44 protein-coding genes (1 of these 44 only partly in view) are annotated in these 46,957 nt (G+C 61.8%); 35 read left to right on the top strand and 9 right to left on the bottom strand.

Annotation, left to right across the window (positions count from 1 at the left end; genetic code table 11):
• The coding region (locus HV744_RS38240; RefSeq protein ID WP_425497698.1) for a hypothetical protein at window positions 1–184 on the bottom strand (184 nt) is incomplete at its 3' end.
• 504 nt (window positions 185–688) lie between these two features.
• On the opposite strand from HV744_RS38240, the gene HV744_RS12250 reads away from it, so the two are divergent.
• Complete coding sequence (locus HV744_RS12250) at window positions 689–1,135, top strand: lytic transglycosylase domain-containing protein (protein WP_175149753.1); 447 nt, start codon at window positions 689–691, stop codon at window positions 1,133–1,135.
• 167 nt (window positions 1,136–1,302) lie between these two features.
• Window positions 1,303–2,640 (top strand): GTP-binding protein, encoded by a 1,338-nt coding sequence (locus HV744_RS12245; RefSeq protein WP_175149752.1) that lies wholly within the window; start codon window positions 1,303–1,305, stop codon window positions 2,638–2,640.
• A gap of 131 nt (window positions 2,641–2,771) precedes the next feature.
• On the opposite strand, the gene HV744_RS12240 is transcribed toward HV744_RS12245, so the two are convergent.
• The gene (locus HV744_RS12240) at window positions 2,772–3,050 is read right to left on the bottom strand and encodes an HU family DNA-binding protein (RefSeq protein WP_175149751.1); all 279 of its coding nucleotides are present in this window, start codon (window positions 3,048–3,050) and stop codon (window positions 2,772–2,774) included.
• A gap of 415 nt (window positions 3,051–3,465) precedes the next feature.
• Between HV744_RS12240 and mnmC the strand changes: the two genes are divergently transcribed.
• The 7 genes from mnmC to HV744_RS12205 all read left to right on the top strand — a co-directional run bounded on the left by mnmC (window position 3,466) and on the right by HV744_RS12205 (window position 12,670).
• Window positions 3,466–5,433 (top strand): bifunctional tRNA (5-methylaminomethyl-2-thiouridine)(34)-methyltransferase MnmC2/FAD-dependent 5-carboxymethylaminomethyl-2-thiouridine(34) oxidoreductase MnmC1, encoded by a 1,968-nt coding sequence (gene mnmC, locus HV744_RS12235; RefSeq protein ID WP_175149750.1) that lies wholly within the window; start codon window positions 3,466–3,468, stop codon window positions 5,431–5,433.
• Between the two features lie 846 nt (window positions 5,434–6,279).
• Entirely contained in the window at window positions 6,280–7,485 is a 1,206-nt protein-coding gene (locus tag HV744_RS12230) for a cation:proton antiporter (RefSeq protein ID WP_175149749.1), read from the top strand.
• 105 nt (window positions 7,486–7,590) lie between these two features.
• The gene (locus tag HV744_RS12225; protein ID WP_175149748.1) at window positions 7,591–8,706 is read left to right on the top strand and encodes a YbdK family carboxylate-amine ligase; all 1,116 of its coding nucleotides are present in this window, start codon (window positions 7,591–7,593) and stop codon (window positions 8,704–8,706) included.
• A gap of 538 nt (window positions 8,707–9,244) precedes the next feature.
• Entirely contained in the window at window positions 9,245–9,883 is a 639-nt protein-coding gene (locus HV744_RS12220; protein WP_175149747.1) for a MarR family winged helix-turn-helix transcriptional regulator, read from the top strand.
• A gap of 127 nt (window positions 9,884–10,010) precedes the next feature.
• A complete protein-coding gene (locus tag HV744_RS12215; RefSeq protein WP_175149746.1) occupies window positions 10,011–10,724 on the top strand; it encodes a glutamine amidotransferase in 714 nt (237 codons plus the stop codon).
• 73 nt (window positions 10,725–10,797) lie between these two features.
• Complete coding sequence (locus HV744_RS12210; protein ID WP_175149745.1) at window positions 10,798–11,910, top strand: NADH:flavin oxidoreductase/NADH oxidase; 1,113 nt, start codon at window positions 10,798–10,800, stop codon at window positions 11,908–11,910.
• Between the two features lie 220 nt (window positions 11,911–12,130).
• Complete coding sequence (locus HV744_RS12205; RefSeq protein ID WP_175149744.1) at window positions 12,131–12,670, top strand: SET domain-containing protein; 540 nt, start codon at window positions 12,131–12,133, stop codon at window positions 12,668–12,670.
• Between the two features lie 64 nt (window positions 12,671–12,734).
• Here HV744_RS12205 and HV744_RS12200 read toward each other — a convergent pair whose 3' ends face one another.
• Window positions 12,735–14,240 (bottom strand): sensor histidine kinase, encoded by a 1,506-nt coding sequence (locus HV744_RS12200; RefSeq protein ID WP_175149743.1) that lies wholly within the window; start codon window positions 14,238–14,240, stop codon window positions 12,735–12,737.
• Window positions 14,241–14,374: 134 nt separating this feature from the next.
• On the bottom strand, window positions 14,375–15,061 hold the full coding sequence (locus HV744_RS12195) for a response regulator (protein WP_167049092.1): 687 nt from the start codon (window positions 15,059–15,061) through the stop codon (window positions 14,375–14,377).
• Window positions 15,062–15,223: 162 nt separating this feature from the next.
• On the opposite strand from HV744_RS12195, the gene HV744_RS12190 reads away from it, so the two are divergent.
• Window positions 15,224–15,448, top strand: coding sequence for a DUF3717 domain-containing protein (locus HV744_RS12190; RefSeq protein ID WP_175149742.1), 225 nt, complete (start codon window positions 15,224–15,226; stop codon window positions 15,446–15,448).
• Window positions 15,449–15,553: 105 nt separating this feature from the next.
• Here HV744_RS12190 and HV744_RS12185 read toward each other — a convergent pair whose 3' ends face one another.
• Entirely contained in the window at window positions 15,554–15,844 is a 291-nt protein-coding gene (locus tag HV744_RS12185) for a 4a-hydroxytetrahydrobiopterin dehydratase (RefSeq protein ID WP_175149741.1), read from the bottom strand.
• 104 nt (window positions 15,845–15,948) lie between these two features.
• A complete protein-coding gene (gene phhA / locus HV744_RS12180; protein ID WP_175149740.1) occupies window positions 15,949–16,848 on the bottom strand; it encodes a phenylalanine 4-monooxygenase in 900 nt (299 codons plus the stop codon).
• A 148-nt stretch (window positions 16,849–16,996) separates the two neighbouring features.
• Between phhA and HV744_RS12175 the strand changes: the two genes are divergently transcribed.
• The gene (locus HV744_RS12175; protein WP_149670028.1) at window positions 16,997–17,488 is read left to right on the top strand and encodes an Lrp/AsnC family transcriptional regulator; all 492 of its coding nucleotides are present in this window, start codon (window positions 16,997–16,999) and stop codon (window positions 17,486–17,488) included.
• A gap of 62 nt (window positions 17,489–17,550) precedes the next feature.
• Here the strand turns inward: HV744_RS12175 and HV744_RS12170 are convergent, their stop codons facing one another.
• From HV744_RS12170 to HV744_RS12160, 3 genes are all read right to left on the bottom strand, one after another.
• Complete coding sequence (locus HV744_RS12170) at window positions 17,551–18,087, bottom strand: class IV adenylate cyclase (protein ID WP_175149739.1); 537 nt, start codon at window positions 18,085–18,087, stop codon at window positions 17,551–17,553.
• A gap of 123 nt (window positions 18,088–18,210) precedes the next feature.
• Window positions 18,211–18,426: a hypothetical protein gene (locus tag HV744_RS12165; RefSeq protein ID WP_175149738.1), complete on the bottom strand. Its 216-nt coding sequence runs from the start codon at window positions 18,424–18,426 to the stop codon at window positions 18,211–18,213.
• 41 nt (window positions 18,427–18,467) lie between these two features.
• Window positions 18,468–19,367, bottom strand: coding sequence for a LysR family transcriptional regulator (locus tag HV744_RS12160; protein ID WP_175149737.1), 900 nt, complete (start codon window positions 19,365–19,367; stop codon window positions 18,468–18,470).
• A 142-nt stretch (window positions 19,368–19,509) separates the two neighbouring features.
• Here HV744_RS12160 and HV744_RS12155 point away from each other — a divergent pair, with 142 nt between their 5' ends.
• From HV744_RS12155 to atpD, 24 genes are all read left to right on the top strand, one after another.
• A complete protein-coding gene (locus tag HV744_RS12155) occupies window positions 19,510–21,048 on the top strand; it encodes a CoA-acylating methylmalonate-semialdehyde dehydrogenase (protein WP_175149736.1) in 1,539 nt (512 codons plus the stop codon).
• A gap of 153 nt (window positions 21,049–21,201) precedes the next feature.
• Window positions 21,202–22,917: a GMC family oxidoreductase gene (locus HV744_RS12150; protein WP_175149735.1), complete on the top strand. Its 1,716-nt coding sequence runs from the start codon at window positions 21,202–21,204 to the stop codon at window positions 22,915–22,917.
• A gap of 297 nt (window positions 22,918–23,214) precedes the next feature.
• Complete coding sequence (locus HV744_RS12145; protein WP_175149734.1) at window positions 23,215–23,994, top strand: ABC transporter ATP-binding protein; 780 nt, start codon at window positions 23,215–23,217, stop codon at window positions 23,992–23,994.
• Entirely contained in the window at window positions 23,991–24,749 is a 759-nt protein-coding gene (locus HV744_RS12140) for an ABC transporter ATP-binding protein (protein WP_175149733.1), read from the top strand. The genes HV744_RS12145 and HV744_RS12140 overlap by 4 nt, the downstream gene beginning before the upstream one ends.
• A gap of 53 nt (window positions 24,750–24,802) precedes the next feature.
• Window positions 24,803–26,017: an ABC transporter substrate-binding protein gene (locus tag HV744_RS12135; protein WP_175149732.1), complete on the top strand. Its 1,215-nt coding sequence runs from the start codon at window positions 24,803–24,805 to the stop codon at window positions 26,015–26,017.
• A gap of 202 nt (window positions 26,018–26,219) precedes the next feature.
• Window positions 26,220–27,104, top strand: coding sequence for a branched-chain amino acid ABC transporter permease (locus tag HV744_RS12130; RefSeq protein ID WP_175149731.1), 885 nt, complete (start codon window positions 26,220–26,222; stop codon window positions 27,102–27,104).
• Window positions 27,104–28,075: a branched-chain amino acid ABC transporter permease gene (locus HV744_RS12125; protein WP_175149765.1), complete on the top strand. Its 972-nt coding sequence runs from the start codon at window positions 27,104–27,106 to the stop codon at window positions 28,073–28,075. Before HV744_RS12130 ends, HV744_RS12125 begins: the two co-directional genes overlap by 1 nt.
• A gap of 520 nt (window positions 28,076–28,595) precedes the next feature.
• On the top strand, window positions 28,596–29,762 hold the full coding sequence (locus HV744_RS12120; RefSeq protein ID WP_175149730.1) for an ABC transporter substrate-binding protein: 1,167 nt from the start codon (window positions 28,596–28,598) through the stop codon (window positions 29,760–29,762).
• A gap of 403 nt (window positions 29,763–30,165) precedes the next feature.
• The gene (locus HV744_RS12115; RefSeq protein ID WP_175149729.1) at window positions 30,166–31,326 is read left to right on the top strand and encodes an ABC transporter substrate-binding protein; all 1,161 of its coding nucleotides are present in this window, start codon (window positions 30,166–30,168) and stop codon (window positions 31,324–31,326) included.
• Window positions 31,327–31,531: 205 nt separating this feature from the next.
• Entirely contained in the window at window positions 31,532–32,587 is a 1,056-nt protein-coding gene (locus HV744_RS12110; protein ID WP_175149728.1) for a branched-chain amino acid ABC transporter permease, read from the top strand.
• Between the two features lie 4 nt (window positions 32,588–32,591).
• On the top strand, window positions 32,592–34,376 hold the full coding sequence (locus tag HV744_RS12105) for a branched-chain amino acid ABC transporter ATP-binding protein/permease (RefSeq protein WP_175149727.1): 1,785 nt from the start codon (window positions 32,592–32,594) through the stop codon (window positions 34,374–34,376).
• A gap of 11 nt (window positions 34,377–34,387) precedes the next feature.
• A complete protein-coding gene (locus tag HV744_RS12100) occupies window positions 34,388–35,140 on the top strand; it encodes an ABC transporter ATP-binding protein (RefSeq protein WP_175149726.1) in 753 nt (250 codons plus the stop codon).
• 176 nt (window positions 35,141–35,316) lie between these two features.
• Window positions 35,317–37,275: a tRNA uridine-5-carboxymethylaminomethyl(34) synthesis enzyme MnmG gene (gene mnmG, locus HV744_RS12095; RefSeq protein ID WP_175149725.1), complete on the top strand. Its 1,959-nt coding sequence runs from the start codon at window positions 35,317–35,319 to the stop codon at window positions 37,273–37,275.
• Entirely contained in the window at window positions 37,272–37,955 is a 684-nt protein-coding gene (gene rsmG, locus HV744_RS12090) for a 16S rRNA (guanine(527)-N(7))-methyltransferase RsmG (RefSeq protein ID WP_175149724.1), read from the top strand. The genes mnmG and rsmG overlap by 4 nt, the downstream gene beginning before the upstream one ends.
• Window positions 37,956–38,036: 81 nt before the next feature.
• On the top strand, window positions 38,037–38,828 hold the full coding sequence (locus HV744_RS12085; protein WP_175149723.1) for a ParA family protein: 792 nt from the start codon (window positions 38,037–38,039) through the stop codon (window positions 38,826–38,828).
• Between the two features lie 18 nt (window positions 38,829–38,846).
• The gene (locus HV744_RS12080; protein ID WP_175149722.1) at window positions 38,847–39,734 is read left to right on the top strand and encodes a ParB/RepB/Spo0J family partition protein; all 888 of its coding nucleotides are present in this window, start codon (window positions 38,847–38,849) and stop codon (window positions 39,732–39,734) included.
• A gap of 884 nt (window positions 39,735–40,618) precedes the next feature.
• Window positions 40,619–41,164 carry an ATP synthase subunit I gene (locus HV744_RS12075; RefSeq protein WP_175149721.1) on the top strand — a complete coding sequence of 182 codons (546 nt, stop codon included), beginning with the start codon at window positions 40,619–40,621 and terminating at the stop codon, window positions 41,162–41,164.
• 162 nt (window positions 41,165–41,326) lie between these two features.
• Window positions 41,327–42,178: a F0F1 ATP synthase subunit A gene (gene atpB, locus HV744_RS12070; RefSeq protein WP_175149720.1), complete on the top strand. Its 852-nt coding sequence runs from the start codon at window positions 41,327–41,329 to the stop codon at window positions 42,176–42,178.
• Window positions 42,179–42,260: 82 nt separating this feature from the next.
• Entirely contained in the window at window positions 42,261–42,530 is a 270-nt protein-coding gene (atpE, locus tag HV744_RS12065) for a F0F1 ATP synthase subunit C (protein WP_007180033.1), read from the top strand.
• A gap of 138 nt (window positions 42,531–42,668) precedes the next feature.
• Window positions 42,669–43,139 carry a F0F1 ATP synthase subunit B gene (locus HV744_RS12060; protein WP_175149719.1) on the top strand — a complete coding sequence of 157 codons (471 nt, stop codon included), beginning with the start codon at window positions 42,669–42,671 and terminating at the stop codon, window positions 43,137–43,139.
• Window positions 43,140–43,141: 2 nt separating this feature from the next.
• A complete protein-coding gene (locus HV744_RS12055; RefSeq protein WP_120346434.1) occupies window positions 43,142–43,681 on the top strand; it encodes a F0F1 ATP synthase subunit delta in 540 nt (179 codons plus the stop codon).
• Window positions 43,682–43,739: 58 nt separating this feature from the next.
• Window positions 43,740–45,281, top strand: a complete 1,542-nt coding sequence (gene atpA / locus HV744_RS12050) for a F0F1 ATP synthase subunit alpha (RefSeq protein WP_175149718.1) — start codon at window positions 43,740–43,742, stop codon at window positions 45,279–45,281.
• Between the two features lie 139 nt (window positions 45,282–45,420).
• Complete coding sequence (atpG, locus tag HV744_RS12045) at window positions 45,421–46,305, top strand: F0F1 ATP synthase subunit gamma (RefSeq protein ID WP_175149717.1); 885 nt, start codon at window positions 45,421–45,423, stop codon at window positions 46,303–46,305.
• Window positions 46,306–46,420: 115 nt separating this feature from the next.
• Window positions 46,421–46,957 carry the 5' end (the start) of a F0F1 ATP synthase subunit beta gene (gene atpD, locus HV744_RS12040; RefSeq protein WP_175149716.1) on the top strand. The gene runs 858 nt beyond the window's last position, so 537 of the gene's 1,395 nt are visible here — the first part of the coding sequence; the start codon lies at window positions 46,421–46,423; its stop codon lies beyond the right edge, outside the window.

Raw genomic sequence — 46,957 nt, 5'->3', positions numbered from 1 at the left:
CCTTCACACGCGGGTCGACGATGATCGTTTTGCCGGTTGCCGCGCCGATCGCCCTGGCGACCTGGTCGATATCGGCGTTCACGAAGTTGAGGGTCACCTGGGCCTGTGCTGTCTGCGCGGTGATCAATCCAGCCACCAGCAGCGCCGTTGCTACGCGACGCAAAGCCATACAATTTCTTCTCATGGGTTGTGATATCGATGCCGGCAGCCATTGCTGCCTGCGGTCATGCAGTGCGGACACGGGCACAAGCCGCCGCCCTGTCGGTCTGCGGGCCAGCCTCGCGGACGAATGTCGCGCCGGGGGTCGACTGTCCGATGTCTGATGTCCGAAAAAAGCAACAGTAACAGTTTTTCATGTCGGTTTCTCACAAAACGGCCTACGACGTGCGATTCCTTTAAAAGACCGCTCCGTTGTCATTCAATTGAAAGCTATGCGGCGCCCGGGTGAGCCGGACGAACGCGTCGTTTTCTGCTTGCTTATGTCGGTTAGCCAACTTGACGCGGGTCGGACTGCCGGTATGATACGAGCCGTTCGTGTCACCAGTTGAGGGTTTGCTGACGCGGGTTTTCCCCGATTCTCGACAAACGCCCGACTGGCGTGCCGCTGGCGGCTGTCAGCGGCAGAAGTATGGCCGAAGAAACACCTTACCAACCCTTACCCTTGCGATTTATTTAGTCGTCTTGACCGATGAAACGTGTCTTCGTCACCGTCGCAGCAGGACTTGCCATGCTGGCAGCAGCAGGGTCCGCACGCGCCGATTGCTTTGACGAGGCCGCCAAGTATCAAAAGGTCAACCCGTTGATTCTGCGCGCAATTGCGTGGCAGGAGTCGCACAACCGGCCTGACGCGCAACACAAGAACGCCAACGGTTCGACCGACTACGGCGTGATGCAGATCAATTCGATCCATCTGCCGATACTCGCTCAGTACGGCATCTCGCAAGGCACGCTGATGGAGCCGTGCAAGAACGTCTACATCGCGGCATGGCATCTGCGCCGTCAGATGAACAAGTACGGCAATACATGGCAAGCGGTCGGAGCGTACCATTCCGAAACGCCGGCTCTGCGCGACAAGTATGCGCAGCAGATTGTCGCGATTCTGCGCAAGTGGAATCTGATGCCGGCCGCGCGCTGAGCGCACCCGCATCCACCTGCCGATCCCGCCGGTCACGCGAGCGCCATCCGTTTTGATGCACAATGCGGCTTCGTGCTGCCGTCGAGGCTCGAGCGTCATCACGGTCGCCCAGTCATGCGGCCTCAAGCCCGGCACGCCCTCCAATCCTCTTGCTTTTCCGTACTGCGATGAACCAGCCGCTATTGCCCGTCACCGTGCTCTCCGGTTTTCTGGGCGCCGGCAAGACCACGCTCCTGAACCACATCCTCGCGAATCGCGCCGGTTTGCGCGTGGCCGTGATCGTCAACGATCTGGCCGCCGTCAACATCGATGCGACCCTCGTGCGCGATGCCGCCACACTGTCGCAGCTCGAAGAGGAGCTTGTCGAAATGTCGAACGGCTGCATCTGCTGCACGCTGCGCGACGACTTGCTGATCGAAATCAGGCGTCTTGCCGGCGAAAAGCGTTTCGATGCGATTCTGATCGAATCGACCGGCGTCGCCGAGCCGATGCCGATCGCCGAAACCTTCAGCTTCGTCGACGATGAAGGCGCGTCGCTCGCCGACGTCGCGCGGCTCGATACGATGGTGACGGTGGTCGATGCGTTCAACTTTCTGCGTGACTACGGTTCGGCCGACGCGCTCGCCGAGCGGGGCGTTGCCGCGAGCGACGAAGACGATCGCACGATCGTCGAACTGCTGATCGAGCAGGTCGAATTCTGCGACGTGCTGGTGGTGAACAAGGCCGACCTCGTCAGCGAAGACGAGCTCACCCGTCTGCAACGCATCCTTGCGCAGATCAACCCGCGCGCGGTGCAGGTGGTCAGCCGTTTCGGCGCAGTGCCGCTCGCGCAAGTGCTGAACACCGGACGCTTCGATTTCGACGAGGCGGCGAGCGCGCCGGGCTGGCTCGCGTTGCTCAATCATGAGCATGATCACGAGCACGGCCATGCGCATCACGGTGAAGCGGACGAATTCGGCATCGGCAATTTCATTTACCGGGCGCGCCGGCCGTTTCATCCGGAACGGCTGTGGGCGCTACTGCATCAGGAATGGAAGGGCGTTTTGCGCAGCAAGGGCTTCTTCTGGCTCGCGACGCGTAACGATATCGCCGGTTCTTTGTCGCAGGCCGGCGGCGCTTGCCGGCATGGTCCGGCGGGGATGTGGTGGGCCGCTCAGGATCGCAGCCAATGGCCGGACGGCGACGACGAGCTGGCCGCCGAAATCGCCGCCGACTGGTACGGCGATCCGGACGATCCGAGCATCGGCGATCGGCGCCAGGAGCTGGTCATGATCGGCGTCGGTATCGACCCGGCGGTCTGGACAGCGAAGTTCGACGCGTGTCTGCTGAGCGACGACGAATACCCGTTGGGACCGCAGGCGTGGCAGCAGTTCGCCGATCCGTTCCCGGCATGGGACTTCGATGAAGGCGATCATGATCACCACGACCATGACCACCACGGTCATCATCATGACCACGATCACGACGGCCATGGTCATGGCGGAACCGCGCATCGTCACGACTGAACAGCGGCGCCGTACCGTCGGCATCGTGATGAAGCCGCGCTGCTCGTCGCGGCTCGAATCACCCCGCGCAAGATGCGCGGGCGAAAAAAAACCCGCCGTTGGCGGGTGTCAACTGCCAGGCAGTAATCTGCTTAGCGATTGTTGACGGCGTCCTTGAACGCCTTGCCTGCCGTGAACTTGACGGTCTTCGCAGCCGGGATCTTGATAGTCTCGCCGGTCTTGGGATTGCGACCCGTACGCGCTGCGCGCTTGCCCGAACCAAAACTACCGAAGCCGATCAACTGGACCGCGTCGCCCTTCGACACAGACTTCTTGATCACTTCAAGCAACGTGTCCAGCGTTTCACCGGTTTGAGCCTTGCTGGCGCCCGTCTGTCCTGCGACGGCGTCGATCAGTTCCTGTTTGTTCATTAAGGTTCCTTTCTGAGTTTAGGTTGACACGAACAGCGCGAACGCGCCGATTATACGTGCGCGGGCCGCGCGGTCGAGCAGCTAAGGCTCCGGATCCCCTCCGGACCTGTAGCACCGGACAAATGACTGTCCGTCGGCCTTGCTGACGCTCGGTTCGCGGCGCTTGCTATGATAGCGCAGCGCAAACCCAATCAGGACAAGGGTTTCGAAGAATTAAGCGGTTCCGGGGCCGATATCGCAACGAAACCGCGATTTTCCCGCTCAGCAACCTTCAATAGAGGTCTGAAACCCAGTATGGACGGGGCTTGGCGTTGGTTTTTGCCAACGTTCAGCGCGTCTTTTTCGCCGCCCGGCGAGCTGCGCGCGCTGGCGGTAACGTTAGACCCGCTCTTTCGAGCGTCATTTTCCGACGCGCATGACCGATCCGCTGATCCCCGCCGTCCTCGCGTTTCGCGACAACGGCACCCCGTTTTCGCCGCTCTACGACGACATTTATCACAGTGCAGTCGGCGGTCTCGAACAGGCTCACTACGTCTTTCTGCGCGGCAATGCGCTGCCCGAACGATGGCAGGGCCGCCGCACGTTCACCGTGCTGGAAACCGGCTTCGGCATGGGCATCAACTTTCTGGTGACGTGGGCCGCGTGGCGCGCCGACCCGTCGCGCTGCGAGCGGCTGCATTTCGTTTCGACAGAAAAGCATCCGTTTACCGTCGCCGATTTGCGCAGCGTCTATGCGGCCACGCTCTCTGATCCGGTGATGGCCGAGCTGGCTGACACGCTCGCGAATGCATGGCCGATGCTCGTTCCCGGCACGCACCGACTCGAATTCGAAGACGGGCGCGTCGTGCTCACGCTGGTGCTGGCCGACGCGGTGGACAGCTTGCCGGCCTTGCGACTGCGCGCCGACGCGTTCTACCTCGACGGCTTCGCGCCGGCCAGGAACCCCGAACTATGGAGCCCGGCGATTTTCAAGGCGCTCGCGCGGCTGGCGGGAGAGGGCGCCACGTTCGCCACCTACAGCAGCGCCGGCGACATCAAGCGCGCATTGACGCAATGCGGCTTCGAATACCGCAAGGTCGACGGATTCGGCTGGAAACGGGCGATGCTGGTCGGCCACTTCGCGCCGCGCTGGCGCGTGCGCCGCTATGAGCCGCCCGTGCCGCTCGCGCTCGACGAACGGCATGCGGTGGTGATCGGCGCCGGGCTCGCCGGCTGCGCGGTGATCGAACGGCTCGCGGCGCGCGGCTGGCGCGTCACGTCGCTGGAACGGCATGGGTCGGTCGCGCAGGACGCGTCTGGCAACCCGGCCGGCGTGTTCCATCCGATGATTTCACGCGACGACAGCGTCGCCTCGCGCGTCACGCGCGCCGGCTTTCTGTATGCGCTCAGGCGCTGGGCCGCGCTCGAACGGCTCGGTCACCGGCCGTCGCGCGGCGGGCAAGGCTTGCTGCAGATCGCCGCGGACGACGACGAAGCCCGCGCGATCAGCGACGCGATCGCCGCGTTCCGCTATCCGTCCGACTACGTGACGCCGGTCTCGGCAGCCGACGCTCAAAAGCTCGCCGGCATGCCGCTCGCTCGCGGCGGCTGGTTCTTTCCACAAGGTGGCTGGATCGATCCGGCGTCGCTGTGCGCCGCGCAGTTCGCCGCGGCGGGCAGTCTGCTCGAACGCCGCTTCGGCGTGGAGGTCGTCCGGCTCGAACGATCCGGCGCTCAGTGGACCGTCTTCGATACAGCGGGTCAAGCTGTGGCGCGCGCGCCGGTGGTGATCGTCGCGAGCGCTCACGATGCCGCGCGCATCGCCGGATTGCAGCACGCGCCGACTCGCAGCATTCGCGGCCAGTTGACTCTGCTGCCGTCGGGCACGGTGCCGGCGCTTCGGTTGCCGGTGATCGGCGAAGGCTACGCGGTGCCGCTCGCAAACGGCGTCACGTTGACGGGCGCCACCTATGAACTCGACGACCCCGACACGTCGCTGCGCGCGGACGGCCATCTGGAAAACATCGAGCGCGTCGCGCAAATGCTGCCGGCGTTCACAGGCGCCATCGATGCCACACAGTCGACGGCGCTCGCCGGACGTGTCGCGTTCCGCTGCGTCACGAGCGACCGCATGCCGATGATCGGCCAACTCGCCGACGAAACCCAGGCGGCCTACGACGCGCGGCGTCTGCGCGGCGCGTGGCCGCTCGATCTGCCGCGCACAGACGGCTTGTACGGCGCGTTCGCGTACGGTTCTCGCGGACTGGTGTGGGCGGCGCTCGGCGCCGAACTGATCGCGTCGCAGATTGAAGGCGAGCCTTGGCCGGTCGAACGCGATCTGGCTGAGGACATCGATCCCGCGCGTTTCCTGTTGCGCGCATTGCGTCAGGGGACGGTGAGTTAACCGCGCGCGTTAACCGGTATACCTGGCGAAAAAGTTATCCACTGAAACTTGTGGATAACCACGCCGTTAACCGGCGCAAGTCGTGTGGAACCGTTGTGGACGTAAACGGGGTAACTTTATCGCCGTCGAAAAACGCAAAAAGTTGCCCTCGTATACGCGCCGCTACCGCACATGCTGTGCATCCGGTTATGCCGTCGGCAAGCCGATGATTCGTTTCGGTAAACCGGAGTTATCCACAGAATCCGGGGCAGCTTGTTAACTGTTACTACGTATACATACGGTAAACCTGTAAACAGCAAGGCCCGCACTGAAGCCATGCTCATCGGCGCAGCCAACCCCTTTCAAACCGGCCAAAACTTCTGCGGCAATTGTCCCGCAAAGCACACACGCAACGTTCAATCTGCTCGTTCGTTTGACCGGATTCAGCGGTAAAAAGGTCGCTTTTTCCTCACGTCACGAAGATAACGTACGTTTTTACCGTTTTGCCTGCATGTTCGTGTGTTTTCGGGCAAGGCTGAAAATGCTATGGCACAATCGCCGTTCTTTTCCGCGTCGTGCCCTGCCACGAGCAGCGCACGCGGCAACGGAACGGTGCCGCTCAATCAGAATCTGATTCAAAGTCGACGGCGTTCTTTCACCGTGCCGGTTGCTACAGCCGGATCCTTGAATGTGCCGGGCTCCTCGCAGTTACGGCGCATTCAGCTTCAGATCATCCGATCATTGAAAACTCGCAACGCTGGCCACGCGAAGCGATTGCGACAGTGAGCGCCTGATGCGCTCACTCGCTCGCCGGTGTTTGCGCCGGCTCGTGTCGTCTGCCGTTGCTGCAAAGGAGAACCCATCACGATGAATTCGGCGTTTTCATTTTTTCCAGCCTGGCCGCTCGCACCCGACGCCATTTTTTGGGCTGGTCTCGCGTTGCTCGCCGCCGGCCTGTGCGGTGAGTTGTGCTATCGGGCGTGGCGTTTACCGCGCATTTCCGGGTATGCGGTCATTGGCCTGATTGCCGGCGCAGCCGGCTTCGGCGTGATCGATGCGGATTCCGCGAACGCCGCGCGGCCGTTGCTCGATGTCGCGCTCGGCTTGCTGTTGTTCGAACTCGGTAGCCGGCTCGATTTGCGCTGGATCCGCCGCAATCCGTGGCTGATCCTGTCGAGCGTGGCCGAAGCCACGCTGACTTTCGCGTTCGTGCTGCCCGTTTTGCTGTTCCTCAACGTGCCGCTGATGGTGGCGACGGTGCTCGCCGCGATTGCCATGGCGACTTCGCCCGCGATGGTGATCCAGCTCAAAACGGAATTGCGCGCGGAAGGCCAGGTGACCCAGCGTCTGCTAACCTTGACCGCGCTGAACAGCATGTATGCGGTGGTGATCGAAAAGCTCGTGTCGAGCTGGCTGCACCAGGAGGCCTACGGCAATGTTTTCGCGACCATTCTGCAGCCGCTTTATCTGCTGGTCGGCTCGCTCGTGCTCGCGTATCTGCTCGCGCGCACCTGCACGTTCTTTTATCGCCGTCTCAACATGCAGGACGAGCATTCGTTTGTCGCGCTGTTCGGCCTGGTGCTGCTGGCGATCGCGGTCGCGCATCTGTTCAAGCTGTCGACAATTCTTGCGCTGCTGGCCGCCGGCATCATCGTGAAAAATCATGAAGCGCGTCCGCAATTGTGGCCGCAGCATTTCGGCACGGCCGGCTGGCTGTTGACTGTAATTCTGTTCGTGCTGACACTGACTTCGTTCGAATGGCGGCACATCGCCCTCGGCGGCGTCGCGGCGCTGGGTCTGATCGTTGCGCGTCTGGTCGCGAAGCTGGTCGGCGTGATGGCGTTCGCCAAGCCGAGCGGCTTGAACTGGAAGCAGGGGATGGCGCTCGGTTTGTCGTTATCGCCGATGTCGGCGCTCGCTTATCTGCTGGTCGACGACACCTACAACCTCTATCCGAACTTCGACCCGCAGTTGCGGGCTATCGTGATGTGTTCGATTTTTGTGCTGCAGATTCTCGGGCCGTGGCTCGTCTATCGCAGTCTCGCGCTGGTGGCTGAACGGCGCGAAGAGTAAACGCACGCCGCTCGCTCGAGGTTTGCCACGCTTCATTCAACTCACTCGATTCAAAAACGGCCGGGCCTGTAACCGCTCCCCGGCCGACCTGACTCAGGGGACGCCATGTCACTCGAACCCTTTATCGATTCGAAACCGTTCACGTTCGGTGTCGAACTGGAGATGCAGATCGTCAATACGCACGACTATGATCTGACCAAAGCCGGCACGGATCTGCTGCGTCTCATCAAGGACGAAAAAATCCCCGGCAACATCACGCCGGAAATCACCGAAAGCATGATCGAGTTGTCGACCGGCATTTGCACGACGCACGAACAGGCCGTCGCCGATCTGCGCAAGATTCGCGACACGCTGGTGTCCGCGGCCGATCATCTGAACGTCGGCTTGTGCGGCGGCGGCACGCACGCGTTCCAGCAATGGAGCGAGCGGCAGATCGTCGATACGCCGCGCTTCCAGTACATCTCCGAGTTGTACGGCTATCTGGCGAAGCAATTCACGGTGTTCGGCCAGCACGTGCACATCGGCTGCCCTGATCCGAACAGCGCGCTCTACCTGCTGCATTCGATGTCGCGCTTCATTCCGCATTTCATCGCGTTGTCCGCATCGTCGCCGTTCGTGCAGGGCGTGGACACCGGTTTTCATTCGGCACGACTGAATTCCGTGTTCGCGTTCCCGTTGTCGGGCCGCGCGCCGTTCGTGCTGACGTGGGACAGCTTCGAGGAATATTTCTCGAAGATGGTCCAGACCGGCGTGGTCAACAGCATGAAGGATTTTTACTGGGACATCCGGCCGAAGCCGGGTTTCGGCACGATCGAAGTGCGCGTGATGGACACGCCGTTTTCGGTGAACCGGGCTGCGGCGATTGCCTGCTACATCCAGACGCTTGCTCGGCATCTGCTGCTCGACAAGCCGATCATGCCGAAGGAAGACGACTATCTCGTCTATACCTTTAACCGCTTCGAAGCATGCCGTTTCGGTCTGGCTGGCGTCTGCATCAATCCACAAACGGGTGAACGCAAGACGATTTCAGAGGACATCCTCGAAACGCTCGATCTGATCGCACCGCACGCCGAGGCATTGGGTTCGGGCAACGCGCTCGCTGAAATCGGCACGATTGCTCGCGGGCAGATGAACGACGCGACATGGTTGCGCGGCATTTTCGCGCAGGAGAAATCCTTGCACGAAGCCGTGCGGCAGCAGTGTCTGCAATGGCGAGCCTAGCCGCAGACGTCATGGCGCGGGCGAGGCGTTGAGGAACCCGCTTCGCGCGGGTTTTTTTTCGTAATTAAAATTTCCAGCTCGCGGCCCTTCAGGTTTTTCTAAAATTTACGTATACAAACGTAGTAGTCGTTAACAAGCATTGCATCAGCCTGTGGACAACTGAATAATTCCCTGCAAAGTCAACATGCTGCGTCAACCAAAACGAGACTGGCCGAAGGCGCGTCGGCCCCGGTAAACAAGGACAACTCCGGTACCGGCCGACGCGGCCCGGGCGCTTGTCAAGAAGCGGTGCACATGCTGTCCACGCGTTTTCCCGTGGTTATCCACAGATTGCGTTGGATAAGTTAGCTGTACGATTCGCCGCTCTCGCATAGAATGTCGTTTTCGCCGCCTTGGGCTTGCAAGGCGGTAAATTTTTGAGATAGTAGAAACCGTTTCGTCCGCAGTTGGGCGAAGCTACTCCACACAAGCTACGGGTGAGGTCGGCAAGCACTGCACCGGCGTCGCACGAAAGCTGTAAATAAACGAATCGAAGATTATGAGCGAAGGCGTATACGGAGAACAGGCGACCGGGCGAGTGACCCACAGCCTATTGCGATTGAGCACGGCGATGCGAAGCCAGGCCTGGGAATGGGCCGAAGGCGCGGGTCTCACGCCGACTCAGGGCGAAATTCTGGTCCTGTTGATGCAGCGTAAAGGCCCGATGCGCCTCGGCGAAATCGCCCGTGAAACGGCTCTGACCGCCGCGACCACCAGCGATGCGGTCAGCACGCTCGAAACCAAGGGTCTGGTCGAAAAGCGCCGCGCCCTCGACGACGGCCGCGCGCTTGCGGTCCGCCTGACGGCGCGTGGCCGCACGGCTGCGAAGCGCGCTGCGCAATGGCCGGACTTTCTGTCCAAGGCGGTCGGCACGTTGCGTGACGAAGAGCAGGCCTTGTTCTATCGCACGCTGCTGAAGACCGTTCATCAGCTTGAAGCGCAGGGCAATATTCCGCCGCACCGGATGTGCCTGAGCTGCACGCACTTCGAGCCGAGCAAGAATCCGAAGAAAACGCCGCATCACTGCGCGCTGCTCGACATGAAGATGTCGGACACCGATCTGCGTCTCGATTGCTCGGTGTATGAAACCGCCGACGTTGCCACCCAGAAGAAGACCTGGAAGATCTTCGCCCTGTAAGGCGCCTTCTTCCGGGACAATCCGCTACACTGCCAAGCCGGCTCCGGCGGGCGGCATGGACCGCCTGCCAGCCGCATGGCGCCGCGTAGCGGCAAGTCTTTAGTCAACCTGAAGGTGGGGCAGGGCGATGAATCGCGAAGTATTGGCCATTCGTCATGTGCACTTCGAGGATCTGGGCAGTCTTGAACGGGTGCTCGGCGAGCGCGGGCGCCCGGTCCGTTATCTCGATGTGGGCTTCGCCCGTATCGAGGCGCCGAACCCGGTCGCCGCATCGCTGATGGTGGTGCTCGGCGGCCCGGTCAGCGCAACTGACGACGCGCTTTACCCAACCCTCGTACCGCTGCTGTCGCTGATCGAGAAACGCATCGCGGCCGGCTTGCCGACGCTGGGCATCTGCCTCGGCGCGCAATTGATCGCGCGGGCGCTCGGTGCGCGCGTCTATCCCGCCGGTCATACCGAACTCGGCTGGACGCCGCTCACGCTGACCGATGCCGGCCGTGCTTCGCCGCTGCGTCATCTGGATGGCGCGCACACGTCGATGCTGCATTGGCACGGCGACACCTTCGATCTACCCGACAACGCGACGCGCCTTGCGTCGACGCCGGCATGCGAGAACCAGGCATTCGCGTGGGGCGGCCACGTGCTGGGTTTGCAGTGTCATCCGGAGATTCGCACCGACCGGTTCGAGCCCTGGCTGATCGGCAACGCGGGCGAGCTTGCCGGCCACGGCATCGACGCGCGTCAGTTGCGCGCCGAGACCGCGCAATTCGGCCCGGCGCTCGAAGCCGCCGCGTGCCGGATGTTCGGCGAATGGCTCGATCAGGTGGAAGCCAAATCCTGACCGGCAGGCACATGCAGTAAACCGCCCACGGTGCTATGCTCGATCGCTCTCGGACTTTCACTGGACGTCATCCATGAGCGCGCTTTTTTCCCCGCTCACGCTGCGTAGCGTGACGTTTCCCAATCGTATCGTCGTTTCCCCGATGTGCCAGTATTCCGCCGAGCGTGGCGAGGCGACGGCGTGGCACATGCTCCACCTTGGCAGTCTCGCGTTGTCGGGCGCCGGCATGTTGTTTATCGAGGCAACCTCGGTCGAGCCGGATGGCCGCATCACGCCGGCCGATCTCGGCCTATGGGACGACGCCACCGAAGCCGCGCTCGTGCCGGTGCTGGCCGCCATCCGCAAGCATTCGCATATCAACGTGACGATGCAGTTGGCGCACGCCGGTCGCAAGGCATCGAGCCATGTGCCATGGGACGGCGGCCAGCTGATTCCAGTGTCGCAAGGCGGCTGGCTGCCGCATGCGCCGTCCGCGTTGCCGCACAAGGCAGGCGAAGAGCCGCCTCTCGCGCTCGACACCGCCGGACTGAACCGGATTCGCGAAGCGTTCGCAGCGTCCGCGCGGCGTGCCGCGCGCCTCGGCATCGACGCCCTGGAGGTGCATGCGGCGCACGGTTATCTGCTGCATCAATTCCTCTCGTCGATCGCCAATCAACGCGACGACGACTACGGCGGTTCGCTCGAAAACCGCATGCGCTTTCCGCTCGAGATCTTCGACATCGTGCGCGCCGCATTCCCCGCCGACAAACCGGTCGGCGTGCGGGTCTCCGCGACCGACTGGGTCGAAGGCGGCTGGACGCTCGCGGACACCATCGTGTTCGCGCACGAGCTGGAAAAGCGCGGCTGCGACTGGATCGACGTGTCGTCGGGCGGGGTGTCGCCGTTGCAGAAGATTCCGCTTGAACCGGGTTATCAGATTCCGTTCGCGAAGGCGGTTAAGCACGCCACCGGCCTGACGACCATCGGCGTCGGCCTGATTACCGACCCGCTGCACGCCGAGCAACTGATCGAAGCGGGCGACGCCGATCTGATCGCACTGGCCCGCGCGTTGCTGTACAACCCGCGCTGGCCGTGGCACGCGGCGGCGCAACTCGGCGCGACGGTCGAAGCGCCGCCGCAGTACTGGCGCTCGCAACCGCGCGATCAGAAAGCGCTGTTCGGCGATATTTCGTTTGGACAACGGTGAAGCTGGCAGCGCAGGTTGCGTGAACGCGCGTTTTTGACGGTTGAACGAAGCCGTCTTGAACGTGTACGATGCCGGTTGTGGCGCATAGGCGTCGCAAGTCGACGCGGCGCTCGCAGGGCGCCGCGTTTGCTATCCGCGTCAGAAAAAAGCAGCGCGTCAGACGCGGGCAATTCAAGCGGCTGCCGGACTTCACTCCCAGTTCTTCACAAGGATTCATTCAATGAGTTCACGCAGGATCGCCGTGCGCCGTTCGGGTGTGCACGGCAAAGGCGTGTTTGCCCTCGAACCGATTGCGGCCGGCGAGCGGTTGATCGAATACAAGGGCGAGCGGATCTCCTGGAAAGAAGCATTGCGCCGTCATCCGCACAATCCGGCCGAGCCGAATCACACGTTCTATTTCGCGCTCGATAGCGGCAAGGTGATCGACGGCAAAGTGGACGGCAACAGCGCGCGCTGGATCAACCACTCGTGCGCGCCGAACTGCGAAGCCGAAGAAATCGACGGTCACGTGTACGTGCATGCGTTGCGCGACATTGCGGAAGGCGAGGAGATCTTTTACGACTACGGCCTCGTGATCGACGCGCGTCAAACCAAGACGCTCAAGAAGGAATACGAATGCCGTTGCGGCGCGCGCAAGTGCCGCGGCACGATGCTGGCGCCGCCGGAGAAAGAGAAGGGCGCGGGCAAATCCGGCAAGTCGGCGAAGAAGGCCAAAACGTCGGAGGCGAAGACGTCGGCGAAAAAAGCGAAGAAGAAATGACCCATGGGCTGCTCGAGTTGCTCACGTCAGTGCACCCGAAGCAGCCCGTTACGTATCAACACCATTACAGGTCGACCGGCGCCGAGTGCGCCGATTTTTTTGCCGGGCGTTTTGGTTCGGAATCCGTGGGTTCGCTCTGAACGACGATCGGCACGAGCGGAAGACGCACGATGAAACGTGCGCCGCCTTCCGGGGCATCCTCGTAATGCACGCTGCCGCGATGCAGCACCATGATGTCGTGGACGATCGCGAGACCGAGGCCGGCGCCGCTATCTACGCCGGCTTCGCTCTGACCGTCGCCGCGGAAGAACCGTTTGAACAGGTCCGTTTGCTGCGTGCGCGGCACGCCAGGCCCGTTGTCCTCGACAACGATCTCAGCCATGCGCAGATCGTCGATCACCGTTTGCGACACGGTTACCGTGATGCGGCCGCCATCGAAGCGCGACGGCGGCACATACTTGAGCGCGTTATCCAGCAGATTGGCGATCACTTCGTGCAGCAGCACCGGATTACCACGCGCCATCAACGGATGATCGTTGGCCGGGTCGTCGAGGCGCTGAAAGCCGAGGTCGATCTGGAACGTCAACGCGCGCGGCACCCACTCCGCGCCGGTATCGAACGCGAGCGCGGCCACATCCACGTTGACGAAGCGTGCGGCCTGTTCGCCCGGCTCCGCGCGCGCCAGCGAAAGCAGTTGATTCGACAGCCGCACCGCGCGGTCGGCCGCGGCACGTAGCTCACGCACCGCGCTGAGCGTTTGCTGCGGATCGCGCGCAACAGCTGCCTGTTCCGCATGCAGCTTCACCGCGGTAAGCGGCGTACGCAACTGATGGGCCGCGTCGGCGATGAATTTGCGCTGGCCGTCGAGCGCGGTCTTTAGACGATCGAGCAGCGCGTTCAGCGCGCCGGTAAGCGGCCGGATTTCAACCGGCACATAGGTTTCGTCGACCGGCTCGAGGGACGTATGGGTTTGCCGGTTCAGCGAGTCCGCGAGATCGGTCAGCGGATTGAGCTGCTGATTGACGACCCGCCACACGATCACCCAGCCCGCCAGCAGCAGCAACAGCAGCGGCATCATGATCGCGACCAGAAACTCGGCGGCGATGCGAAACCGGCGATGCACCGGCTGACCCACTTCGATGATGATCGGATTGCCGGTCGGCTGATCGACCCGCACCTGCGCGACGCGCACCGTCACGCCTTCGTGCTGCGTTTCGAACACGTACGCGTAGTGCATGCGGCGCGCGCTGGTGCCTTGCAGCGGAAGGTTGTGGTCGCCGGCGATTTCGGTCTCACCGTCGCTGATCCGGTAAACGAGCTGTTCGACCGGATCGGAGAACATGGCTTGAGCGAGCGGCGGCACGGTGATCGGCGCATCCGGACCGGCAATCTGGATCTGTTTGGAGATCGCGGTGGCGAGGTCGGCGAGCGAGCGGTCGACGACATGCTGCGTGTACTGCCAGGCCAGCCAGTAAGCGATCAGGCCGCTCATCAGAGCGAGCAGCGAAAGGGGTGCAGCGAGGCGCCGCAGCAGCGTGCGGCGCAGACTATTGGCGGCCGGCTGGGGCATGATCGAACGCGCGGGAATGTAGCAACGGCGCCAGGCGCCGTGAAATTCGCCGGATGCCGGCGAACTGCGCACCGAGTGCGCGGCGCCGGCCCGGCGCCGTCAGGCCGCAATCGAGCTTGCGGCCTTCAGGACGATTATGCGGCCTGGCGGATTTCCTGCAACAGGTAACCAAAACCGCGCACCGTGACGATCTCGACACGGCAGTTCTCGAGCTTTTTACGCACCCGGTGCACGTAGACTTCGATCGCGGTGTCGCCGAGATCGCCGCCGAAATGCGTCAGATGGTCTTGCAGTTGCGCCTTGCTGACCACGCGGCCATGACGCAACAGCAGCATTTCGAGCACCGCGAATTCGCGCGGCGACAGTTCGAGCGGCTTGTCGTCGTTGAAGATACGGCGATCGACGCCCGACAGACGCACACCGCCCAGCGACACTTCCGGACGCGGCATGTCGCCGTGCGGGCCGCTGCGGCGCATCACCGCGCGAATGCGCGCTTCGAGTTCGGCGGGTTCGAACGGCTTCAGCATGTAGTCGTCGGCGCCGGAATTCAGGCCCTGGACGCGATCGTTCAGCTCGTCGCGCGCGGTGAGGATGATCACCGGCGTGTGTCGATTGCTCTGGCGGAAGCGCGCGAGCAGCGTCATGCCGTCGATGCCGGGCAGACCCAGGTCGAGAATCACCAGCTCGTGGCGGTTTTGCGTGAGGGCCTGTTCGGCGAAAATGCCGTCATGGACCATGTCGACGGTGAAGCCGGCTTGTTCGAGACTGCTTTGGATGCCGCGTGCGATGGGGCGGTCATCTTCGATCAGAAGGAGTCGCATGGATTTCGCTCAAGTACAATGGGTTTAGGCGTTTGGGCAAGCGGTTCGCCGGGGCGCCTGCTGCACAGACAGCGTGCGGTGTGGCCGTGCCGGATCGGCGAGAACGGGCCACGAAGCAGCCATCGAGCCGCCTTGAAGCGCCCTGCGAGCAATCACGAAGTCATGTCCGATATAACCATTCACGAACTGGAAGCCGCGATCAACTTCTGGCGCGCCCGCTCACCTTCGAGCGGCGACGAACTCGTTCTGTGCAAGGAGGCAAGCGCGCTCTCCAAGCCGTATGCGCTGCTGATTGTACAGCGTCAGCAGACGCTATCACCGGCTCGTTTGGACGCGATTGCCAGGCAAGCGTGGGAAGCTTACGTACGCCTTAATAATAGCCTGTAGAACTGAAGGTTTGAGCAAGGGATTGCCTGCATTGCCCTTTCACTCCCGCCGGATTGTTCAATTCGGGCGACATAAACGCGCGTAAAACGCAGCAGATTTCTTGTATTACGCGGTAATACTGTCGATGAACCCTGCCAGTTCGATGTCGCGCCCGGTCACGCCATCGGCCTCGTGCGTGGCCAGCGTGATCTCCACCTTGCTGTACACGTTGAACCATTCCGGGTGGTGATCCATTTCTTGCGCCTTGATCGCCACGCGCGTCATGAATCCGAACGCTTCGTTGAAGTCGGCGAATTCGAACTTGCGCTGGATCGCGTCGCGGTCCGCGACGGCTTGCCAGCCATGCAGTTGCGCGATCTGTGCGGCGCGCTCTTCGGTAGTCAGTTTCTGAATCATGGTGTTACCTCGTCGATCTGAACAGGCTCGCCGGTCAGGCGTGCACATTTACTATTTTTTCATGGATGCGGTGATCCTGCTGCCGGCCAGCCGGGCCTTCGTCGTCAGATATCGCCGTCGGTTTGCCAGCCTTCCTGCGAACCGCGGGTGATGACGAGATCGTCGTCGAGCACGTCGCCGGCCATGAATGGCGGTTCGGCTGCGAGCCGCGCCAGCAGCGGCGCGAAATCGGTTTGCGCGACGCCGAACAGTTGCTCGAAGTCGTCGATCACGAAGTAGGTTTTCTGGAACGTGTCGATGCGGTAGCGCGTGCGCATCACGCGTTCGAGGTCGAAGCCGAGCCGGTTCGGCGCCACGCTTTGCTGGCTGTAGAGCGTTTCGCCCTTGCTCGACACGATGCCCGCGCCGTAGATCTTCACGCCGTTCGGGCTCGCCGCGTCGCGGATCAGGCCGAACTCCACTGTGTACCAATAGAGCCGCGCGAGCAGCGGCAGCGCGCCCGCGTCGTTGGCCGCGAGCGCGGCGCGGCCGTATGCGTGCATGTAGTCGGCGAACACCGGGTTGATCAGCAGCGGCACATGGCCGAACAGATCGTGGAAGCAGTCGGGCTCCTGCAGATAATCGAGCTGGTCCGGGCGGCGCATCCACCAGGTCACGGGAAAGCGGCGGTTCGCCAGATGCTCGAAGAACACCTGATCGGGCACGAGGCCGGGCACGGCAACGACTTGCCAGCCGGTGGCCGGGGTCAGCTTTGCGTTGATTTCGTCGAAGGAAGGCACGCGGTCGGCCGGCATGCCGATGCATTCGACACCCGCCAGAAACTCGTCGCAGACGCGGCCTTTGAGTAGCGCGGTCTGGCGCGCGTAGAGTTGTTGCCACACCGCGTGGTCGACCGCGCCGTATCGTTCGGTGGGTTGATCGATGGTGAAATCGGCGCGGGTTTCAAGACCGGCGTCGAATTGCTCTTTCAGCTTGGCGGTGTTGGCGGTGCTCGCGGCGGACATACGGTGCTGCGCTCTGCGGTGTGTTCAAATGGAATCGGTGATGCGAGTGTAGAGCGGCAAGCATGCGGGAAGGGCGCAATGATGGCGTCATGTGGCTTTGATATGCAATAATCGTGCATCAAATGACGATTCAATGCGGACATTCGACATGTTGGAACTCGATCACTTCGATCTCGCGCTGCTAGACGTGTTGCAGCGCTTCGGCCGGGCCACGCATCAGCAATTGGCCGAGCAGGTGCCGCTATCACCGTCGCAGATCGGACGGCGCCTGCAGCGGCTGGAACAGGTGGGCGTGGTGGACGGCTATCGCGTCGTGCTGCGGCCGGAGAAGCTCGGGCTGGGCGTCACCGCTTTTACGAGTTTGAAGTTGAAGCACCACGGCGATTCGATCATCGAACAATTCCAGCAACAGATCGACGTGCTGCCCGAAGTGCTCGAATGTCATGCGGTGGTGGGCGACGCCGATTACCTGTTGCGCATCGTCGCGCCCGATCTGAATTATCTGTCGACCTTCGTGATGAAGAAACTGATGCGCGTGCCGGGCGTCGATAGCGTGCGCTCGAACATCGTGCTGACCACCTTCAAGCGCAATGGGCCGTTGCCGCTTGGCCATCTGTCGCCGGGGGCGGCCGCCGGTTGATGCGGCGGCGTTGCTGCGAGCGCGGTTCCCCAGACTTCGACGTGGTCCGCGCTGAGTGAGGTTTATGCCACCTGCTTCGGCTCGTTCTCCGGGCTCAGCAAATCGACATAGGCCACCGCGACCAGATCCGATTCCGGTACGCCGAGGCGCTTGAACATCGCGTGGGCTTCGGCGTGGCCGCCTTCTTCGTCGTCGTCCTGGGCGAGCAGCACTTCGAGTTCGACGAAATCGCCCAGACCGTCGACCCGGTCCAGATGAATCCGCGTACGTCCGGTCAGATACACATGCCGTTCCTTGGTGACGATGCCGCGCGTGGTCAACGCGGTGGCGAGCAGCGCGTGCATGGCTTCAGGGTTGGTCACGGGGCTGCGCGTGTAATACGACGCCTTCGGGCCGTCGCGGTCGTCGCGTTGATAGAAGATCAGTTCGGCCGGCGTGCCGTCGTCGAACTGGCGTAGTTTCAGGCGCCCGCGCGGCACGTCGTAGAAAAAGTCCTGCTGGCGGAAGATCAGCGGCGCGTCCGTCGCGAGCTGCGCCGCGCGTTCGCGCAGTTGCTCGAAATGCTGGGCGCGGGCTTTGATTTCAATGTTGCGTGCCATGTCAGGCTCCTGTCGAAGGATGGAGTGGTCGGCCGCTTCTGGTGTTGCCGGGCGAAGCTGCCGGGAAGGACAAAGTCATGCGGAACGGAAAACGATGCGGGGCCGGCGCGTAAGCGCGAACCGTCAATCTAACAAAAACTGCGTGACGGCGTGGTTTCGGATGACGCGGGGGGTGGGAGCGACGAGCGCAACAAGCTGTTGACGGCGGCTGGCGAGTACGAGGCTGCAAATGGCTGTCGCCAGAGATTCCGGCACAAACGGATACAGATCGTGCCGCGTATGTCTGGCATTAGCGCGACTCATATCGCGGCGCACATCGCGCACTTTGGCTGCTTTCATGGCGGCTTTCAGGTGGCCTCACACGGCCGCTCGCTTCACCCTTACGTCGCCCATTGCTGTTCGATCAGCTTCAACGCGGCGGCAATCGCCGGTTCGTCCTTGCGCGCTTCAAGCGTGACAAAGCTGAGCTGGGTCGGCACCGTAATCCCCTCGACGATGGTCAGCGCGTGCGCGTGCGCTTCGGCAATCGCGGTGGCGTCGCGTGCGAGTGTGAGGCCGACACCTGATTTCACCAGATCGAGCATCGACGGCTCCTGGTCCACTTCCGCGACCTTGACCGGTTTCACGCCAGCCTCGCCGAAGCAGCGCGACAACAATCGATTGTGCGCGGACGCGGGCGGCGTCCAGATCCATGGCAGCGCGGCGAGCGAGCGCCAGTCGCGCGCGCCTTTGACGCGGTCTTTCCAGCCGGCCGGCGCCAGCACGCGATACTGGAAGTGGGTGAGCGTGACCGCGTGGAAGGCGGGACCGTCGCGCGTATCGTCATCGGACGGCAGGCCGATGTAGTAGCCGACATCCAGCTCGCCGGAGCGAATCTGCTCCAGCACCCAGCCCGACATGCCGTGGCGCAACGCCGTTTCGATGTGCGGCCAGGTCTCGACCAGCTGTTTGAGAAAGCCGCCCAGGCGCAGGAACGCCGGGTCGAGAATCGTGCCGATCCGCAAGCGTCCGCGCACTTCGTGACGCAGCGACTGCGCGGCCCGCTCTACGTCCGCCGCCGCGCCGAGCGCGCGTTCGGCATGCGGCAGCAGCGCCTGGCCGTCGCGCGTGAGCGACAGCCCGTGCGAGGTCCGCGTGAACAGCGTCACGCCGAGCGTCTCCTGCAAATGCTTGATTTGCAGGCTGACGGCGGGTTGGGTCAGGTGCAGCTGCACCGCAGCACGCGTGAGGTTGCCCTCCCGCGCGACGGTGATGAAGGCCCGGAGCAGAGTGAGATCCATAGCCTGATATTAGCGCGGCTTATAGCGCAGTTGAGCATTACTCATTGGATTTGTCGCCCCGAAGCGCCGTACGCTTGGCGTTCATCACGCCCTTGTCGCGCCTCGCGCGGCGGGCGGAAGACTTCACCGGAAGAGGAATGACATGAGCGAGACATATCAGGACGAGACTCTGCGCAGCGCGACCAGCGCACGCGCGCTGACCCATTTCATCAATGGCAAGACCATCGATGGCACCAGCGGCCGCTTCGGCGACGTCTTCAATCCTGCGCTCGGCAGCGTGAGCGCACGCGTGCCGCTGGCGAGCGTCGCCGAAGTGGACGCCGCGGTCGCCGCCGCCCGAGGCGCCTTTCCCGCTTGGAGCGAAACCGCGCCGATCAAACGGGCGCGCGTGCTGTTCAAGTTCAAGGAACTGCTCGACCGGCACCACGACGAACTGGCGGAGCTGATCACGCGCGAGCACGGCAAGGTGTTCTCGGACGCGAAGGGCGAGGTGATGCGCGGCATCGAGATTGTCGAGTTCGCGTGCGGCATTCCGAATCTGTTGAAGACCGATTTCACCGATCAGATCGGCGGCGGCATCGACAACTGGAATCTGCGTCAGCCGCTCGGCGTGGTCGCCGGCATTACGCCGTTCAATTTTCCGATGATGGTGCCGTGCTGGATGTTCCCCGTCGCGATCGCGTGCGGCAACACGTTCGTGCTGAAGCCGTCCGAGCGCGATCCGTCCGCCTCGAACCGGCTCGCCGAATTGTTGAAGGAAGCGGGCTTGCCGGACGGCGTGTTCAACGTCGTGCATGGCGACAAGGTGGCGGTCGATGCGCTGCTGGTGCATCCCGAAGTAAGCGCGTTGTCGTTTGTCGGTTCGACGCCGATTGCCGAATACATCTACACGGAAGGCACCAAACACGGCAAGCGCGTGCAGGCTTTGGGCGGGGCGAAGAATCACCTGGTCGTGATGCCGGACGCCGATCTCGACCAGGCCGTCGATGCGCTGATCGGCGCCGCGTACGGTTCGGCGGGCGAGCGCTGCATGGCGATCTCGGTGGCGGTCGCGGTCGGACATATTGCCGATGAACTGATCGAGCGGCTGACGCCGCGCGTGAAGAGCCTGAAGATACTCAACGGCATGGAAGCGGCAGCCGAGATGGGACCGTTGGTGACAGCGGTGCATCGCGAGAAGGTGGTCGGCTATATCGATGCGGGTGTCGCGGCGGGCGCGAAGCTGGTGGTCGATGGACGTGGTCATCAGGTGGACGGTCACGAGAAAGGATTCTTCCTCGGCGGCACGCTGTTCGACGATGTGTCGACCGACATGAAGATTTATCGCGAAGAGATTTTTGGCCCCGTGCTATGTGTGGTGCGGGTACCGGATTTCGCGTCCGCTGTCGAGCTCATCAACGCTAACCAGTTTGCCAACGGCGTGTCGTTGTTCACCTCCGACGGCGGCGTCGCCCGCGCCTTCTCGCGGCAGATCGAGATCGGCATGGTGGGGATCAACGTGCCGATTCCGGTGCCGATGGCATGGCATTCGTTTGGCGGGTGGAAGAAGTCGCTGTTCGGCGATCATCACGCGTACGGTGAGGAAGGCGTGCGGTTTTATACGCGCTACAAGAGCATCATGCAGCGCTGGCCCGACAGTATCGCGAAGGGCGCTGAGTTTACGATGCCGGTTGCCAAATAATCCGATCCGGTTGCCTTCGGCGGCGCTTCAGTTAGCGCGCCGAAGGCACCGGCAGAAACACGCGCCGCACACAGAAAGCACAAATAAAGCCCATCGCAGCGGCCGCATGAAAACAATTCGGCTTGCAGGAAAAAAAGCTTAGGAGACTGAACAATGAGCGACACCGAAAGCACCCTTGTGGCCGCCCGGCGGCTGGAAGGCGAATTCGACTACATCATTGTCGGCGCGGGCACGGCCGGTTGCGTGCTCGCGAATCGGCTGACCGAAGATCCGGACATCCACGTGCTGTTGCTGGAAGCCGGCGGCAAAGACGACTACCACTGGATTCATGTGCCGGTCGGCTACCTGTACTGCATCGGCAATCCGCGCACGGACTGGCTCTATAAAACACAGCCGGAAGCCGGTCTGAACGGACGCGCGCTGTCGTATCCACGCGGACGCGTATTAGGCGGAAGTTCATCGATCAACGGCATGATCTACATGCGCGGCCAGCGCGAAGACTACGATGAATGGGCCCGCGTGACCAACGACGCATCCTGGTCCTGGAACGCCGTGTTGCCGGTCTTCAAACGCAGCGAAGACCATCACGCCGGTGCAAGCGAATCGCACGGCGCAGGTGGTCCTTGGCGCGTCGAAAAACAACGCCTGAAATGGAAGATTCTCGAAGAGTTTTCGCGAGCCGCGCAGCAGACCGGCATCCCCGCAACGGATGACTTCAATCGCGGCGACAACACCGGCGTCGGCTATTTCGACGTCAATCAGAAACGCGGCATCCGCTGGAATGCGTCGAAAGCGTTCTTGCGTCCCGCACTCAAACGCCCGAATCTGACAGTCATCACCGGCGCGCATACACAGCGCGTCGTGTTCGAAGGACGCCGTTGCACCGGCGTCGAATATCGCGGCGACAACACGGACTATCTCGCCAAGGCGCGCTGTGAAGTGATCCTCAGTTCGGGCGCGGTCAACTCGCCGCAACTGCTCGAACTGTCCGGCGTTGGCAACGGCGCGCGCCTGCAGAGTCTGGGCATCGAGGTCGTCAACGATCTGGGTGGCGTCGGCGAAAATCTGCAGGACCATTTGCAATTGCGCATGGCTTATAAGGTCGACGGCGTGCGCACGCTCAACACAGCGTCCGCACATTGGTGGGGCAAGCTGATGATCGGCGTGCAATACGCGCTCTTTCAAAGCGGTCCGATGTCGATGTCGCCGTCGCAACTCGGTGCATTCGCCAAATCCGATCCCGACGATGGTGCGCTCACGCGTCCCGATCTCGAGTATCACGTGCAGCCGCTCTCGCTCGATCGTTTCGGCGAACCGCTGCATCGCTTCAACGCGTTCACGGCTTCGGTGTGTCAGTTGCGGCCGAGTTCGCGCGGCAGCATCCACATCGAATCGGCCGATGCGTCGGCAGCGCCGTTGATCGCGCCGAACTATCTGTCCACCGATCACGACCGGCACGTCGCCGCCAACGCGTTGCGTCTCACGCGCCGCATCGCTGCTGCACCGGCGCTCGCGCGTTATCGGCCGCAGGAGATTTTGCCGGGCATCCAGTATCAAACCGAAGAAGAACTGCAGCAGGCCGCCGGCGCGGTCGGCACGACCATCTTCCATCCGGTCGGCACCTGCCGCATGGGCACGACCGACGACCCGGGCGCGGTGGTCGACAACCGGCTACGAGTTATCGGAGTCGAAGGGCTGCGCGTGGTCGACGCGTCGGTGATGCCGAACATCACATCGGGCAACACCAACTCGCCGACACTGATGATTGCCGAGCGCGCGAGCGACATGATCCGCGAAGATCGCCGCGCGCGCGTGAGCGGCAGCATCGCCGCGCAAACCAGCCCGGCTCCTTCGATGTCCGCTGTGTGACAAAGCGTGCAGGTCAGAAAGTCCACCGCGTGAGACACCGGTCAGGTTTGCCGAACCGATGTCTCACGCGCGGCGGTCATGCTGTGGGCGCGTTTGATCCACTAAGTGCAAATCCCAATGAATGCGCTGCATCATTGGCGCGACAATGGCAGCCATGCTGCGTGCCACGCCATGGATTACCGTCTGGATTGGTGCAGCACGCCAACGAGCGGCAAGGGGTGCCGCCGTCATAAAAAGTCGCGCAGAGCTTCGCGCGGAAGATCGTAGTGCTTCGCCTTACTCCGTATGGAAGGGAACATGATTCTCGGCGATACGATTCTCGAAACGCGCGGCCTCACCCGCGAGTTCAAAGGCTTCATCGCCGTGAACGGTGTGAACCTGCGCGTGCGGCGTGGCTCGATCCATGCATTGATCGGGCCCAATGGGGCAGGCAAGACCACCTGCTTCAATCTGCTCACCAAGTTCCTCGAACCGACAGCGGGTCAGATCGTCTTCAATGGCATCGACATCACCGGTGAACGTCCGGCGCAGATCGCGCGGCGCGGCGTCATTCGCTCGTTTCAGATCTCCGCGGTATTTCCGCATCTGACAGCATTGCAGAATGTGCGCATCGGTTTGCAACGCTCGCTCGGCACCGCGTTCCACTTCTGGAAGAGCGAACGCACGCTGCGCCAGCTCGACGACCGCGCAATGGATCTGCTAACCCAGGTCGGATTGACCGATTTCGCCGATGTGTTGACCGTCGAGCTTTCATACGGCCGCAAGCGCGCGCTGGAAATCGCCACCACGCTCTCGATGGAACCGGAGCTGATGCTGCTCGACGAGCCGACGCAAGGCATGGGCCACGAAGACGTCGACCGCGTCACGGCATTGATCAAAAAAGTATCGAGCGGCCGCACGATCCTGATGGTCGAGCACAACATGAATGTGATCGCCGGCATCTCCGACACGATTACCGTGCTGCAACGTGGCGAAGTGCTCGCCGAGGGCAGCTACGCCGAAGTGTCGAAGAATCCGCTCGTGATGCAAGCCTATATGGGCAGCGCCGACGCGGCGCTCGCCGGAGCCCACGCATGAATACGATTGTCGAGAGCGAAGGCCTCGAAGTGAGCGGCACGAGCGGCGGCGCTCCCGCGCTGGAGATTGCGGGCTTGCAGGCGTGGTATGGGGAGTCCCACATCCTGCATGGCGTCGACCTGACGGTGAACCGCGGCGAAGTCGTCACGCTGCTCGGCCGCAATGGCGCGGGGCGCACCACCACGCTGCGCGCGATCATGGGCCTGACGGGGCGGCGCATGGGGTCGATCCGCATCGGCGGACGCGAAACGATCAACTTGCCCACGCATCGCATCGCGCATTGCGGCATCGGTTATTGCCCGGAAGAGCGCGGTATTTTTTCGAGCCTCTCGTGTGAGGAAAATCTGCTGTTGCCGCCGCCGGTCGGCGACAAGGCGCATATGATGTCGCTCGAAGAAATCTATTCGATGTTTCCGAATCTGCAAGAACGCCGCATGAGCCAGGGCACGCGCCTCTCGGGCGGCGAACAGCAGATGCTGGCGGTGGCGCGGATTCTGCGCACCGGCGCGAGCCTGCTGCTGCTCGACGAAATCTCGGAAGGGCTGGCTCCCGTCATCGTGCAGGCGCTCGCACGCATGATCATCACGCTCAAGGAGCGCGGTTATACGGTCGTGATGGTCGAACAGAATTTCCGCTTTGCCGCGCCGCTTGCCGATCGCTTCTACGTGATGGAGCACGGGTCGATCGTCGAGCACTTCGAGGCGAAGGAACTCGAAGGCAAGATGCCGGTCTTGCACGATTTGCTGGGCGTATAAGCACACGCCCGATTACCCCTGATAACCACAAGCGAAGAAACCAGGAGACACGAATGAAAAAGAACCCACTCGCGCGGCTTGCCTCACTTTGTTTCGCGGTAGCGGCCGGGGCCGCTCTGACGATGGGCAGCGCGCAAGCGGCCGACGATGCGGTGAAGATCGGCTTCATCACCGATCTGTCGGGGCTGTACGCGGATATCGACGGCCCGGGCGGCCTCGAAGCGATCCGCATGGCGGTCGCAGACTTCGGCGGCAAGGTGAACGGCAAGCCGATTACGGTGGTGTACGCGGATCACCAGAACAAGGCGGACATCGCCGCGTCGCGGGCACGCGAGTGGTTCGACCGTGACGGCGTCGACCTGCTGATCGGCGGCACGAACTCGGCGACCGGCCTGTCGATGAACACGGTGGCGGGCGAGAAGCACAAGGTCTATATCAGCATTGGCGCAGGCGCGGACACGCTGACCAACGAGCAGTGCACGCCGTACACGATCCACTATGCGTACGACACGACCGCGCTCGCCAAGGGCACGGGTTCGGCGGTGACCAAGCAGGGCGGCAAGACGTGGTACTTCCTGACGGCTGATTATGCGTTCGGCAAGGCGCTCGAAAAGAACACGTCGGACGTGGTGAAAGCGAGCGGCGGCCAGGTGCTGGGCGAGGTGCGGCATCCTCTGTCCGCGTCGGACTTCTCGTCATTCCTGCTGCAGGCGCAAGGGTCGAAGGCGCAGATCCTGGGCCTCGCCAATGCCGGCGGCGACACGATCAACTCGATCAAGGCCGCCAAGGAATTCGGCATCAACAAGACGATGAAGATTGCCGCGCTGCTGATGTTCATCAACGACGTGCATAGCCTGGGCCTGGAAACCACTCAAGGTCTGGTGCTGACGGATAGCTGGTACTGGAACAAGGACGCCAACACGCGCAAGTGGGCGCAGCGCTATTTCGACAAGACGAAGAAGATGCCGTCGAGCCTGCAGGCCGCCGACTATTCGGCGACCATGAACTACCTGAAGGCCGTGCAGGCAGTCGGCTCGACCGACTCCGACAAGGTGATGGCGCAGTTGAGGAAGACCAAAATCGACGACTTCTACGCGAAGGGCTACATTCGTCAGGACGGCAGCATGATCCACGACATGTACCTGATGCAGGTGAAGACGCCGGCCGAATCCAAAGAACCGTGGGACTACTACAAGATCAGCGCGACGATTCCGGGCGAGCAGGCGTTCACGACCAAGGCGGAAACGCGCTGCGCGCTGTGGAAATAAGCGCGGGTTGAGGGTCTCGAGGCCGTCTGCGTGTCGATGTATCAGCGCGCGAATTAGCAGTTGCGCGGTGCTGGCCGGCAGGCAGACGGCAAACCGTTTCACACGCCGAGCGTGATAGGCGCTGTTGCCGCCTGTCGCGCGCCGGCCGGATCGTGCGTGAGCGATCTCACCTTGGCGATGGCTACAGGGGTTAAGGGCTTCAATGGACATCTTTGGCGTTCCGCTACCGGCGATGCTGAGCCAGCTTCTGCTGGGTCTCGTGAACGGCTCGTTCTACGCGATTCTGAGTCTCGGGCTGGCGGTGATCTTCGGCTTGCTCAACGTGATCAACTTCGCGCACGGCGCGTTGTTCATGCTCGGCGCGATGCTCGCGTGGATGGGGCTGTCGTATTTCGGCCTGCCGTACTGGATGATGTTGGTATTGGCGCCGCTGATCGTGGGGCTGTTCGGCATCGCGATCGAGCGCTCGATGCTGCGCTGGCTGTATAAGCTCGATCACCTGTATGGGCTGCTGCTGACGTTCGGGCTCACGCTGGTCGTCGAAGGCGTGTTCCGCTCGATCTATGGTTCGTCCGGCCAGCCGTACGACGTGCCGTCGGCGCTCTCCGGCGCGACCAATCTCGGCTTCATGTTCCTGCCGAACTACCGCGCGTGGGTGGTGGTCGCGTCGCTGCTGGTCTGCTTCGCGACGTGGTTCGTGATCGAGAAGACGCGCCTCGGCGCGTATCTGCGCGCGGGCACCGAGAACCCGAAACTGGTCGAGGCGTTCGGCGTCAACGTGCCGCTGATGATCACGCTGACTTATGGCTTCGGCGTCGCATTGGCGGCGTTCGCGGGCGTGCTGGCCGCGCCGGTCATTCAGGTTTCGCCGTTGATGGGCCAGCCGATGATCATCACCGTGTTCGCGGTGGTCGTGATCGGCGGGATGGGTTCGATCATGGGCTCGATTCTGACCGGCCTGATGCTCGGCGTGATCGAAGGGCTGACGCGCGTGTTCTATCCGGAAGCGTCGGCGACCGTCGTCTTCGTGATCATGGCGCTCGTGTTGCTGGTGCGCCCGGCGGGTCTCTTCGGCAAGGAAAAATGATGCAGAGAAAAGTGCTTTACGGGCTGCTGCTGATCGGTCTCCTCGCGGTGCCCGTGCTCGGCATCTATCCGCTCTTCGTGATGAAGGTGCTTTGTTTCGCGCTGTTCGCGGCGGCGTTCAATCTGCTGATCGGCTATACCGGCTTGCTGTCGTTCGGCCATGCGATGTTTCTCGCGTCGGCCGGTTACGTCACCGGCTATGCGATGCAGACGCTCGGCTTTTCGCCCGAACTCGGTGTGCTTGCCGGCACCGCGGTGGCCACCTTGCTCGGCCTGATCGTCGGATTCTTCGCGATTCGCCGGCAGGGCATCTACTTCGCGATGGTGACGCTGGCGTTGGCGCAGATGGTCTACTTCGTGTTCCTGCAGGCGCCGTTCACGCATGGCGAGGATGGCCTGCAAGGCGTGCCGCGCGGCAAGCTGTTCGGTCTGCTGGATCTGTCTTCCGACGTCGCGCTGTACTTTGTCGTGCTGGCTGTGATGGTGCTGGCGTTCCTGCTGATCGTGCGGATCGTGCACTCGCCGTTCGGACAGGTGCTGGTGGCGATCAAGGAAAACGAGCCGCGTGCGGTGTCGCTCGGCTACGACACGGATCGCTTCAAGCTGCTCGCATTCATTCTGTCGGCGGGGCTTGCCGGCCTCGCGGGTTCGCTCAAAGTGCTGGTGCAGGGCTTCGAGACGCTGAGCGACGCGTACTGGACCATGTCCGGTCTGGTGATCCTGATGACGCTGGTCGGTGGCATGGGGACGTTGTTTGGGCCCTTGCTAGGTGCGGCGTTGATCGTTGCGCTCGAAGACCGGCTCGGCGATATCGGCGGGGCGCTCGCGGCGTCGACCGGCATCGACTGGTTCCGCTCGCTGGGCGAGTCGGTGACGATCGTGACCGGCGTGATTTTCATCGCTTGCGTGCTGGCGTTCCGGCGCGGCATTGTCGGCGAGATCATCGCGCGGGTGCGGCCGCTGCGAGCCTGAAGCACGATGAACTGCGAAATTGATTCGGTATCCGATGTAATTCGGCGGAGCTGGGAACAGAGGCGCGTGGATCGCGAAGTCCGCTGGCCGATTGCAGCCAGCGGCAAAGGCCGCGCAAACGTGCCCCAATTCGGTGCCGCAGTGCACCACTAGGGTAATTGCTAGTTGTAGCCAGAGGGGGGCTCGTTTAATCTTCATGCAGTTCTGATGCACCACGAAATTTTGCAGGTGGAGAACGAGGAGACATGAGGCACTCAGTGCCCAGACGAAAGCGCTGTTGGATTGATATCCAACAGCGCTTTTTATTTGTGCTTTTCATCTGGCGCTATTCCATTCTTTCGCTAATTCGGTGGCCTTTTTTATTCACCGAATCGATCGCGATCTCATCCCGCACAACCCTGCAAAACGCTTGCAGCGCCGGGCTTTCGTCCGCTAAACTCGCTATTCACCGACCGCTGGGTTGGTATTTAAATCCGCGGATTTAAATTCAAACGAATAACGGTGTAGATAGAGGAGCGGGATGAAGTCGGCATTGCGTTGGATTTGCGCGGCATTGGTCGCCACCGGGGTATCCGCCACATGGAGCGGTCATGCGTTCGCGGACGTGAAAATCGGCGTCACCGTGTCGGCAACGGGGCCGGCCGCATCGCTCGGTATTCCGGAAAAGAACACGATTGCGCTGCTGCCTAAAGAAGTAGCAGGCCAGAAAATCGACTACATCGTGCTCGACGATGCGACCGATTCGACCCAGGCGGTCAAGAACGCCCGCAAGCTCACCAGCGAAGATCACGTGGATGCGATGATCGGCTCGACCGTCGTGCCGAACTCGCTCGCCATGATCGACGTCGCCGCCGAAGGCGCCACGCCGATGATCTCGATGGCCGCCGCGGCGAGCATCGTCGAACCGATGGATGCGAAGCGCGCGTGGGTCTTCAAGACGCCGCAGAACGACATTCTGATGGCCACCGCGATCGCGCAGCATATGGCGAATCACGGCGTGAAGACGGTCGCGTTCATCGGCTTCGCGGACGCGTATGGCGAGAGCTGGTTCAAGGAGTTCGGCAAGGCCGCTGATCTCGCGAAGATCAAGATCGTCGCGAACGAACGCTTCGCGCGCAACGACGCATCGGTCACCGGCCAGGTGCTGAAGATGATGTCGCAGAACCCGGATGCGGTGCTGATCGCGGGTGCGGGCACGCCGGCCGCGCTGCCGCAGAAAACGCTCAGGGAGCGCGGCTACAAGGGCAAGTACTATCAGACGCACGGCGTCGCGAATAACGACTTCCTGCGCGTGTGCGGCAAGGATTGCGAAGGCACGTATCTGCCGGCCGGCCCGCTGCTGGTCGCCGATCAGCTGCCTGATTCGAATCCGGTGAAGAAGAGCTCGCTGGCCTACAAGCATGCGTACGAAACCGCTTATGGCGCCGGCTCGGTGTCGACCTTCGGCGGTCACGCATGGGATGCGGGCCTGCTGCTGCAACACGCGATTCCGCTCGCGTTGAAGAAGGGCCAGCCGGGCACGCCTGCGTTCCGTGAGGCGCTGCGCGCAGCACTGGAGAACACGAAAGACGTGCCCGCGTCGCACGGCATCTTCAACATGAGCGCGAATGACCACGCTGGTCTCGACCAGCGGGCGCGCGTGATGGTGGAGATCGTCGGCGGCAAGTGGAAGCTGTCCGGCGACTGAGCGAAGGCGAAGCGATACGGAACCTCATCGAAAAAGACGCGTGCAGTCGACGCGTCTTTTTTATTGCCCGCTTCACATGAAAAGTGTGGTTCCGTCGCTTCAGGACAAACCCGCAGTTGACTGGCAGTGTATTGACCGTCAATGATGCAGAACGCAATACTACTAACATGTTAGTAGTTTGCCGGCTTGAATTCGCAGCAGCGAAGTGGGGCAACTATCGTAGGAAATCGCAGCAGTTTGCAGTGGTGGTGAGCAGGGGAGTGGCACCCGACAAAATGGCGAAGGTATTCGCGCGGAGCAGGGAAAACCATGCTTGGCACGCCTGAGCCCTATAACCAGATTCAGACACCCGGCCGTCAGGCCGGATTACAGATACGCGCTTCAAAGCGTTTGGAGACTCGCAATGAACAAGACTAGGCAATGGGTACGCACCGGCATCGCGATGGCGTTGATGTGTGGCGCGGGAGCGGCGTTCGCTCAGGTGAAGATCGGCGTGACGTTGTCGACCACGGGGCCGGCTGCATCGCTCGGCATTCCTGAGAAGAACACGATCGCGCTGCTGCCGAAAGAGATCGGCGGCAAGACCGTGCAGTACATCGTGCTCGACGACGCATCGGACACCGGCAAGGCCGTGCAGAACACGCGCAAGCTGATCGATGAAGACCACGTCGATGCGATCATTGGTTCGACTGTCACGCCGAATTCACTCGCAATGCTCGACGCCGCCGCCGAAGGCAAGACGCCGGTCATTTCGCTGGCGGCGTCGGCCGCGATCATCTCGCCGATGGACGCGAAGCGCGCATGGGCCTTTAAACCGCCGCAGAACGACAGCCTGATGGCCGACGCGATCGCCGACTACATGGCGCATCACGGCGTGAAGACGGTTGGCTTCATCGGCTTCGCGGATGCGTACGGCGACAGCTGGAATACGGTCTTTAATGCCGCCGCCGCCGCGCACAATCTGAAGATCGTCTCGAATGAACGCTTTAACCGCACCGACGCATCGGTGACCGGTCAGGTATTGAAGACGATGGGCTCAAATCCCGACGCGGTGCTGATCGCCGGTTCGGGCACGCCGGCGGCGCTGCCGGCCAAGGCGCTCAAGGAGCGCGGCTACAAGGGCAAGATCTATCAGACGCATGGCGTCGCGAACAACGACTTCCTGCGCGTATGCGGCAAGGATTGCGAAGGCGAACTGCTGCCGGCTGGCCCGATTCTCGTGGTGGACCAGTTGCCGGATTCGAATCCGGTGAAGAAGTCGTCGGAAGCCTATAAGACGGCGTACGAGAAGGCGTACGGCGCGGGTTCGGTGGCGACCTTCGGCGGTCACGCATGGGATGCCGGCCAGATGTTGCAAGCGGCGATTCCGGTCGCGCTGAAGACCGCTCAGCCGGGCACCGAAGCGTTCCGCGTGGCACTGCGCGGCGCACTCGAAAGCATCAAGGAATTGCCGGTGTCGCACGGCATCATGAACACCACGACGACCGACCACAACGGCCTCGACAAGCGTGCACGCGTGATCGTGCAGATCGTCGACGGCAAGTGGAAACTGCAGAACGACTAAACATAAAAGCGGTACGCGCCTCTCGCGCAATCTGCGGCACGTGACGCCGCATTGCCATTCGGTTCGATGACAATGGCATCGACCGCCGCGCCGGACCACGGTGCGGCGGTTGCCTTTTCAGGCATTGCGGGTCGGTGGACGGCCTGGAGTTCTGCCGCCACGACTGTTTCCCAGTTTCGATTTCGAAGCTTCAGGACGAGGAAGTATGGATCTATCAATTGCGGCGATCCTCGCGCAGGATGGCATCACCACCGGCGCGATATACGCGCTGCTCGCGCTCGCGCTGGTGCTGGTGTTCTCCGTGACGCGGGTGATCTTTATCCCGCAGGGGGAGTTTGTTTCGTACGGCGCGTTGACGCTCGCCGCACTCCAGACCCAAAAATTTCCGGCCACCTGCTGGCTGTTGATGGCGATGGGCGCGGCCTGCTTCGTTGTCGAGGCGGCGGGGCTGGTGCGGCATCCCGAACGGCGACGCCATGCGGCACGCACGCTGGTCATGCTGGTCGGGAAATACCTGCTGTTTCCGATCGCGGTTTACGCGCTCACGCGAGGTGTTTTCCTACAGCCTCTGCCGATGATCGTGCAGATCGCGTTGACGCTTCTGATCGTGATTCCGATGGGACCGTTCGTCTACCGGCTCGCGTATGAGCCGATCGCGGAGGCGACCACGCTGCTGCTGCTGATCGTCGCGGTGGCGGTGCACTTTGCGATGGTCGGCCTGGGGCTCGTGATGTTCGGCGCGGAAGGCTCGCGGACCAATGCATTCTCGGACGCGACCTTCAACGTCGGCAGCCTGTCGATCTCCGGGCAAAGTCTGTGGGTGGTCGGCACCGCGGTCGTGTTGATCGGCGCGCTGTATCTGTACTTCGACCGCTCGATCTCAGGCAAGGCCTTGCGCGCGACATCGGTGAACCGGCTCGGCGCGCGGCTCGTCGGCATCGGCACGACGCAAGCGGGGCGCCTCGCGTTCACGCTGGCTGCGGGGCTCGGCGCCCTGTGCGGCATCCTCGTCGCACCGCTGACCACCATCTACTACGACTCGGGCTTCCTGATCGGTCTGAAGGGCTTCGTGGGGGCGATTATCGGCGGGCTCGTCAGCTATCCGCTGGCGGCTGCGGGCTCGATCCTGGTGGGCCTGCTGGAGTCGTATTCGTCGTTCTGGGCGAGCGCCTATAAAGAAGTGATCGTGTTCACGCTGATCATCCCGGTGCTGCTCTGGCGAAGTCTTGCCAGCCCGCACGCCGAAGAGGAAGAGGAGTGACACGATGAAACGGATCATGCAAAACAAGTTCTTCTGGTTGTTCCTCGTGGTGCTGTTCGCGCTGCCGGTGTTGCCGCAGCCGATTCACGTGCCCGAGTACTGGGTGACGCTGCTCAACTACATCGGCCTGTATTCGATCGTCGCGATCGGGCTCGTGCTGCTGACCGGCATCGGCGGGATGACGAGCTTCGGGCAGGCGGCGTTCGTCGGCATCGGCGCCTACGCGACCGCTTATCTGACGACGGCCTATGGTGTGTCGCCGTGGCTCGCGCTGATCGCGGGCGTCGTCGTGACGGCGCTGATCGCGCTGATGCTGGGCCTCGTGACGATGCGTTTGTCCGGTCACTTTCTGCCGCTCGGCACGATCGCGTGGGGGCTCGCGCTGTTCTACCTGTTCGGCAATCTCGAAATGCTCGGCAAGTACGACGGCATCAACGGGATTCCGGTGCTGAATGTTTTCGGCATCAACCTCGAGTCCGGCCGCCATATCTATTTCCTGATCTGGCTCGTCGTGCTCGGTGCGGTGATCTCTGTTCAAAATCTGCTTAATAGCCGGCCGGGGCGGGCGATTCGCGCGTTGCGCGGCGGCGGCATGATGGCGGAGGCGATGGGCGTGAATACCGGCTGGATGCGCGTGGTGATCTTCGTCTATGCGGCGGTGCTGGCGTCGGTCTCGGGCTTCCTGTACGCCCATCTGCAACGCGCGGTGAATCCGACGCCGTTTGGTCTGAACCACGGCATCGAGTTTCTGTTCATGGCGGTGGTGGGGGGCGTGTCGCACGTCTGGGGCGCGGTGCTCGGCGCGGCGATCCTGACGGTGTTGCAGGACTATCTGCAAACGCTACTGCCGAAGCTGCTGGGCGAGAACGGCAACTTCGAAGTGATCGTGTTCGGCATTTTGATGGTGCTGCTGCTGCAATACGCCCGCAAAGGGGTCTGGCCATTCGTCGCGCGCTTTTTCCCGAGCGGCCCGCGCGCCCATCTGGTGGATCATGCGGAGCCCTTGCCGCAGCGCAGCAAGCCTGAAGCGGGTGAGAACCTGCTGACCGTGAACAAGGCGCGCAAGCAGTTCGGCGGTCTGGTTGCAGTGAACGATGTCAGCTTCGAAGTGAAAGCGGGGCAGATCATCGGGCTGATCGGGCCGAACGGCGCCGGTAAGTCGACGACCTTCAACCTCGTCACCGGTGTGCTGCAGGCGACCAGCGGCGAGATCACGTTCCGCGGCGAGCGTATCGATTCACTGAGTTCACGTGAAATCGTCAAGCGTGGGATTGGCCGGACCTTCCAGCACGTCAAGCTGCTGCCGGGGATGACCGTGCTGGAGAATGTGGCGATCGGCGCGCATCTGCGCGGCCAGGCTGGTGTCTGGCGCAGCGTTGTGCGCCTGAATGGCGCGGAAGAAGCGCGCTTGATGGCCGAGGCGGCTCGCCAGATTCGCCGTGTCGGACTCGAGCAGCATATGTACGACGAAGCCGGCAGTCTCGCGTTGGGCCAGCAGCGGATTCTCGAAATTGCTCGCGCGTTGTGCTGTGACCCGACGCTGCTGCTGCTGGATGAGCCGGCAGCCGGTTTGCGTTATCAGGAAAAGCTGCAACTCGCCGACTTGCTGCGCCGCCTCAAGGCGGAAGGCATGAGTGTGCTGCTGGTGGAGCACGACATGGATTTCGTGATGAATCTCACCGACCGGCTGGTGGTCATGGAGTTCGGCACCCGGATCGCGGAAGGTTTGCCGCTGGACGTGCAGCAAGACCCGGCTGTGCTCGAAGCGTATCTGGGCGGGGTGGAGTGATGGAGAACACAATGAATGCTGCTGCACCGATTCTCGACGTGGACGGTCTGTCGGTCCGATACGGCAAGGTCGAGGCGCTGCACGGCGCGGCGATCAAGGTGCGGGCGGGGCAAATCGTCTCGGTGATCGGCCCGAATGGCGCTGGCAAGTCGACGTTGTTGAACGCGATCATGGGCGCGTTGCCGAACACGGGCCATGCAAAGGGTGCTGTCGTCTATCAGGGCGAGGATGTCAGCGCGGTGCCGGTTGAGAAACGGGTCGCGCGCGGCATGTGTCTGGTGCCCGAAAAGCGCGAGCTGTTCGCGTCGATGACGGTGGAAGACAACCTTGTCCTCGGGGCCTATCGACGCAAACGCGCAGGGGATCGCAACTTTCTCGACCAGCTCGAACCGGTCTTCACGCTGTTTCCGCGACTGAAGGAGCGTCGCAAGCAGGCTGCCGGCACCTTGTCCGGCGGCGAGCGGCAGATGCTGGCGGTAGGGCGGGCGTTGATGGGCAAGCCCGATCTGCTGATGCTGGACGAACCGAGTTTGGGTCTTGCGCCGCTGATCGTAAAAGAAATTTTTCATATCATTAGCGCGTTGCGCCAGACCGGCGTGGCGACGCTGCTGATCGAGCAGAATGCGCGGGCCGCATTGCAGATCTCCGACTACGGCTATGTGCTCGAAACCGGGGAGCTGGCGCTGGAAGGTCCGGCAGCGGATCTGGCGCAGAATCCGCGCGTGATCGAAACATATCTCGGGCTGGCCAAGAAAGTGGCCTGAACGCGGACTTTTCGCCGGTTGCTACAGTTCGAAGCGGTGTGTTTCACGTGAAACACACCGCTTTTTTTTATGGCTCGTCCATTCGGACGAAATTCGGGCCTAAACCGAACCCGTTATAATTCGCCCATACATTTTCCTTTGAAAGGCTCACGCGACGATCTGGCGTGAGATCCGCAATGCTCTTTCCCACAGAATTTGACGTAATCGTCGTTGGCGGTGGTCATGCAGGCACCGAAGCCGCTTTGGCCTCGGCGCGCATGGGCAATGCGACGCTCCTGCTGACCCACAACATCGAAACCCTCGGTCAGATGAGCTGCAATCCGTCGATTGGCGGCATTGGCAAAGGCCATCTGGTCAAGGAAGTGGACGCGCTCGGCGGTGCAATGGCGGCCGCGACGGACGAGGGCGGGATTCAGTTCCGCATCCTGAATTCGTCGAAGGGCCCCGCGGTTCGGGCGACGCGCGCTCAGGCCGACCGTCTGCTGTACAAGCAGGCGATCCGGCATCGGCTGGAGAATCAGCCGAACCTGTGGCTGTTCCAGCAAGCCGTCGACGATCTGATGGTGGAGGGTGACCGTGTCGTCGGCGCGGTCACGCAAGTGGGGATTCGTTTCCGCGCGCGGGCGGTTGTGCTGACGGCCGGGACGTTCCTCGACGGCAAGATTCACGTGGGCTTGAACAACTATACCGGCGGCCGCGCCGGCGACCCGGCTGCGGTGTCGCTGTCCGCACGCCTGAAGGAATTGAAGCTGCCACAGGGCCGGCTCAAGACGGGTACGCCGCCGCGCATCGACGGCCGCACGATCGACTTTTCGCTGCTCGAAGAGCAGCCGGGTGACCTGGATCCGGTGCCGATTTTCTCGTTTCTCGGGCGCGTCGAGCAGCATCCGCGGCAAGTGCCGTGCTGGGTGACACATACGAACGAGCGCACGCACGACATCATCCGTGGCGGGCTCGACCGTTCGCCGATGTATACCGGCGTCATCGAAGGGGTGGGGCCGCGCTATTGCCCGTCGATCGAGGACAAGATTCACCGTTTCGCATCGAAGGAATCGCATCAGATCTTCCTTGAACCGGAAGGACTGACGACCAACGAGTTCTATCCAAACGGGATCTCCACCAGCCTGCCATTCGATGTGCAGCTGGAATTGGTGCGTTCGATGCGCGGTCTGGAGCATGCGCACATTCTGCGTCCGGGCTATGCGATCGAGTACGATTATTTCGATCCGCGCGGGCTGAAGGCTTCGCTGGAAACCAAAGTGATCAACGGGCTGTTCTTTGCTGGCCAGATCAACGGCACGACCGGCTACGAAGAAGCGGCCGCGCAAGGTTTGCTGGCGGGCATCAACGCCGGTTTGTACGTGCAAGGCAAGGAAGCGTGGTGCCCGCGGCGCGATCAGGCTTACCTCGGCGTGCTGGTCGACGATCTGGTGACGCGCGGTGTCTCCGAGCCGTATCGGATGTTCACGAGTCGCGCCGAATATCGTCTGAGCTTGCGCGAAGACAATGCCGATATGCGTCTGACCGAGATTGGCCGCGAGCTTGGCGTGGTCGACGACATTCGTTGGGACGCATTCAGCCGCAAGCGCGACACTGTTTCACGTGAAACAGAGCGCCTTCGCACGACGTGGGTCAATCCTAAGACGTTACCCGCCGACGAAGCGACAGCCTTGCTCGGCAAGCCGATCGATCACGAATACAGCTTGGCGGATCTGCTGCGCCGCCCGGGCGTCACGTATGACGGCGTCTGCGGGCTGCGTGCTGGCGCATGCGGCGCGCCCGAAATCCTCGCGGAAGATGGTGTGCTGCTCGCGCAGATCAAGGAACAGATCGAAATCGGCATCAAATATCAGGGCTATATTGACCGCCAGGCCGGCGAGATCGAGCGGAACGAGGCCCAGGAAAGTACTCGCCTGCCCGAGGGGTTGGACTACGCGGAAGTCAGGGGCCTCTCGTTCGAGGCGCGTCAGAAGCTGACGCAGTTCCGACCCGAGACCATTGGCCAGGCGTCGCGCATCTCCGGCATCACGCCGGCGGCGATCTCCTTGCTGATGGTTCACCTGAAGCGCGGCTTGGGCCGTCGTTCGACGCAACCCGCCGAACCCGGCACCGATAGCACGCCGGTGACGCAATGACGGTGAGCCAGAAGGGAAGCAATCAGCAGGAGCTGGCGCCATTGCTGGCGGGCGGTGTCCGCGAACTCGGCCTCGATTTGAGCGACGCGCAACTCGGCAAGCTGCTCGACTACGTCGCGCTGCTGTCGAAGTGGAATGCCGTCTACAACCTGACGGCGATCCGCGACCCGCGGCAAATGCTGATCCAGCACATCCTCGATTCACTGTCGATCGTGCCGCACCTCGCGCCCCGCGGTCCGTCATCGGTGCTCGATGTGGGTTCGGGCGGCGGCCTGCCGGGTATCGTGCTGGCGATCGTTTTGCCTGACTGGACTGTCACGGTGAATGACATCGTTCATAAAAAGACAGCATTTCAGGCTCAGGCTAAGGCCGAGCTCGGCGTTGCGAATCTGTCGGTCGTGACCGGCCGGGTTGAGACTTTGCAGCCAGGCGCCGAAGTACCGGCAAAGTTCGACGTAATCGTCTCACGAGCATTCGCAGAGCTCGCGGATTTCGTTACACTGGCCCGTCACCTGGTTGCGGAGCAGGGCGCGATCTGGGCGATGAAAGGCGTGCGTCCGGAAGGCGAAATCGAACGCTTGCCGGCCGGTGCCCATGTAGAACAGATCATTCGGCTGAATGTGCCGTCGCTCGACGCCGAGCGCCACCTGATCAAGGTTCTTGTGGACACCGGCAACTGAGGCTGCCGCTAGCCTCATGTCGTACCCCAGTACTATCAGTGATTTTTACTTCATCCAGGCAGCAAAAGGGACACACCAACGATGGCAAAAATCTTCTGCGTTGCGAACCAGAAGGGCGGCGTCGGCAAGACGACGACCACAGTCAATCTGGCGGCGAGCTTGGCAGCGCAGGGACAGCGAGTCCTTCTCATCGATCTGGACCCGCAGGGCAATGCCACGATGGGCAGCGGCATCGACAAGGCCGCTTGCGCGAACACCGTCTACGAAGTGATCGTGGATAGCGTATCGGTGGCCGATGCGCGAATCCGTCCGGATGCAGTTGGCTACGACGTGCTGCCCGCGAACCGCGAACTCGCGGGCGCCGAGGTGGAGCTCGTCAGCGTACAGAATCGTGAGCGTCAACTGAAGGCCGCACTCGCGGCGGTCGAGAGCGAATACGATTTCGTGCTGATCGACTGCCCGCCGGCTTTGTCGCTGCTGACGCTCAACGGCCTGTGCGCCGCACATGGCGTCGTGATTCCGATGCAATGCGAGTACTTCGCGCTCGAAGGCTTGTCCGATCTGGTCAACACGATCAAACAGGTGCACGCCAATCTGAATCGGGATCTGAAGGTCATTGGCCTGTTGCGCGTGATGTTCGATCCGCGCATCACGTTGCAACAGCAAGTTTCGGATCAGCTGAAAGAGCATTTCGGCGACAAGGTATTCGACGCGGTTATCCCACGCAACGTACGTCTGGCCGAGGCGCCGAGCTATGGCTTGCCCGGTGTGGTGTTCGACCGGGCATCGCGCGGCGCGCAGGCGTATGTGCAGTTCGGCGCGGAAATGATTGAGCGGGTGCGCGCGTTGAATGACGCCCCCCTGGCATCCTAAGCGGATCGAGGAAGCACGATGAACGCAGTAGCAAGAAAGAAGGGATTGGGTCGCGGCCTTGAGGCGTTGCTGGGCGGTACTGCCGATATCACCGAGGCGGTGGTGATCGACGGTGCGCCCAACGTGCTGCCGCTCAGCAAGATGCAGGCGGGCAAGTACCAGCCGCGCACGCGTATGGACGAAGGCGCGTTGCAGGAACTGGCGGCCAGCATCCGTGCTCAGGGGCTGATGCAGCCGATCCTCGTGCGTCCCGTGTCGGCGGACAAATACGAGATCATCGCGGGGGAGCGGCGTTTTCGCGCGGCGCGCCTTGCGGGCCTCGATGAGGTGCCAGTACTGGTGAGGGACGTGCCGGACCAGGCCGCCGCCGCGATGGCGCTGATTGAGAATATTCAGCGCGAGGATCTGAATCCGCTGGAAGAGGCGCAGGGGATCCAGCGCTTGCTCGACGAGTTCAATTTCACGCACGAGCAGGCGGCGGAGTCGGTTGGCCGTTCGCGCAGTGCGGTATCGAATCTGCTGCGCCTGCTGAATCTGGCGTCGCCGGTGCAGACGATGCTGCTGGCTGGCGATCTGGACATGGGGCACGCGCGCGCGCTGCTGGCCGTCGACGCCGCGACGCAGATCACGTTGGCCAACCAGGTCGTCAACAAGCGCATGTCCGTGCGCGAAACCGAAAAGCTGGTGACGACGACCACCAAGGCTGCACCCGCAGTCAAGTCGCGCGCGAATCCGGATGGTGGACGCGACACGCGGCGGCTTGAAGAGGAACTGTCGGATCTGCTGGCTGCAACGGTAAAGATCAAGCTCGGGCGACGCGGCCGGGGACAGGTGCTGGTGGACTTTGGTGATCTGGATGCGCTGGAAGGCATTCTCGTTCGATTGCGTGGTAATGCCACCGCGTGATGCTTGAGGAGCGGGATTGCATAAGAAGGGTGCCGAATAGGCTTGCGGCGGGTTCAACGGTGGCTCGCAAGCTATTTGGTGCGCTTTGGGTGTGTTTTGCGGTTGGCTCGGTCCTGTGCCGCTCGCGGACGGAATCAACCAATTTCATTGATCTGCTTCTCATATCAATATCAGCTGGATTCCTAAATAAAATTAACATCGAATAATCAGGAATCCGGATATATCGGCATGTTGCACAATCTCTGCTGTGACGGAAAAGCCGATTGGTTTCGCCGCCGCTTGGGGCGTACTACGTCTGTCCTCAATAGCCGTTGTCGCAGTTAGGACGTTTCCCAGCAATAAACACTTCACCTCACTGGTTGGCCGGGTCAATGCCATCGCGTGGCTCAGCTCTGCGGGGCGGGTAGGGCAGCCGCCCCGATGTGATGCCGAACGCGTCCGCCGTTGCCGGAGCAACCAATCGAAGCCGACCGGAGCAGCGAGTTTCGCAGCGACTTCGCCGTCCGTCGTAGAGGCCCCCGCACGAGCGCCGTTTGTCCCTTACCCGTCAACGCCCGATCTGTCCAATCCTGCATGCAAAGATCGACGTTTGTTGCATTTTCGACACGTCCGCCGCAACGTCCAGGCGGCCTATAAATGTGCGTAAACCTGCCCGATTCAAAGTGCGCGTTTTGCCATCCCCCAGCCGCCTTACATTTGAGGTGATTTCGCTCGCCAGAGTGCAGTTTCCGCATCGCGAGGACGCTTTTCATGCCGGTTATTGAACGCCCTAAAGTCTTGAATTGCCTGCAACTATCGCTTACAATCGCCCGGATTTAATTGCACGGCAACCCCGTAATCGCAGCGTAAGCTCGCGAGCTGAATAAGACTTTCGGAACACTGCGATGGCGGTCAAAACGTCGAATCAAGCGCCGCAGAATGGGCCCGACGGACACCGCGCTGAACGCTCCGTTTCCGATGCGTCCACCGGCCAGCAAGTTACACACGACGAGCCATGGGGCGTCGAGCAGGAAGATAACAATATCGTTCCGCTCACGCGGGCCGAAGCTGAAAAGCTGTTTGGTCCCAACGTGAGTCGTCCATCGCGCGTTACGCCTTTCAAGGTCGTGGCGGCGCAAATGGTTTTGTCCCTGGGTGCTACGCTGGTGTGGTGGCTGTTCTACAAGCCGCCGGGCGCTGCTGCGCTGTCCGCGTTCCTGGGGGGAGCGATTTGCTGGGTACCGGGCGCGTTGTTCGCAGCACGCCTTAGAACGCTGAGCGGCGCAGAGACAGTGACGAGCTGGATGATCGGCGAAGCGCTCAAGATGGGGACAACGATTGCGATGTTTGTAGCCATCGCCTTCTGGTATCACGACGTACGCTGGGTTCCGCTGCTCGTGACCTACCTCATCGCGCTCAAGACTTACTGGATCGCCTTGGCGTGGCGCTAAGGTAGCAGTGACAAAGTAGCAGCACAAAATTCAGGCTGGCGCGTAGCGCCGGCAATAGGTGTGCGGATATGACACGGTCCGCACCCGGCGTGTTCCCGCAATACAGTATTGCCGCGGGTCCGGCCTAAGACGATTTTCGACAATTTGGGTGGCTTTAACGATATGGCAGCTAGCGAAGGCACGCGCGCAACGGATCCGTCCGAGTACATCGCGCACCACTTGCAGAACTTTTCCACCGCACGCCAGACGTCGATTTTCGACATTCACGTGTGGAATCTGGACACCCTTTTCTGGTCGATCGTTTGCGGTCTGGCCACCATCCTGATTCTGCGTCTCGCGGCCCGCAACGCAACGTCGGGCGTACCGGGCCGTTTCCAGTGCGCGGTCGAAATGCTGGTCGAAATGGTCGAGGATCAATCGAAGTCGATGATCCACGGCACGCGCACCTTCATCGCACCGCTGGCCCTGACCGTGTTCGTCTGGGTTGCGCTGATGAACTCGCTCGACTTTATCCCTGTCGACCTGCCGGGCCACGTGATCGGCTGGCTGGGTCTGTCCGAAACCATCCCGCAACACCGCATTGTGCCGACCGCCGACCTGAACGGCACGATCGGCATCGCCCTCGGTGTGTTCGTGCTGATGATTTACTACAACTTCAAGATCAAGGGCGCCGGCGGCTTCGTGCATGAACTGCTGTCCGCTCCGTTCGGCGCGCATCCGCTGCTGTGGATCCCGAACCTTGCACTGAACATCATCGAGTTCGTCGCGAAGACGGTCTCGCTCGGCATGCGGCTGTTCGGCAACATGTACGCGGGCGAACTGTTGTTCCTGCTGATTGCCCTGCTCGGCAGCCTCTGGAGCTTCGGCGCGGACACGACGGTGCTTGGCTTCATCGGCCACGTGATTGCCGGCAGCGTGTGGTCAATCTTTCACATCCTGATCGTGCTGCTGCAGGCGTTCATTTTCATGATGCTGACGCTGGTGTACATCGGCCAGGCACACGACAAGCACTAACCTGCGCCGTCGACAAAAGAATCATCGTTTTTCAAATCCCAGTTCCAACCAGTTCTAAAAGACTTTTCACAAAGGAGTGATCATGCAAGCTTTCATCGCCAACATCCAGGGTCTGACCGCCATCGGTATCGGCATCATCATCGGCCTGGGTGCAATCGGCGCCTGTATCGGTATCGGCCTGATGGGCGGCAAGTACATCGAAGCATGTGCGCGTCAGCCGGAACTGATGAACCCGCTGCAAACCAAGATGTTCCTGCTGGCTGGTCTGATCGATGCGGCGTTCCTGATTGGCGTTGGTGTGGCAATGCTGTTTGCGTTCGCGAACCCGCTGCTGTCGAAGCTGGCAGGCTGAGGTTCCTCGGAAGTTCGCGCCTGAGCTATAACTGTTAAAGGCGCAGGGCGGAACGGGCACTTGGGCGCTGATCGAATCCAGAATCGATGAGCGCCTTGCCGTTTCACTTTCCGAACTAGCAACGTTTAAGGAAACACCGTGAATCTCAACGCAACCCTGTTTGCGCAAATGGTCGTGTTCCTGATCCTCGCGTGGTTCACGATGAAGTTCGTGTGGCCGCCGTTGATCAACGCCATCGACGAGCGCTCGAAGAAGATTGCTGACGGATTGTCGGCTGCTGAAAAGGGCAAGCAAGAACTCGAAGCTGCTCACAAGCGCGTCGACCAGGAACTCGCCCAGGCACGCAACGACGGTCAGCAACGTATTGCCGACGCAGAAAAGCGCGCTGTAGCAGTTGCTGACGAAATCAAGGCTCAGGCACAAGCTGAAGCCGCTCGCATCATCGCGCAAGCGAAGGCCGACGCGGACCAGCAAGTCGTGAAGGCGCGCGAATCGCTGCGCGGCGAAGTCGCGGCACTCGCTGTGAAGGGCGCTGAACAGATCCTGAAGCGCGAAGTCGACCAGGCAGCTCACGCTGACCTGCTGAATCAACTGAAAGCCGAGCTCTGATCATGGCCGAACTTGCAACCATCGCCCGTCCGTACGCAGAAGCGCTGTTTGGCGTGGCCGAAGCTGGTGACATCGCCGCCTGGTCCACGCTCGTGCAGGAGCTGGCACAGGTTGCGCGTCTGCCCGAAGTGCTGTCGATCGCCTCGAGCCCGAAAGTAAGCCGCGCCCAGGTCAGCGAACTGCTGCTGGCCGCGGTCAAGTCGCCGCTCAAGGACAACGCGCAAGCGAAGAATCTGGTGCAAATGCTGGTAGACAACCATCGCCTGCAATTGCTGCCGGAAATCGCCGTGCAGTTCGAAGAGTTGAAGAACGCCCGCGAAGGGGCGGCCGATGTGCTGATCGTCAGCGCATTCCCGCTCGAAGGCGCGCAGTTGAACGAACTCGTCGCAAGTCTCGAACGCAAGTTCAAACGCAAGCTGAAGCCGACGGTCGAAGTCGACTCGTCGTTGATCGGCGGCGTGCGCGTGACGGTCGGCGACGAAGTGCTCGATACCTCGGTCCGCGCGCGGCTTGCCAGCATGCAGACGGCCCTGACGGCCTGAAGCGCCCAAGGCGCTGAAGCGGCTGGCACGCAACAGAATTGACTATCAGGAGCGAATAATGCAACTCAATCCCTCTGAGATCAGCGAGCTGATCAAGAGCCGGATCCAGGGCCTTGAAGCGAGCGCAGGCGTTCGCAACCAGGGCACCGTGATCTCCGTGACCGACGGTATCGTGCGTATCCACGGCCTGTCGGAAGTGATGCAGGGCGAAATGCTCGAATTCCCGGGCAACACCTTCGGTCTCGCACTGAACCTCGAGCGCGACTCGGTCGGCGCCGTGATTCTGGGTGAGTACGAACACATTTCGGAAGGCGACATCGTCAAGACGACGGGCCGCATTCTGGAAGTGCCGGTGGGCCCGGAACTGCTCGGCCGCGTGGTCGACACACTCGGCAACCCGATCGACGGCAAGGGCCCGATCAACGCAAAGAAAACCGACGCAATCGAAAAGATTGCGCCGGGCGTGATCTGGCGTAAGTCGGTTTCGGAACCGGTCCAGACCGGTCTGAAGTCGATCGACGCGATGGTGCCGATCGGCCGTGGCCAGCGTGAGCTGATCATCGGCGACCGCCAGTGCGGCAAGACCGCAGTCGCAGTCGACGCGATCATTAACCAGAAGGGCAAGAACCTCATCTGTATCTACGTCGCGATCGGCCAGAAGGCTTCGTCGATCATGAACGTGGTGCGCAAGCTGGAAGAAACCGGCGCGCTGGAATACACGATCGTCGTGTCCGCTTCGGCTTCGGAATCGGCCGCGATGCAGTACCTCGCACCGTACGCCGGCTGCACGATGGGCGAATACTTCCGCGACCGCGGTCAAGACGCGCTGATCGTCTATGACGACTTGACCAAGCAAGCTTGGGCATACCGTCAGATCTCGCTGCTGCTGCGCCGCCCGCCGGGCCGCGAAGCATACCCGGGCGACGTGTTCTATCTGCACTCGCGTTTGCTGGAGCGTGCTGCTCGCGTCTCGGAAGAGTACGTCGAGAAGTTCACAAACGGCGAAGTCAAGGGTAAGAGCGGCTCGCTGACGGCACTGCCGGTCATTGAAACGCAGGCAGGCGACGTGACCGCATTCGTTCCGACGAACGTGATCTCGATTACCGACGGCCAGATCTTCCTCGAAACCGACCTCTTCAACGCAGGTATCCGCCCGGCAATTAACGCCGGCGTGTCGGTGTCGCGCGTGGGTGGTGCGGCTCAGACGAAGGTCGTGAAGAAGCTGTCGGGCGGTATCCGTACCGACCTGGCGCAGTACCGTGAACTGGCAGCGTTCGCGCAGTTCGCATCGGACCTCGACGAAGCTACCCGTAAGCAGCTGGAGCGCGGCCGCCGCGTGACGGAACTGCTGAAACAGCCGCAGTATCAGCCGCTGCAAGTGTGGGAACTGGCCGTTTCGCTGTTTGCAGCGAACAACGGCTACCTCGATGATCTGGAAGTCTCGCAAGTCCTGCCGTTCGAAAAGGGCGTGCGCGAACATCTGAAGTCGAGCCACGCTGACCTGGTCAAGCGCATCGAAGATACCAAGGAACTCTCGAAGGACGACGAAGGCCTGCTGCACACGGTCCTCAAAGACTTCAAGAAGTCCGGCGCTTATTGATCTGCGAGTGATCCGCAAGGCATAAACGGACCTTGAAGCGGCGCGGGCCGCATGTGAATGCCCCCGCGCTGCTTCGATCGCTTTGCATGGGACCCGAGTAAGCGCTGAAGCGCTAACTCGGGCCGACAAGGAGCAAGCAATGGCTGGAATGAAGGAAATTCGCGGCAAGATCAAGAGCGTGCAAAACACGCGCAAGATCACGAAAGCGATGGAGATGGTGGCCGCATCGAAGATGCGCCGCGCTCAGGAGCGCATGCGCGCTGCTCGCCCGTATGCCGACAAGGTCCGCGATATCGCTGCACACATGAGCCGTGCGAACCCGGAGTATCGTCACCCGTTCATGGTGTCGAACGAAGGCGCGAAGGCGGCGGGCATCGTCCTGGTCACGACCGACAAGGGTCTGTGCGGCGGGATGAACACCAACGTGCTGCGTGCGTCGCTGCAGAAGTTCAAGGAACTGGAAGGCCAGGGCAAGACGATCGAAGCAACGGCGATCGGCAGCAAGGGTCTGGGTTTCCTGAACCGTTTGCGCGCCAAGGTGGTGTCGAACGTCGTGCAGCTGGGCGATACGCCGCATCTGGAAAAGCTGATCGGCGCGGTGAAAGTGCAGCTCGACCTGTACTCGGAAGGCAAGGTTTCGGCGGTGTACCTTGCGTACACGCGCTTCGTCAACACGATGAAGCAGGAGCCGGTGATCGAGCAACTGCTGCCGCTGTCGGCAGAACAGTTCGAGCACACGGAAGATGACGGCACGACGCCGAGCACGCAGTGGGACTACATCTACGAGCCGGATGCGCAGGCAGTGGTGGACGAACTGCTGGTGCGTTATGTCGAAGCGCTGGTCTATCAGGCCGTCGCGGAAAACATGGCATCGGAGCAGTCGGCCCGGATGGTCGCGATGAAGGCCGCTTCGGACAACGCGAAGACGGTCATCAACGAACTGCAGCTCGTGTACAACAAGAGCCGTCAGGCCGCGATCACGAAAGAACTGTCGGAAATCGTCGGTGGGGCCGCGGCAGTCTGACCCTGACGGTCAGGCAAGCCGTTTCGTGTGTGCCTGTGAGGCGCACCCGTCCAGGCGGACCCAACGAAACTGCGCCTTTGCGCGAGTGAAGAATTGAGTATCTAAAGGAAATGCGATGAGTACTACTGCTTTGGTAGAAGGCAAGATCGTACAGTGCATCGGCGCGGTGATCGACGTGGAATTTCCGCGTGAATCCATGCCGAAGATTTACGACGCGCTCATTCTCGAAGGTTCGGATCTGACCCTCGAAGTCCAGCAACAGCTGGGCGACGGCGTCGTCCGTACCATCTGTCTGGGTGCATCAGACGGCCTGCGTCGTGGCACGGTCGTGAAGAACACTGGTAACCCGATCAGCGTGCCGGTCGGCAAGCCGACCCTCGGCCGGATCATGGACGTGCTGGGTCGCCCGATCGACGAAGCCGGCCCGATCAACTCGGACGTGGTTCGCGGCATTCACCAGAAGGCTCCGGCGTTCGAAGAACTGTCGCCGTCGACCGAACTGCTCGAAACCGGCATCAAGGTTATTGACCTGATCTGCCCGTTCGCGAAGGGCGGCAAGGTGGGTCTGTTCGGTGGCGCCGGTGTGGGCAAGACCGTGAACATGATGGAACTGATCAACAACATCGCGAAGGAACACGGTGGTTACTCCGTG

The sequence above is a fragment of the Paraburkholderia ultramafica genome (assembly GCF_902859915.1).
Taxonomy (GTDB): domain Bacteria; phylum Pseudomonadota; class Gammaproteobacteria; order Burkholderiales; family Burkholderiaceae; genus Paraburkholderia; species Paraburkholderia ultramafica.
Note: the sequence above shows the minus strand (reverse complement) of the source record. Positions and strands in the feature narration are given on the sequence as shown.

What these genes read in the sequence shown, in the direction of transcription:
- HV744_RS12250 (WP_175149753.1), top strand. Translation starts at nt 689, where the DNA reads ATGAAACGTGTCTTCGTCACCGTCGCAGCAGGACTTGCCATGCTGGCA.
- HV744_RS12245 (WP_175149752.1), top strand. Translation starts at nt 1,303, where the DNA reads ATGAACCAGCCGCTATTGCCCGTCACCGTGCTCTCCGGTTTTCTGGGC.
- HV744_RS12240 (WP_175149751.1), bottom strand. Translation starts at nt 3,050, where the DNA reads ATGAACAAACAGGAACTGATCGACGCCGTCGCAGGACAGACGGGCGCC.
- mnmC (WP_175149750.1), top strand. Translation starts at nt 3,466, where the DNA reads ATGACCGATCCGCTGATCCCCGCCGTCCTCGCGTTTCGCGACAACGGC.
- HV744_RS12230 (WP_175149749.1), top strand. Translation starts at nt 6,280, where the DNA reads ATGAATTCGGCGTTTTCATTTTTTCCAGCCTGGCCGCTCGCACCCGAC.
- HV744_RS12225 (WP_175149748.1), top strand. Translation starts at nt 7,591, where the DNA reads ATGTCACTCGAACCCTTTATCGATTCGAAACCGTTCACGTTCGGTGTC.
- HV744_RS12220 (WP_175149747.1), top strand. Translation starts at nt 9,245, where the DNA reads ATGAGCGAAGGCGTATACGGAGAACAGGCGACCGGGCGAGTGACCCAC.
- HV744_RS12215 (WP_175149746.1), top strand. Translation starts at nt 10,011, where the DNA reads ATGAATCGCGAAGTATTGGCCATTCGTCATGTGCACTTCGAGGATCTG.
- HV744_RS12210 (WP_175149745.1), top strand. Translation starts at nt 10,798, where the DNA reads ATGAGCGCGCTTTTTTCCCCGCTCACGCTGCGTAGCGTGACGTTTCCC.
- HV744_RS12205 (WP_175149744.1), top strand. Translation starts at nt 12,131, where the DNA reads ATGAGTTCACGCAGGATCGCCGTGCGCCGTTCGGGTGTGCACGGCAAA.
- HV744_RS12200 (WP_175149743.1), bottom strand. Translation starts at nt 14,240, where the DNA reads ATGCCCCAGCCGGCCGCCAATAGTCTGCGCCGCACGCTGCTGCGGCGC.
- HV744_RS12195 (WP_167049092.1), bottom strand. Translation starts at nt 15,061, where the DNA reads ATGCGACTCCTTCTGATCGAAGATGACCGCCCCATCGCACGCGGCATC.
- HV744_RS12190 (WP_175149742.1), top strand. Translation starts at nt 15,224, where the DNA reads ATGTCCGATATAACCATTCACGAACTGGAAGCCGCGATCAACTTCTGG.
- HV744_RS12185 (WP_175149741.1), bottom strand. Translation starts at nt 15,844, where the DNA reads ATGATTCAGAAACTGACTACCGAAGAGCGCGCCGCACAGATCGCGCAA.
- phhA (WP_175149740.1), bottom strand. Translation starts at nt 16,848, where the DNA reads ATGTCCGCCGCGAGCACCGCCAACACCGCCAAGCTGAAAGAGCAATTC.
- HV744_RS12175 (WP_149670028.1), top strand. Translation starts at nt 16,997, where the DNA reads ATGTTGGAACTCGATCACTTCGATCTCGCGCTGCTAGACGTGTTGCAG.
- HV744_RS12170 (WP_175149739.1), bottom strand. Translation starts at nt 18,087, where the DNA reads ATGGCACGCAACATTGAAATCAAAGCCCGCGCCCAGCATTTCGAGCAA.
- HV744_RS12165 (WP_175149738.1), bottom strand. Translation starts at nt 18,426, where the DNA reads ATGAAAGCAGCCAAAGTGCGCGATGTGCGCCGCGATATGAGTCGCGCT.
- HV744_RS12160 (WP_175149737.1), bottom strand. Translation starts at nt 19,367, where the DNA reads ATGGATCTCACTCTGCTCCGGGCCTTCATCACCGTCGCGCGGGAGGGC.
- HV744_RS12155 (WP_175149736.1), top strand. Translation starts at nt 19,510, where the DNA reads ATGAGCGAGACATATCAGGACGAGACTCTGCGCAGCGCGACCAGCGCA.
- HV744_RS12150 (WP_175149735.1), top strand. Translation starts at nt 21,202, where the DNA reads ATGAGCGACACCGAAAGCACCCTTGTGGCCGCCCGGCGGCTGGAAGGC.
- HV744_RS12145 (WP_175149734.1), top strand. Translation starts at nt 23,215, where the DNA reads ATGATTCTCGGCGATACGATTCTCGAAACGCGCGGCCTCACCCGCGAG.
- HV744_RS12140 (WP_175149733.1), top strand. Translation starts at nt 23,991, where the DNA reads ATGAATACGATTGTCGAGAGCGAAGGCCTCGAAGTGAGCGGCACGAGC.
- HV744_RS12135 (WP_175149732.1), top strand. Translation starts at nt 24,803, where the DNA reads ATGAAAAAGAACCCACTCGCGCGGCTTGCCTCACTTTGTTTCGCGGTA.
- HV744_RS12130 (WP_175149731.1), top strand. Translation starts at nt 26,220, where the DNA reads ATGGACATCTTTGGCGTTCCGCTACCGGCGATGCTGAGCCAGCTTCTG.
- HV744_RS12125 (WP_175149765.1), top strand. Translation starts at nt 27,104, where the DNA reads ATGCAGAGAAAAGTGCTTTACGGGCTGCTGCTGATCGGTCTCCTCGCG.
- HV744_RS12120 (WP_175149730.1), top strand. Translation starts at nt 28,596, where the DNA reads ATGAAGTCGGCATTGCGTTGGATTTGCGCGGCATTGGTCGCCACCGGG.
- HV744_RS12115 (WP_175149729.1), top strand. Translation starts at nt 30,166, where the DNA reads ATGAACAAGACTAGGCAATGGGTACGCACCGGCATCGCGATGGCGTTG.
- HV744_RS12110 (WP_175149728.1), top strand. Translation starts at nt 31,532, where the DNA reads ATGGATCTATCAATTGCGGCGATCCTCGCGCAGGATGGCATCACCACC.
- HV744_RS12105 (WP_175149727.1), top strand. Translation starts at nt 32,592, where the DNA reads ATGAAACGGATCATGCAAAACAAGTTCTTCTGGTTGTTCCTCGTGGTG.
- HV744_RS12100 (WP_175149726.1), top strand. Translation starts at nt 34,388, where the DNA reads ATGAATGCTGCTGCACCGATTCTCGACGTGGACGGTCTGTCGGTCCGA.
- mnmG (WP_175149725.1), top strand. Translation starts at nt 35,317, where the DNA reads ATGCTCTTTCCCACAGAATTTGACGTAATCGTCGTTGGCGGTGGTCAT.
- rsmG (WP_175149724.1), top strand. Translation starts at nt 37,272, where the DNA reads ATGACGGTGAGCCAGAAGGGAAGCAATCAGCAGGAGCTGGCGCCATTG.
- HV744_RS12085 (WP_175149723.1), top strand. Translation starts at nt 38,037, where the DNA reads ATGGCAAAAATCTTCTGCGTTGCGAACCAGAAGGGCGGCGTCGGCAAG.
- HV744_RS12080 (WP_175149722.1), top strand. Translation starts at nt 38,847, where the DNA reads ATGAACGCAGTAGCAAGAAAGAAGGGATTGGGTCGCGGCCTTGAGGCG.
- HV744_RS12075 (WP_175149721.1), top strand. Translation starts at nt 40,619, where the DNA reads ATGGCGGTCAAAACGTCGAATCAAGCGCCGCAGAATGGGCCCGACGGA.
- atpB (WP_175149720.1), top strand. Translation starts at nt 41,327, where the DNA reads ATGGCAGCTAGCGAAGGCACGCGCGCAACGGATCCGTCCGAGTACATC.
- atpE (WP_007180033.1), top strand. Translation starts at nt 42,261, where the DNA reads ATGCAAGCTTTCATCGCCAACATCCAGGGTCTGACCGCCATCGGTATC.
- HV744_RS12055 (WP_120346434.1), top strand. Translation starts at nt 43,142, where the DNA reads ATGGCCGAACTTGCAACCATCGCCCGTCCGTACGCAGAAGCGCTGTTT.
- atpA (WP_175149718.1), top strand. Translation starts at nt 43,740, where the DNA reads ATGCAACTCAATCCCTCTGAGATCAGCGAGCTGATCAAGAGCCGGATC.
- atpG (WP_175149717.1), top strand. Translation starts at nt 45,421, where the DNA reads ATGGCTGGAATGAAGGAAATTCGCGGCAAGATCAAGAGCGTGCAAAAC.